Annotated in this window: 47 protein-coding genes; 3 read left to right on the top strand and 44 right to left on the bottom strand. The window is 38.5% G+C overall.

Going from position 1 to position 52,687, the window contains the following annotated elements:
• Window positions 1–235: 235 nt before the first annotated feature.
• From H541_RS0103880 to H541_RS0103840, 9 genes are all read right to left on the bottom strand, one after another.
• On the bottom strand, window positions 236–1,177 hold the full coding sequence (locus H541_RS0103880) for an ABC transporter permease (protein WP_022796034.1): 942 nt from the start codon (window positions 1,175–1,177) through the stop codon (window positions 236–238).
• A 14-nt stretch (window positions 1,178–1,191) separates the two neighbouring features.
• Window positions 1,192–2,154 (bottom strand): oligopeptide ABC transporter permease, encoded by a 963-nt coding sequence (gene opp4B, locus H541_RS0103875; protein ID WP_022796033.1) that lies wholly within the window; start codon window positions 2,152–2,154, stop codon window positions 1,192–1,194.
• 2 nt (window positions 2,155–2,156) lie between these two features.
• Complete coding sequence (locus H541_RS0103870) at window positions 2,157–3,098, bottom strand: ATP-binding cassette domain-containing protein (protein ID WP_022796032.1); 942 nt, start codon at window positions 3,096–3,098, stop codon at window positions 2,157–2,159.
• Entirely contained in the window at window positions 3,098–4,117 is a 1,020-nt protein-coding gene (locus H541_RS0103865; RefSeq protein ID WP_022796031.1) for an ABC transporter ATP-binding protein, read from the bottom strand. Before H541_RS0103865 ends, H541_RS0103870 begins: the two co-directional genes overlap by 1 nt.
• Window positions 4,118–4,399: 282 nt before the next feature.
• Window positions 4,400–4,648, bottom strand: coding sequence for an acyl carrier protein (gene acpP, locus H541_RS0103860; RefSeq protein ID WP_022796030.1), 249 nt, complete (start codon window positions 4,646–4,648; stop codon window positions 4,400–4,402).
• Window positions 4,649–4,821: 173 nt separating this feature from the next.
• Window positions 4,822–5,829: a phosphate acyltransferase PlsX gene (gene plsX / locus H541_RS0103855; protein ID WP_022796029.1), complete on the bottom strand. Its 1,008-nt coding sequence runs from the start codon at window positions 5,827–5,829 to the stop codon at window positions 4,822–4,824.
• On the bottom strand, window positions 5,826–7,823 hold the full coding sequence (gene recG, locus H541_RS11490; protein WP_022796028.1) for an ATP-dependent DNA helicase RecG: 1,998 nt from the start codon (window positions 7,821–7,823) through the stop codon (window positions 5,826–5,828). Before recG ends, plsX begins: the two co-directional genes overlap by 4 nt.
• 75 nt (window positions 7,824–7,898) lie before the next feature.
• A complete protein-coding gene (locus H541_RS0103845) occupies window positions 7,899–9,572 on the bottom strand; it encodes a DAK2 domain-containing protein (RefSeq protein ID WP_022796027.1) in 1,674 nt (557 codons plus the stop codon).
• Window positions 9,573–9,593: 21 nt separating this feature from the next.
• On the bottom strand, window positions 9,594–9,956 hold the full coding sequence (locus H541_RS0103840) for an Asp23/Gls24 family envelope stress response protein (RefSeq protein WP_022796026.1): 363 nt from the start codon (window positions 9,954–9,956) through the stop codon (window positions 9,594–9,596).
• Window positions 9,957–10,155: 199 nt separating this feature from the next.
• Here H541_RS0103840 and rpmB point away from each other — a divergent pair, with 199 nt between their 5' ends.
• Window positions 10,156–10,344, top strand: coding sequence for a 50S ribosomal protein L28 (gene rpmB / locus H541_RS0103835; RefSeq protein WP_022796025.1), 189 nt, complete (start codon window positions 10,156–10,158; stop codon window positions 10,342–10,344).
• A 79-nt stretch (window positions 10,345–10,423) separates the two neighbouring features.
• Here the strand turns inward: rpmB and H541_RS11485 are convergent, their stop codons facing one another.
• The 13 genes from H541_RS11485 to H541_RS0103780 all read right to left on the bottom strand — a co-directional run bounded on the left by H541_RS11485 (window position 10,424) and on the right by H541_RS0103780 (window position 22,104).
• Window positions 10,424–11,101, bottom strand: a complete 678-nt coding sequence (locus tag H541_RS11485) for a thiamine diphosphokinase (RefSeq protein ID WP_022796024.1) — start codon at window positions 11,099–11,101, stop codon at window positions 10,424–10,426.
• The gene (gene rpe / locus H541_RS0103825) at window positions 11,098–11,748 is read right to left on the bottom strand and encodes a ribulose-phosphate 3-epimerase (RefSeq protein WP_022796023.1); all 651 of its coding nucleotides are present in this window, start codon (window positions 11,746–11,748) and stop codon (window positions 11,098–11,100) included. The genes H541_RS11485 and rpe overlap by 4 nt, the downstream gene beginning before the upstream one ends.
• A 5-nt stretch (window positions 11,749–11,753) precedes the next feature.
• The gene (gene rsgA, locus H541_RS0103820; protein WP_022796022.1) at window positions 11,754–12,644 is read right to left on the bottom strand and encodes a ribosome small subunit-dependent GTPase A; all 891 of its coding nucleotides are present in this window, start codon (window positions 12,642–12,644) and stop codon (window positions 11,754–11,756) included.
• 78 nt (window positions 12,645–12,722) lie between these two features.
• A complete protein-coding gene (gene pknB, locus H541_RS0103815) occupies window positions 12,723–14,780 on the bottom strand; it encodes a Stk1 family PASTA domain-containing Ser/Thr kinase (RefSeq protein ID WP_022796021.1) in 2,058 nt (685 codons plus the stop codon).
• Window positions 14,777–15,529, bottom strand: a complete 753-nt coding sequence (locus H541_RS0103810; RefSeq protein WP_022796020.1) for a Stp1/IreP family PP2C-type Ser/Thr phosphatase — start codon at window positions 15,527–15,529, stop codon at window positions 14,777–14,779. Before H541_RS0103810 ends, pknB begins: the two co-directional genes overlap by 4 nt.
• 10 nt (window positions 15,530–15,539) lie before the next feature.
• Window positions 15,540–16,958, bottom strand: coding sequence for a 16S rRNA (cytosine(967)-C(5))-methyltransferase RsmB (gene rsmB / locus H541_RS11480; RefSeq protein WP_022796019.1), 1,419 nt, complete (start codon window positions 16,956–16,958; stop codon window positions 15,540–15,542).
• A complete protein-coding gene (fmt, locus tag H541_RS0103800; RefSeq protein WP_022796018.1) occupies window positions 16,942–17,925 on the bottom strand; it encodes a methionyl-tRNA formyltransferase in 984 nt (327 codons plus the stop codon). The genes rsmB and fmt overlap by 17 nt, the downstream gene beginning before the upstream one ends.
• A gap of 182 nt (window positions 17,926–18,107) precedes the next feature.
• Window positions 18,108–20,498, bottom strand: a complete 2,391-nt coding sequence (gene priA, locus H541_RS0103795; RefSeq protein ID WP_022796017.1) for a primosomal protein N' — start codon at window positions 20,496–20,498, stop codon at window positions 18,108–18,110.
• Between the two features lie 77 nt (window positions 20,499–20,575).
• The gene (gene rpoZ / locus H541_RS0103790; RefSeq protein ID WP_022796016.1) at window positions 20,576–20,791 is read right to left on the bottom strand and encodes a DNA-directed RNA polymerase subunit omega; all 216 of its coding nucleotides are present in this window, start codon (window positions 20,789–20,791) and stop codon (window positions 20,576–20,578) included.
• Window positions 20,788–21,405: a guanylate kinase gene (gene gmk / locus H541_RS0103785; RefSeq protein WP_022796015.1), complete on the bottom strand. Its 618-nt coding sequence runs from the start codon at window positions 21,403–21,405 to the stop codon at window positions 20,788–20,790. Before gmk ends, rpoZ begins: the two co-directional genes overlap by 4 nt.
• 126 nt (window positions 21,406–21,531) lie before the next feature.
• Window positions 21,532–21,708, bottom strand: coding sequence for a V-type ATP synthase subunit D (locus H541_RS12910; protein WP_240470892.1), 177 nt, complete (start codon window positions 21,706–21,708; stop codon window positions 21,532–21,534).
• On the bottom strand, window positions 21,636–21,827 hold the full coding sequence (locus tag H541_RS13595) for a hypothetical protein (protein WP_240470894.1): 192 nt from the start codon (window positions 21,825–21,827) through the stop codon (window positions 21,636–21,638). The genes H541_RS12910 and H541_RS13595 overlap by 73 nt, the downstream gene beginning before the upstream one ends.
• A complete protein-coding gene (locus H541_RS0103780) occupies window positions 21,787–22,104 on the bottom strand; it encodes a hypothetical protein (RefSeq protein WP_022796014.1) in 318 nt (105 codons plus the stop codon). The genes H541_RS13595 and H541_RS0103780 overlap by 41 nt, the downstream gene beginning before the upstream one ends.
• 361 nt (window positions 22,105–22,465) lie before the next feature.
• On the opposite strand from H541_RS0103780, the gene H541_RS0103775 reads away from it, so the two are divergent.
• A complete protein-coding gene (locus tag H541_RS0103775; protein ID WP_022796013.1) occupies window positions 22,466–22,747 on the top strand; it encodes a hypothetical protein in 282 nt (93 codons plus the stop codon).
• A 219-nt stretch (window positions 22,748–22,966) separates the two neighbouring features.
• Here H541_RS0103775 and cls read toward each other — a convergent pair whose 3' ends face one another.
• The 6 genes from cls to uvrB form a co-directional block, all read right to left on the bottom strand.
• Window positions 22,967–24,418, bottom strand: a complete 1,452-nt coding sequence (cls, locus tag H541_RS0103770; RefSeq protein ID WP_022796012.1) for a cardiolipin synthase — start codon at window positions 24,416–24,418, stop codon at window positions 22,967–22,969.
• A 420-nt stretch (window positions 24,419–24,838) separates the two neighbouring features.
• Complete coding sequence (locus tag H541_RS0103765; protein WP_022796011.1) at window positions 24,839–25,444, bottom strand: hypothetical protein; 606 nt, start codon at window positions 25,442–25,444, stop codon at window positions 24,839–24,841.
• A gap of 16 nt (window positions 25,445–25,460) precedes the next feature.
• Window positions 25,461–27,137, bottom strand: coding sequence for a ribonuclease J (locus H541_RS0103760; protein ID WP_022796010.1), 1,677 nt, complete (start codon window positions 27,135–27,137; stop codon window positions 25,461–25,463).
• 719 nt (window positions 27,138–27,856) lie between these two features.
• Window positions 27,857–29,953 (bottom strand): polyribonucleotide nucleotidyltransferase, encoded by a 2,097-nt coding sequence (gene pnp, locus H541_RS0103755; RefSeq protein WP_022796009.1) that lies wholly within the window; start codon window positions 29,951–29,953, stop codon window positions 27,857–27,859.
• A 339-nt stretch (window positions 29,954–30,292) separates the two neighbouring features.
• Window positions 30,293–30,562, bottom strand: a complete 270-nt coding sequence (rpsO, locus tag H541_RS0103750; RefSeq protein ID WP_022796008.1) for a 30S ribosomal protein S15 — start codon at window positions 30,560–30,562, stop codon at window positions 30,293–30,295.
• Between the two features lie 257 nt (window positions 30,563–30,819).
• Complete coding sequence (gene uvrB, locus H541_RS0103745; RefSeq protein WP_022796007.1) at window positions 30,820–32,802, bottom strand: excinuclease ABC subunit UvrB; 1,983 nt, start codon at window positions 32,800–32,802, stop codon at window positions 30,820–30,822.
• 289 nt (window positions 32,803–33,091) lie between these two features.
• Here uvrB and rpsT point away from each other — a divergent pair, with 289 nt between their 5' ends.
• Window positions 33,092–33,343, top strand: coding sequence for a 30S ribosomal protein S20 (gene rpsT / locus H541_RS0103740; protein WP_022796006.1), 252 nt, complete (start codon window positions 33,092–33,094; stop codon window positions 33,341–33,343).
• A 73-nt stretch (window positions 33,344–33,416) separates the two neighbouring features.
• Here rpsT and holA read toward each other — a convergent pair whose 3' ends face one another.
• From holA to H541_RS0103655, 16 genes are all read right to left on the bottom strand, one after another.
• Entirely contained in the window at window positions 33,417–34,448 is a 1,032-nt protein-coding gene (gene holA, locus H541_RS0103735) for a DNA polymerase III subunit delta (RefSeq protein WP_022796005.1), read from the bottom strand.
• 59 nt (window positions 34,449–34,507) lie between these two features.
• Window positions 34,508–36,922 (bottom strand): DNA internalization-related competence protein ComEC/Rec2, encoded by a 2,415-nt coding sequence (locus H541_RS0103730; RefSeq protein WP_240470893.1) that lies wholly within the window; start codon window positions 36,920–36,922, stop codon window positions 34,508–34,510.
• Window positions 36,923–37,001: 79 nt separating this feature from the next.
• Window positions 37,002–38,033, bottom strand: a complete 1,032-nt coding sequence (locus H541_RS12755; protein ID WP_022796003.1) for a helix-hairpin-helix domain-containing protein — start codon at window positions 38,031–38,033, stop codon at window positions 37,002–37,004.
• 194 nt (window positions 38,034–38,227) lie between these two features.
• On the bottom strand, window positions 38,228–39,262 hold the full coding sequence (locus tag H541_RS0103720; RefSeq protein WP_022796002.1) for a SepM family pheromone-processing serine protease: 1,035 nt from the start codon (window positions 39,260–39,262) through the stop codon (window positions 38,228–38,230).
• A 4-nt stretch (window positions 39,263–39,266) separates the two neighbouring features.
• The gene (coaD, locus tag H541_RS0103715) at window positions 39,267–39,752 is read right to left on the bottom strand and encodes a pantetheine-phosphate adenylyltransferase (RefSeq protein ID WP_033420761.1); all 486 of its coding nucleotides are present in this window, start codon (window positions 39,750–39,752) and stop codon (window positions 39,267–39,269) included.
• A gap of 5 nt (window positions 39,753–39,757) precedes the next feature.
• Entirely contained in the window at window positions 39,758–40,303 is a 546-nt protein-coding gene (rsmD, locus tag H541_RS0103710) for a 16S rRNA (guanine(966)-N(2))-methyltransferase RsmD (RefSeq protein ID WP_022796000.1), read from the bottom strand.
• Between the two features lie 24 nt (window positions 40,304–40,327).
• Window positions 40,328–40,654: a YlbG family protein gene (locus tag H541_RS0103705; RefSeq protein WP_022795999.1), complete on the bottom strand. Its 327-nt coding sequence runs from the start codon at window positions 40,652–40,654 to the stop codon at window positions 40,328–40,330.
• A 58-nt stretch (window positions 40,655–40,712) separates the two neighbouring features.
• Window positions 40,713–41,786 carry a CAP-associated domain-containing protein gene (locus H541_RS0103700; RefSeq protein ID WP_026501597.1) on the bottom strand — a complete coding sequence of 358 codons (1,074 nt, stop codon included), beginning with the start codon at window positions 41,784–41,786 and terminating at the stop codon, window positions 40,713–40,715.
• Window position 41,787: 1 nt separating this feature from the next.
• Window positions 41,788–43,059, bottom strand: coding sequence for an FtsW/RodA/SpoVE family cell cycle protein (locus H541_RS0103695; RefSeq protein WP_022795997.1), 1,272 nt, complete (start codon window positions 43,057–43,059; stop codon window positions 41,788–41,790).
• Window positions 43,034–43,336 carry a DUF1507 family protein gene (locus tag H541_RS0103690; protein WP_026501596.1) on the bottom strand — a complete coding sequence of 101 codons (303 nt, stop codon included), beginning with the start codon at window positions 43,334–43,336 and terminating at the stop codon, window positions 43,034–43,036. Before H541_RS0103690 ends, H541_RS0103695 begins: the two co-directional genes overlap by 26 nt.
• 110 nt (window positions 43,337–43,446) lie before the next feature.
• On the bottom strand, window positions 43,447–45,288 hold the full coding sequence (typA, locus tag H541_RS0103685; RefSeq protein ID WP_022795995.1) for a translational GTPase TypA: 1,842 nt from the start codon (window positions 45,286–45,288) through the stop codon (window positions 43,447–43,449).
• Window positions 45,289–45,562: 274 nt separating this feature from the next.
• On the bottom strand, window positions 45,563–45,835 hold the full coding sequence (locus tag H541_RS0103680; RefSeq protein WP_026501594.1) for a UPF0223 family protein: 273 nt from the start codon (window positions 45,833–45,835) through the stop codon (window positions 45,563–45,565).
• 176 nt (window positions 45,836–46,011) lie between these two features.
• Window positions 46,012–47,760, bottom strand: a complete 1,749-nt coding sequence (locus H541_RS0103675; RefSeq protein WP_022795993.1) for an ABC transporter ATP-binding protein — start codon at window positions 47,758–47,760, stop codon at window positions 46,012–46,014.
• Complete coding sequence (locus H541_RS0103670) at window positions 47,744–49,495, bottom strand: ABC transporter ATP-binding protein (protein WP_022795992.1); 1,752 nt, start codon at window positions 49,493–49,495, stop codon at window positions 47,744–47,746. The genes H541_RS0103675 and H541_RS0103670 overlap by 17 nt, the downstream gene beginning before the upstream one ends.
• A 566-nt stretch (window positions 49,496–50,061) precedes the next feature.
• Complete coding sequence (gene lpdA, locus H541_RS0103660) at window positions 50,062–51,468, bottom strand: dihydrolipoyl dehydrogenase (protein WP_022795991.1); 1,407 nt, start codon at window positions 51,466–51,468, stop codon at window positions 50,062–50,064.
• Between the two features lie 10 nt (window positions 51,469–51,478).
• A partial coding sequence (locus H541_RS0103655; protein ID WP_022795990.1) for a 2-oxo acid dehydrogenase subunit E2 occupies window positions 51,479–52,687 on the bottom strand: 1,209 nt, incomplete at its 5' end.

Below are 52,687 nucleotides of genomic sequence, written 5' to 3'. Positions count from 1 at the left end.
CAGCAAAATATCTGCCAAATTATTTAGAAAAAAAAGAAACGCCGGGGCGTTTCCTTAAGTGATTTAACTGTAACAACACTATTTGACGTAGAACCAAAAAAAGTTGTGATATTAATATCACAACCCTTCCCTAAACTTCTTATGCAAATTTATACAACTTTATGCAACCCTATGCAACCTTATGCAACCTTCTCAGGTTATCTTTTTTATGACACAAGAGGTTTCTGATTAGACATCAGCCTAAACGTTGTTTAGAGTCAGCCACCCGTTGCATAGCTTGTCCAATATAGTTGATACATAACATCATAACTAAAATTAACAATGAAGCAGGCATCCATAACCATTGCTTGTTCTCAATGATATCAGCATTATTAGCATAACCAATTAAGGTACCTAAACTTGGTACATTAGGTGGTAACCCAAAACCGAGGTAACTCAATCCAGTTTCAATTCCGATATTACCTGCAAAACTAAGTGTCAAGTTAACGATGATCAACGAACTAATATTTGGCAAAACTTCACGGAACATAATCATGATATTACCAGACCCCAACGTTTTTGAGGCATTGACATAATCTAAGGAGACTTCAGATAACACACGACTACGAATCAATCTTGCTTTACCCGTCCAATAAAAGGCACTCATAATAGCAGTGAACGTCCAAACATTATTGTATGGTAAGATAACAATCAGCACGATAATAATCATAGTTGTCGGTAGAATCATAATGAAGTCGACAACTCTCATCATGATCACATCAGTCATGCCACCAAAGTAGCCACTGATCAACCCATAGATAATCCCAATTAATGAGGTGAAAACGGTGATTAAAAAGCCTATCATGATTGAATTGCGGGCTCCGATGATCAATAGTCCAAAAACGTCACGACCACCTTCATCGGTACCTAAAATAAAACCATCCTGTCCCCAAGGGGTGTAACGACTGAGAATATCAATTTTAGTAACAGAGTCTTTATCTAAAAATAGTGATCCTACGAAAGCCAAAAGTAGAATCAGAACTAGGACCACTACTGAAACCAAAGCGACTTTATCTTTCAAAAATTCACGAACGACAACTTGAAAGCCAGTGGTCGCTAATTTTTGATTATCTTCAGGTTCAGGAGATTCAGGCCCGATTTGTTGTTCAACTAGTATTTCTTGATTACGGTTTTCCATCCTATTCCCTCCCCCTATTGTATTCTGATTCTTGGGTCAACGATACTCATAATGATATCTGATAACAAAGTTCCAAATAGTGTTGTCAGACCAAATAGTAAGAGTAACGCTGTGATAACGGAATAATCTCGCTGACCAATCGAACTAATGAACAAATTCCCCATCCCTGGGTAAGCGAAAATTTGCTCGATAAATACTGAACCAGCAATCAATCCTGTGATATCATAACCCAAGAAAGCAGCAATCGGTAATAGAGAATTTCTGAAAATATGTCTTGTGTAGACTTTGTTTTCAGGGACACCTTTTGAACGAGCAGTCCGCACATAGTCTTGACTTTTAGCATCAATCACACCAGTTCTCAAGTACTGGATTGTACCAGTCGTTGATAGTATTGCCATCGTAAAGGCTGGCAATAGTAAATGATAGAATTTGCTCCATATATACTCCATCGTTCCTGGGACTAATCCTGATTGAACTGAACCCCGTGTTGGGAACCAGTTCAAGTGATACCCAAACCACCATAATAATAAGAGTGCGAATACAAAAATTGGGATAGAGTAAGTGATGAAGGTATACACCACGATAACTTTATCAATCCAAGTGTTTTGGAAACGACCAGCTAGTAATCCTAATGGTAAAGCGATCAAATAAGTCAAGATCAAAGTGACTAAGGATAGCCAAATCGTATTTCCGATACGTTCACCGATCAAACGAACCACAGGAATCTTATAAGTATAACTGCTACCAAAATCACCTTTGACGGCATTACCGACCCATCTCACATACTGAACAGGTAACGGATCATTCAATCCTGCACGTTCCCTCAATGCTTCAATAGCTTCAACAGGTGTATCATTAGTGATCATCCCTGTAAAAGGGTCTCCTGGCATCGCTTGAGCTAAGGCAAATACTAGCACACTTAAGATAATGATTTGCGGAATCATCATCAAAATACGTCTAAAAATTGTTTTCCACATGGCTACAAGTCACCTCCAGCATGAGTCGCTACAAAATGTGTATCAGTTAATGGAAGCAGATCAAAAACGCGACCTTTTTCATCATAATACTTATGATACTCTTCTTGATAAAGTCTTTCGGTTTCTTTTCTTCTCTCTTTATGAAGCTCGCGATTGACTGGATCAATCACTGGGATAGCTGATAAAAGCCGCTTCGTATAGATATGTTGTGGGTTCTTATAAATATCTTCACGCGTGCCTGTCTCAACAAAACGACCATGGTACATGATTGATAAATAGTCACACATGTGTTTCACAACACCCAAATCATGTGAGATGAACAAGAAACTGAGATCATACTCTTGTTGAATGCGTTTCATGTAATTCAAAACTTGTGCCTGTACTGACAAGTCAAGTGCAGAGACTGGTTCGTCTGCAATAATCAATTTCGGATTTGAAGCAATCGCCCTTGCAACTCCAATACGTTGCCTTTGACCGCCAGAAAACTCATGAGGATACTTCAATAATGCTTCCTCAGATAATCCGATTGTTTCTAGTAATTTAATAACTTCTTTCTTTTCCTCTGCAGGAGATAGGCGTTCAAAATTACGGATCGGTTCAGCAATGATGTCGATGATCCGTTTTTTTGGATTAAAGCTCGATAATGAATCTTGAAATATCATTTGAATATTTCGATTGTAATCTTTATAGTGTGAAGGCGCACGTTTTGTCACATCTTCACCGTTATATAAAATTTTACCAGAAGTGGCCTTTTCAAGACCGACAATGGCCTTACCAATGGTAGATTTCCCAGAACCAGATTCGCCAACTAAGCCATAAGTTTTACCGGACTCAATCGTCATATTGACACCATCAACCGCATAGACTTGATCAGTAATACGATTCCAGAAGCCACTTCTTATAGGATAATGGACCTTTAAATCTTCTATTTCAATAATTGCCACTACGCATCCCCCTCTTCAAAATGGAAATGTTTATAGCAAGTACATCTCACAAAATGGTTTGGACTGACTTCATGCAATTCAGGATTTTCTTCATGTGCATCTGCAGGTATCCAAGGTATACGGTGTGCGAAACGACACCCTTTACGTGGTAACTTAGCAAGAGTTGGCACTGTTCCTTGAATCACGTGTAGCTCTTCAGTCGCTGCTTCTCCAGAAATGTCATCGTCTCCTTGAGGAATCGACTTCAATAAAGAACGTGTATAAGGATGTAATGGGTTTGTAAACAACTCTTCAGCTGAGGCAATCTCCACAAATTGACCGGCATACATCACAGCTACACGATCAGCAGTTTCTGCTACTACCCCTAAATCATGTGTAATCAAAATAATACCAGATTCAGTTTCTTTTTGAATATCATTTAATAAATCTAATATTTGAGCTTGGATCGTCACATCAAGAGCAGTCGTCGGTTCGTCTGCGATGATAATTGGGGGTTTACAAGCCAATGCTATCGCAATACAAATCCGTTGTCGCATCCCACCAGAAAGCTCATGGGGATATTGTTTTGCAACACGTTCTGGATTCGACAATCCTACTTGATCCAAAAGCTCTAAGACACGGGCATGACGCTCTTTTTCTTTCATCTTAGTATGGTAAACCAATACTTCTTCGATTTGCTTACCGATCGTCATCAGCGGATTTAATGACGCCAATGGATCCTGAAAAATCATGCCAATATCATAACCCCTGATGCGGTTATAAAGAACTTCACTCAAATTAATCAAGTTTGTATCTTTATAGATGACCTCTCCAGATGTTTTAGTGTTATTTTTATTATGTAGTCCCATTATTGTCGTAGCCAAAGTTGATTTTCCGCAACCAGACTCTCCTACAATAGCAAGTATCTCGTTCTTGTCCAAAGTGAACGACACACCATCAACGGCATCATAATAGTTATCACGGATCCGAAAACCTGTATGCAGATCGTTGACTTCCAATAGTGGCTTGCCATTACTCATATATCTTCCTCCATTCCTACTCTCTCGGTAAAGTAGTACGCTTTCCATTATATAAAAATATGCAATGCATTTCAATCATGAGTTAATCATCTTTTCATCGATATTTTGCCATTCTAACATAACTATCATCTATTTGTCAGTAACAGTTCCGTGATAATCCTTGCTATAGACGATTTCAGCATCCCCAAAATAAAAAGAGGCTGTGACTCTTATTAGCCACAACCGTCATAATTTAAAAAGGTGCTCATCGTAAAAAAACTTATAACTGTAAGGGAGTAGCGCTTAAGCCGATCGACGTTGTTCGTCAATATAATGGGCTGCGTCTCCTACTGTTAGTATTTTTTCAGCATCTTCATCATCGATTTGAAGACCAAATTGATCTTCCAACGCCATCACCAATTCAACAATATCTAGAGAATCTGCACCTAAATCGTGTTGAAAAGTTGTTTCAGGTTTGATATCTTCTTGCTCTAAATAAAACCGCTCAGCAACTAGTTGACTCAGTTGATTGTATATTTCTTCGTATGACATTGATATGCCTCCTTAAATGAAAAGTAACTCTTAATGATGATCGCTCATTTTAGATAATCTCTCATTTTAATAGTAACTTATTGCGTAATTTCATACACAACTATTTTACTTAACTCCTAAATGTTTGTCCATCTTTTTTAACGCTGTCAACAATAGTAGACTCTTTTAAAACATCAGATAGATGAATTTGCAACCGTCAAGGCTTCCTCCACACTAGAAACAATATGTGAGTCTATGATTGAGATTGCCTGTTCAAGCGTAGCAATAACGGTCTCTGATTGAGCAGAACCATGTGTTTTGATGACCGGAGCCTTTAGCCCAAGTAGCAAGGCACCACCGCCCTTTTGATAATCTAAACTACTATCTAGTTGTTTCAAAGCTGGCTTTAATAATAGCCCGCCTAACTTGCCTCTTATTCCGCTCGTTAAAACAGCTTGTTTAAGTTCTTTAAACAAGGTAAGAGCTGTTCCTTCGGTGGTCTTCAAGATGGCATTTCCAGTAAAGCCATCCGTTACAGCAACATCACAAACACCGTTCAATAAATACCTAGCTTCCACATTACCTATAAAGTTCAATTCTTTTTCTTCTTTTAGCAATGCAAAGGCTTCTTTGCTTAATTCATTTCCCTTAGAAGCTTCAGCCCCGTTATTGATTAAACCGATTCTTGGGTTAGCAATCTTCAGGTATTGTTTGGCATAACAGTGACCTAAGATGGCAAACTGTAATAAGTTTTTAGGTTTACAGTCAGCATTGGCACCAGCATCCGCAAGTATAAAGTGTTGATGGTCTTTCGAGAAAGCTGGGATAATCGGCATCAAAGCTGGGCGATCAATTCCCTTAAGCCTTCCAACAATCAACAAGCCACTAGCTAATAATGCTCCTGAATTCCCTGCTGAAATAAAAGCATCCGATTCCCCATCCTTGACCGATTGGGCCGCTAAAACCATTGAGGCGTTTTTCTGACGGCGAACTGCCTTCACTGGTTCAGCATCACTGGCTATTTTATCCATCGTGTGGACGATTTCAATATTGGAATTGGGAGTTAAAAAAGCTTCGATTTGGGTTTGATCCCCAAACAATGTAAAAGTGACTGTGGGGTGAGTCCTTGCAGATTCGTTAACAGCTTCTACTATTGCTTTTGGGGCATAGTCGCCACCCATAGCGTCTATTGCTAATTTCATAGGTCAAGCTCCTTTTCTATCTGGTTTGTCATAATCAAGTCATGCGCACGGTCAGCAGCGGCAATCATCATATCAGCATCATTGATCAAGTCTCCAACTTTAAATTCGGGTAGGCCAGATTGGCGTTCGCCGAAAATCTCACCTGGTCCTCTCATCTCTAAATCCCGTTGACTAAGATAGAAGCCGTCTTGACTATGGCACATGATCTGCATCCGTTCCTTCCCAGTTTCAGTTTTAGGATTCGCAGATAAGATGCAATAGGATTTGTGCTTTCCTCTGCCAACCCTTCCTCTAAGTTGATGAAGCTGAGATAGACCGAACTGATCTGCATTATATATTAACATAATAGTGGCATTTGGAACATCAACACCAACTTCAATCACTGTCGTAGAGACTAACACATCAATCTCATGATTCTTAAACTGTGCCATAATTTCTTGACGCGTTGAGACATCTAAACGCCCATGTAACAACCCTAGTCTAATATGACTCGGAAAAAGCGTCTTCAAGCCGTTAAAAATCGCCGTAGCATTTTCTCGGTCAGAGTTTTGTGACTCTTCGATTAACGGAGAGATGACATAAGCTTGGCGACCATTTTCGATTTCCCTCAAAATAAAGGGATAAACACGATCAAGTTGCTTAGCTCTCACCCACCTAGTCGTGATTTTCTGACGGCCTGCTGGCATTTCTTTCAATTGGCTAACATCCAAATCTCCATAAAGAGTGATAGCTAATGTTCGGGGAATAGGAGTTGCTGTCATCACTAATGTATTGACTGCTTCTCCCTTGTCAATCAATTGTTGTCGCTGCTTAACGCCAAAGCGGTGTTGCTCATCGATGATTGCTAACTGCAACCTATCGAACACGACCTCATCCTGGAAAACGGCATGAGTTCCTATTAGGCCACTAATTTCACCTGTTTTTAGTCCCAACAAGATCTGCCGTCTGTCTTTTGGTTTTGTTGAACCTGTCAATAGGGCAATGTTGTAAGGTGTTCCTTCAAAAAAACGAAGAGCCGATTGATAATGTTGCTCTGCCAACAATTCGGTTGGAGCCATCAATACTGCCTGTCCAGAACTTGTAAAAACAGCTCCCATAACTACAAATGCAACGACCGTTTTCCCGCTTCCAACATCTCCTTGTAATAAGCGATTCATAGGATATGGTGCTAGTAGATCTCGACAAATACTATTGATGATTTGCTTTTGCCCATCTGTTAGTTCAAACGGAATATGAGAGATGATATCTTTTAAACGACTGAGATCATAAGCTACTACCGCAGCTTCATTGTGTGCCTTTTCGCGTTCATATTTCAAGTGCAATAGTTTTAGTTGATAGGTCAGAAACTCATAAAAAACGAGTTGTTCTCTTGCCTTTTTTGCCACTTTATCATCCGTTTTGAAATGCATTTCAAAATAAGCCTTTTTAAACGACATAAAATCATACGGTCGTAAATAATAGCTTGGAATTGGATCTTTAATACAGTCTTTATAGCGTTTGAAGCACTCTATCACTAAATTTTTGATTGTCTGTGATTTGATAGCATTAGACGCAGGATAAACGGCTTCAAAATCCTGACCGTCTGTATCTGACGCCCCACCGACCACTCTAATACCTAATAAGGTTTGTTTGGCAGCTTCCCATCTACCATAAATAGCTAGTTCATCTTGTTGATTGATTTTATCCTTCAAGTAGGGTTGATTAAAAAAAACAACTTGGATAGGCTCATCATTGACGAGCATGCGATAGGCTAAGCGGTTTTTTCGCCTACCAAAATAGCTGACAGTAACATCACTGATGCGCGACCCTTTTAACAAGACCTTATCACCGTCATTTACGGTGGCCAATGAACGTTCCCTAATATCGTTGTAACGAAACGGAAAATAGAGGATAAGGTCTTTTATGGTTGCGATGCCTAGATCATTTAGAGCCTGTTCTCTTTTAGGACCTACACCAGTCAAGTCGCTAACTGAATCATTCAATGAGCCTGTCATTTTTTCACGCCTCCCATTATAAGATAGAAAAGGTCTATGCCTATTAATAGGCATAGACCACCAGCTTTGATCTGATTATTCGACAGAGAACAGATATTGATACACAGGTTGATTCCCCGTATGAACCTCAACTTCGAGATTATCATCTTCTGCTAGTAATTTCTCTGCGACTTCATTTGCGATTTCCGTAGAACCTTGCTCTCCAACGATAATCGTCACGATTTCACTTTCTTCATCTAACATCGCTAATAAGGCAGTTGTTAATGCCTCTTTTTCTTCTGGTACGCTAGCAATAATCGCGCCATCCACGATACTCATAAAGTCATTTTTATGGATTTCAACTGAATCAATCACAGTATCTCTAATGGCAGTTGTGATCTGACCGCTTTTGACATAAGAAATTGTTTCTGTCATAGAGGCAACATTTTCTGCAAGTGTCGCTTGTGGATTAAAGCCAAGCATAGCCGCTAATCCTAATGGAATACTCTTTGTTAAAACGACTTTGACATAATCTCCTAGGACTTCCGCTGCCTGATTAGCAGCCATAAAGATATTCTTGTTATTAGGTAAAATAATGACATTTTTGGCATTTGTTTTTTCGATTTCTTTACAAATATCTTCTGTAGATGGATTCATTGTTTGACCACCACTGATCAAATTAGTGACACCAACAGATTTGAATAATTCTCCAACACCTTCACCACTAGCAATTGCAATGATGGCATATTCTTTTTGAGGTTCTATACTCTTTTCAAGAATTTCTTTAGTAGAATCTTTCTTAATAAAGTCATTATTTTGCAATCTCATATTATCAACTTTAACTTTGACAAGTGAGCCAAAACGTTGTCCATAATTCATGACGTTTCCTGGACGCTCGGTATGAACATGCACTTTGATGATTTCATCATCTGCAACGACTAATAAAGAGTCCCCTAGTTCATTTAAATAATTTCTAAAAATATCATAGTCGAAGGTGTCACAAACCGTCTCACCTTCTCCAATTTGAACCATTATCTCAGTACAATAACCGTACTTAATGTCTCCAGTAGACGCATGAGCTACATCAACAAATTCATGATGTGCCACGGAGGTTAAGTCAACTTTAGTAGAGGCTACCGCTCTAGTAGGACGTTGACCAGTCAATGCTTCGTAAAATCCTTCATAAATAAAGGTCAACCCCTGACCACCTGAATCAACAACACCGACTTCTTTAAGGACTGATAGTAATTCAGGTGTGTGATCTAGAGAAATCTGGGCACCTTTCACTAAGGATTTAACAACAGCAACACAGTCCCCTGTTTCGTTTGCTGCCTTTTCGGCTTCTGCTGCAGACTCACGAGCTACAGTTAAAATAGTACCCTCAACCGGTTTCATCACTGCTTGATAAGCCGTCTCCACACCCTTTTGGAAAGCAGCCGCAAGGCCAATGGCATCAACTGTATCTTTTCCTGCCAAAGATTGTGAAAAACCACGGAATAGTTGAGATAAGATAACCCCAGAATTGCCTCGTGCTCCCATCAGCAATCCCTTTGCAAGATCATTTGCCATATCCCCAACGGTCGTCGCCCCATTAGAAATGACCCGATCACTCCCTGAAGTAAAAGACAGATTCATATTTGTCCCTGTATCACCATCGGGAACGGGGAACACATTAAGAGAATTGACCAACTCTGCATTATCAGTTAGTCTCTCATTCCCCAATTGGATCATATTTTCTAAATCTTCAACTGTTAACTTGTTTTTTACCATGATTGCCTCCCTGCACCACCATTATTGTTCAAGTAACCGGACACCTTGCACGTGAATGTTCACTTGCTCAGCTGCGATCCCCAACAATGTTTCCAAATTATATTTAACTTGTTGCTGAACATTACGACAAATCTCTGAAATTTTCGTACCATACGCAACAATAATATAAACATCAACGACTACGTTATCGCCATCCTGACTGATTACGACACCGCGAGAATAATTTTCTTTTTTTAAGATTTCAATCAAATTATCTCTAATTTGCTTTTTACTGGCCATTCCGATGACACCGTAATTATCTGTTGCAGCTACACCAACTACAGTTGCAATCACATCATTGTCAAGATCGATAATGCCATTATTTGTTTCAATTTTAACAGCCATGAATGTGCCTCCTTATGTTTGCATCTCTATACTAGTTTAGTATAACATATCACGTGCTCTGTCAAACTCCAAGATATTATATCATTATCCCCTCAAAAGTACAAAATGAATCGTTTGCTTGCGCTAACGGGAAAAATATGGTAAATTGACTTGGTATGTGAGTATCTGTTTTAAACCTCAAGCAAAAAGGAGGATAACAATGGCTAAAGAATGTTTCGTTACTGGTCGCAAATCAAGATCAGGTAATAACCGTTCTCACGCATTGAATGCGACTAGAAGAACTTTTAAACCAAACTTGCAAAAAGTCCGCATCTTAGTTGATGGTAAACCTAAAAGAGTATGGGTTTCCGCTCGGGCATTAAAATCGGGTAAAGTAACCCGCGTTTGATTCTTTGCTATACTTTTTGACAAAAAAGCCTCGCTTTCGCGAGGTTTTTTTGTGTTCTTTTTAAGCAGTGAAGTAACAACTAATCATCAATCGTTTGAAGCATCAAGATAGTCCCTTCTTCAAATGAAAGAGTCATCTGTAAAGATTTCTCTGCCCCTTTTTCCTTATTAACTGGATGACTTGGCAGAAACTCATTACTGATCAATGCCATTGGATACGAAAGATCAACATTATCTAACGGATATTTACTTCCATCAAGAGTCAATCCCTTGATAGGGGTTAAACTGATAAAGGAAAGATACTTCCAATTCTTATATTGCGTCACTAGATGGGTTCCTGGTGTAAAAAAGCAACCGATAGCTCTTTGACTTCTATAGTGTAGTCGAGTCAAAATACTGGCAAAACGAGGTTGATAACCAAGCCAGATATTAGACAACGTATGATCAAGTCTTCCCTTGAAGGCCCCATAGAGCATAATATCATCAGAACGATTCATATCTGCAATCATTTTTAAAGCATACTCGGTATCCGTATCGTCCTTTTCAGGCTTAAGTCGGACTACTTTTCTGGCAACTGATGCAATAGTATTAAACTCCTCTTCTGATACCGAATCAAAATCACCGACTGCCAGATCAACTGAAAAGTTTTGATCCAATAACCGCATTGCTCCTCGGTCAACACCAACGACCAAGTCATTTGGACTGAAATCAATCATTGTAAGAGCAGGGTCAGGACCACCTAAGACAACATGAATCATTTTTCAGCCTTCTCTCTTAAGAGGGTGATTTCACGAGAACGATCAGCGGCATTGAAGATAGCAGAGCCGGCAACAAAGACATCTGCATTACTAACAGACTGAATTGTCTGAACATTGATACCACCATCAACCTCTATGAGGTAATCGTACCCATTTGCTTCACGTTCTTTTTTCAACCAGTCCACCTTATTAGAGACTTCACTAATAAAGCTTTGGCCTCCAAATCCCGGATTAACAGTCATGACTAACACCATATCAACACGATGTAAGATAGGATTTAATAGTTCAACTGCTGTCCCTGGATTAATGACCACACCAGTCTTAGAGCCATACTCTTTGATCAGTGACAGATCACGATCTATATGGCTAGTAGCTTCTAAATGAATAGAGATATAATCTGCTCCCGCTTGCGCAAATAAGGGAATCTGCTTGCTCGGTTCTTCGACCATAAGGTGACAATCTATCGGCACTGTCGTAATTGGTCTAATCGCCTCTAAAACAGGTAAGCCAAAACTAATATTAGGAACAAAACGGCCATCCATGACATCAAAATGAAGCCAATCTGCCCCACTCTGTTCAATCATTGTGATTTCTTCCTTCAACACTTTAAAATCCGCACTCAACAAAGACGGGGCAATTAAAACCATTTCTCTTATTTCCTTTCGTAACTTGGCTTTTGATTCTCTATTTCTATTTTCATCTTAAGGTAATGCTCGTATCTACCCGTGTAAAACTGCCTCGTTTTGACAAACTCTTTTACAGCACATTTGGGCTCATGAGAGTGGCTACAGGGTTTGAACTTACACATCGGACTGATTGTATGCCACTCCACAAAACAATCTGCTAATTCTTCAACTGAAATATCAGGCAACTGAAAATCACTAAATCCTGGTGTATCTGCAATAAATGCTTTCCCATAACGATATAGGTTAACTGTCCTAGTAGTATGCTTCCCTCTATTCAAGCTATCGGATATAGGTTGTGTCTCCAGTTTTAAGTGGGGTAACCAGCGATTAACTAAAGTTGATTTTCCAACGCCACTTTGCCCCATAATCACCACAATTTGATTGCTTAACCCTCCAATATAGTGAAACAACTTTGGATCATCCACAAAAAAAGTCTCATAGCCTAACGTTTGATAATCTGTCATCAAACTCTTTATTGTGGCAAGTTGGTCTTGTTTAGCTGCTAGTAAATCGTGTTTACTGATCACAATGATTGGCTTAATATCAAGAGACTCCAAGTAAACCAAATAGCGGTCTAATAGGAAAGTATTCAAGACTGGTAAAACTGCTGACATCACTAAGAGAGCAGCATCCACATTAACAATTGGAGGCCTGACCAACTCATTCTTACGGGGTAATAAGTCAGTAATCGTCCCATCTCCACTATCTGATGGTTCAAACAGAACAAGATCACCTACGAAAGGTTTCTTTTTTTGATTTCTGAATAATCCCCTTGGCTTCGTTCTAATAACATCGCCTTGGTCAGTCATAACATCATAAAACCCACTAATTGCACTGATAATTTTCCCCTTTGCCATAGCTCACCCCTCTCTTGATATCTTCTAATTCCATTTGATAGATTCTTTGAAATTGTCATTAATTGTTTTTGAACTATCTTAGTTTCTAACGTTATTGTTTTCTTCGACTGTCACACCATCTCTAACAACTTTGTAACGACCGCTCTTGCCTTTATCAAGGGTAAAAATTAGTGTAACTTCTGTATTTTCAGTTATTTCTAATTTCTGAGCAACGGTATCATATGAGTTATTATTATCTTCCATATAAATCTCGACATGATTAGCCTGTGTACTACTATTACCCGACTCATTATTTTGATTATCAGAATTATCTGAATCCCCACTGTCTCCATTAGAATCTGTTGTAGATGGTACGTAAGAAACCTTGACAACACGGTTAAATGTTTCTGTCTCTGGCTCGTTTGCACCTAGAGAAATCACAACCGCTAATTCGCTTCCCTTAGCAACTTGTGCACCTGTTTTCGGATTTTGCGAAATCAAAATACCCGCTGGAATCTCATCATTGTTCTCTTCTGTCACAGTCAAAGTTAGTTCATTGGTTTTAGCATAATTTTCAACTGCAGTTTGGCTAAAACCAGACAAGTCAGCTATCGTAATCAATTCTTGTCCCGTGCTAACCGTTAATGCGACAGTCGTTTTGGAAGGATTAACTTTTTCACCCTCGTCAACGCTCTGTGCGATAACTTTTCCAGGAGAGTACTCATCGCTAGCCTCTTCATACCGTTCGACATTAAAACCTAACGCCCGTAAAGCATCTCTAGCCGTCTCGTAATCTTCACCTGTATAATCAGCCATCTCGACTGTTTCGCTACCAGTACTGACTACTAAGTTAACAGTTGATCCTGGTTTGACGTCGACTGTTGCTTTAGGGTCTGTGCTAATGATATGGTCCTCATCCACATCTTCGGATGATTGTTCCGTCACATCTCCGACTTGTAACCCAATAGCTTCAAGTTGACTTTTAGCTTCTGCTTGCGTCAAATTCACCACATCTGGAACGGCTACTTCTTGCTCACGATTATTATAAAAAACTATCCAGATGATAAAAGCAGCAAATATAGCCATCAATACTGCAAAGAAAGTCCAACTGATAATTTTTCGCTTTCGACTTTTTTTAGGTCCAGATTGTTTAGCTGTTGCTTTTTCCTCTAATGGTTCAACTTCTGATTCAGTCGCTTGCAAGTCATGCATGGACTCTTCCAAGTCTTGCTGTCTTTTTGTTTCGGCAAGCAACTCTGGAACAGGTTTTAGCACTCTCGTATCGCCGTTCACCAATTGATTGTTCGGTACGAATCGTTTCTCATACCGTCTATCAGGGTCAAGAGAAGTAGAAATATCTTTTGCCATTTCATCGCAACTACTATAACGATTCAGTGGATCCTTTGCTGTTGCTTTTAAAATAACATTTTCGAGTGCTTGTGGGATTTTAGGATAAATCTCACGAATGCTTGGTAAGTCTTCTTGAAAATGCTTCAAAGCTATCGAAACAGGACTATCTCCATCAAAAGGAACTTTTGCTGTTAAAAGTTCATATAAGACGATGCCTAAAGCGTAGATGTCAGACTTAACCGTTGCCATCCCACCACGCGCCTGTTCAGGAGACAAATAATGGACTGAGCCTAATAACGTATTGGTTTGGGTGATTGTCGTATCTGACAGAGCAACCGCTATCCCAAAATCAGTGAGTTGCACATGGTCTTCCTTATCGATCAAGATATTTTGTGGTTTGATATCTCTATGGATAATGCGGTGTTGATGGGCAAGACTCATTGCTGACAGTAATTGCTCCATAATATAAACTGCCCGTTTGGGATTTAGGGGACCATGCTCTTTGATGTATTGCTTAAGGTCCTGCCCATCATTATATTCCATCACAATATACTGTTGATTATCTTCCTCATCTACATCATAAACTGCTACAATATTCGGATGACTCAGTTGTGTTGCAGATAGTGCTTCGCGCTTGAATCGGCGAATAGAATCACGATTATCCTGGAAATCATACCTTAAAACTTTAACGGCAACATTCCGGTTTAAAATCAGATCTCGAGCTAAATATACATTAGCCATTCCACCGCTACCGATATAATCGATTATTTTATAGCGTCCACCTAACTTATGTCCAATCGTGATCATAAACTTTTCACCTGCCCATTTTGAAGATCACTGGCTAATAACACCGTGATATTATCAAAGCCACCTGCATTGTTTGCTAAATCGATCAACGCAGATGATGCTTCATCTAGTGTTTTTTCATCATTCAAGATATCATTGATCTTATCTAATGGCACGATATCTGAGAGGCCATCGCTACAAAGTAGCACTATATCTTCTGCCTTCACTTTTAAAGAAATATCAGCAACTTGTACATTATATTCTAGCCCTAAAGAACGGGTGATCACATTTTTTTGTGGATGATGCTCCGCTTCTTGTGGCGTCAATTCACCCTGTTTGACCAACTCATTTACTAACGAGTGATCCTCAGTAATTTGATTAGTAGCACCATTCCGATACAAATAAGCTCTACTATCTCCAACATTGAGTACGACTAATGTATCGCCTAATAGAGCTGTAGCTACTAACGTTGTTGCCATTCCTTTGAGCGAAAAATTTTCTTGCCCGTGTTTATAAATAGCAGCGTTATTTTTTTCGATATTTTCTTTTAACCATTCGGTCATTTCCGTTGGCTCTAAAAAAGCGGTTTCTTCCCACGAACGCCCAATCAAGTCAATGGCCATTTGACTAGCAACTTCTCCCGCTTGATGTCCTCCGACACCATCGCAGACGATAAATAACGGTTGTTGTATTTGATTGATAAAGTAGCCAGCACGGTCCTCGTTCAAAGGACGTTTCTGTCCGATATCTGATTTGATGTAAACTTCCATGAGACACCTCTTATAGTTTGTTTCGTTTCGCTAATTTTGCAATAAAGAACCCATCTGTTTCGGCATAATGCGGTAATATTTCCAAGAAACCCTCCGGAGTAAGTGCTTCTTTTAAGAAACTAGGAGAGACACTTTCAATCATTTCAAGTGATGACACCTCAAACTCTGGATGATTCTTTAGAAACGAAAGCACCTGCAATTGATTTTCTTGTTGAGTCAAGGTACAAGTACTGTAGACTAAATGGCCACCCACTTTAACAAGCGGAGCGACTGCCTCCAGTATCTCCCTTTGGATAACAGATAAGGCTACAATATCCTGGTTAGTCTTATGATACCTTATATCAGGCTTACGCCGCAATAGGCCCATCCCACTACATGGGGCATCGATTAAAACTGCATCAAATTTTTCTGGTTCAAATAGCTTATCTGCTTCCCTTGCATCAGCTATTTGGACAGTGACCCGATCTGACAGGTTCAATCGCTGCAAATTGTCAGTGATTAGGTCCTTTTTAGAGTCAGCAATTTCTGTTGCGAACACATGTCCTTTTGGCACTAATTGTGCAATATGGCTTGTTTTTCCACCAGGAGCTGAGCAAGCATCATAGACAATCGCATCGTCTGTTGTTTTAAGACTCAATGCCACAATTTGTGAACTCTCATCCTGAACCGTAATTAATCCCTGATCGAAATAATAGCTGGTTAACAAACTACTATCTAAGCCAATGATACCCGTTGCGACAATCGTACTTTTTTCGACAGGATAGCCGTCAGCTCGCATGCGGTGAATCATAGCTTCTCTGGAGCTTTTCTCATTTGCTACCCTAAAAGACAATTTGGGATTTGTCTCAAATGAGGACAACATTTTTTTAGTAACCGTCAACCCATACTGGATTCTAAAAAGTTTGATGAGTTTAAGGGGGATACTAAACCGCCTACTCAATCCTTTATCGGTATCATCATATGTGAAGAGTTGCACTCTTGCGTCATCACTTGAGCTATCAGCTTCATCAGTCATACTTTCGCGAATAACGTTCCGCAAAACACCATTGACCAACCCACTCGCTCTTTCTTCACCAACGACCTTCGCCATATTGACCGCTTCATTGACAATGGCATGACTGGGCACTCGTTCCAAAAATACGAGTTGATATAAAGCAATCTCAAGAATCAACCAGACCTTATTCGATAAATTGGTGACATTCAGTAATGGCTTAAGACGATCTCTTAACGCATAATGATGTTTTAATACGCCATAAACGAGAGTCAACAACAGGCGTTTATCAACTGCTTTGAGACTCTCTTTGCCGGTTGCCTCCTTTAGCAACTGGCTAGCTTCTTTTTGCTCATATATTACTTGGTACAAGATCCATAGGGCAAGGTGCCTTGGATCATTGGACCGTAGATTTGTTAAATCATTCGTTTGTTTCATCGAATCTATCCCCAGTCTGCCATTTTTTCCCATGACCGTTCAAATAATCTGCTACAGACATTTTACCTTTTCCAGCAGGTTGCACCTGCTTGAGTTCTAAAGAAGTGTTTCTCCCACAAAGAACAAGCCATCCAGTTGAAGACAATTTAACAAAAGTCCCCGGTCCTACATCAGTCTTTGCATCATTTCCAAGAGCTAGTCGTGTTTGCTCAACGGATAAAGGACTTGCCTCCCAAATCTTGAACCGTTGACCATCTAAGAAGGTGTAGGTTCCAGGAAATGGTCTAAAAGCTCTGATTTTTTGGTCTATTTCTTGAGCTGATCCAGTCCAGTCTATACGTTCCTCTTCCTTTTTGATTGTTGGAGAATAAGAGATATAACGTTCATCTTGCTTAATCTCTGTTATGTTTCCAGCAAATAGATCCTCTAAAAAACCAGTGATTTTTAAGCAAGCTAACTGACTTAATTTATCAAACATACTACCGACATCATCCGTTGGTAAAATGGGGATCCGATATTGCTTGAGGATGTTCCCAGCATCCATTTCTTTCACCATTCGCATAAAAGTAATCCCAGTCTCTTTCTTTCCTTGCCAGATGGCATAATGGACTGGTGCACCACCCCGATACTCTGGAAGAAGAGAAGCATGAACATTCACAGCTCCAAAAGTTGGCGTTTTTAATAGCTTTGATGGTAGGAATTGACCAAACGCTGCGGTTACAATCACATCCGCTTTAAGTGCCATCAGTTGTTCGAGCTCAGTTGATTGAGTAATCTTTTCTGGTTGGTAAACATCTATCCCATGTTTTAGTGCCACTTTCTTTACGGGACTAGGGGTCAAAAGACGTTTCCTACCAACTGGTCGATCAGGTTGCGTCACTGCAGCGACCACATCAAATTGTGACACTAAGGTTTCTAGAATTGGTGCAGAAAATGCTGGTGTTCCCATAAATATGATGCGTTTCATAGCTACATTCCTTCCAAGATTGAGAATTTTTCATTGTTCTTTTACTCATTCACTTAATTGTTTCTTGGTCATTTTTTTAGTTATTTTCTTAGTTAGTCTTTTTCTTGTTTTCTTTTAGTGACTCTGTTAATTATTTCTAGTTGTTCTCTCTATAGTTCATCTTGCCACTATTAGAGCTACAACTACATAAAATTCTGGGGTTCTCGTTCCACTTTGACATAAACATCTTGCTTATTCTTAGCCTGAGTGTCTGAAACGATTTTTTTAAGTACCCCTTCAATACAATCGATTTTTTTATATTTTAGCAATATTTGAAAGTAATATCGGTTATTGATCCTTGCAATTGATTTAGGACTTGGTCCTAGTAAAATCATGTCTTCACTAATGTGTTTTTCGATTTGTGCCTTTAACCGGTAGGAGACCCGCAACGCTTCCTGTTCCAGTGGTGCGCTGATACTCAACAAAGTTGTATAGTAAAATGGCGGATATTTGCCACGATAACGTAATTGCATCTCTCTTTCATAAAAAGTTTCATAATCTTGATTTTTGGCTAATCTAATGGCATAGAAACTAGGATCGTAAGTTTGGATATAAACATCCCCCGGTTTATCTCCACGACCCGCTCGTCCACTCACTTGTGTTAATAGTTGGAATGTTTTCTCAAATGCTCTAAAATCTGGGAGATAAAGACCAGTATCAGCATTAATAACGCCAACTAAGGTCACATTAGGGTAATCAAGTCCTTTTGCAATCATTTGTGTTCCAAGCAATACATCAGTTCTATGGTCAGCAAATTCTTCTAATAAGTGTTGATGTTGGTTTTTCTTTCGTGTTGTATCCCAATCCATCCTAGTCACCCTAATGTCTGGAATTAGCTGTTTTAACTCTCTTTCAATTTGCTGTGTCCCGCTACCGACATACCGCATATCATGGCTTCCACATTGGGGACAAACTTTTTGAACTGGTTCTTGGTGTCCACAATAATGACATTTTAACGAATGATCATCTAAATGAAGTGTCAAAGAAATATCACAATTGGGACACATTGGGACATGACCACAGGAACGGCACATGATATAAGAAGAGAAACCACGGCGATTCAATAAAAGAACAGTCTGCTCTTCTTTTTTGAGGCGGTCTTTAATAGCTTTTAAAAGGGGTTGACTAAAGTGACCCTCACTATCTAGTAAAGCATCACGCATATCAACTAAATGGACTTCAGGAAGACTTTGTTTGGTTGGGCGATGCTTCAATTGTAATAGGTCATACACCTTTTTCTGAGCTCTTGCTCTACTTTCAAGTGATGGTGTCGCACTCCCTAATATAACGGGGGCATCATGATACTGACCTCTTCTAATGGCAATATCTCTTGCATGATAATGAGGCACCTCGCTCTGTTGATAAGAAGACTCATGTTCCTCATCCAAAATAATAATACCAATATAATCTAAAGGAGCGAAGACTGCACTTCGAGCACCAACCACGACAGTTGCTTCTTTTCGTTTGATCTTACGCCACTCATCAAACCGTTCGCCCTTAGACAATCCACTATGTAATACGGCTACTTTTTTACCAAAGCGGGACTGAAATCTGGCTGTCATCTGCGGTGTCAAAGCTATTTCTGGGACCAACATCAAAGCTGTTTTTCCTTTTTTTAGTACCTCTTGGATCCATTGTAAGTAGAGTTCTGTTTTACCACTCCCCGTCACACCTTCTAATAAGAAGACGCGGTGTTCATTGTGCTCAATAGTGGGCAAAACACGATTATATGCCTCTTGCTGCTCGTTGGAAAGAACTAAAGGTCTGGTCAAATGATCGCTTTCTATGGGTTTCATCCGTGAAACTTCACGTTTACTAATCGTTAGCCAGTCTTTCTCCTCACCGCTTTTGAGATCAGCTTGTGTCAAGATAGGATAGTTCTTCAGTAACGCTTCTTTAGTGATTGTCTTTGCAGTTTGAAGAGATAATGCCATCACTAACTCTCGTTGCTTTTTGGCATTGGGACGAAGTGACTCAAAAATGTCTTTATATTGGCTTCTCTTTAAAGATCGTGTAACTAGTGTTTCTGTTTTTACCGTTTTTTTGTCTTTAACGATTGTAGTCAAAAGAACTTTGTTGTCTTTTTTTAAAGCTAGCAAAGTCTTGAGCGAATTTGTTTGTTGCGCATCTTGCCAAGTCATTGGTAAATGGATATTTAACTCTTTAACTGGCTCATTATGCCATTCAAAAACACGGTCATAGCTAGATTTAAGTGCATTTGGCAACATGGTCTCATAACACTGAGTCATAAAAGCGAAATAATGATCTGCCATAAAACGACCTAACTGGATTAACTCCTCACTAAGGCTCGGTTCACTATCCATTGGGTACAGAATCTCTTTTAAGGTTTGCTCTTTTTCAGATTGAGCTTTTAATCGAACCACGAAACCCTGAACTTTACGCGGCCCAAAGGGGACAATTACCCGGCTTCCTAAGGCAATCGTATCACTATATTCGGGTGGTATGAGATAATCAAATGGCCGATTGACCTGTCTTGCTTTAACATCTACAATAACTTCAGCTATTTCAGCCATTTCTATTTTACCTCCTACATTAACAAATAGAAAAAAAGAGGTAGACCTTAGCGCCTGCCTCTTTCATTCAACATCACTTACTCATCTTTTGGAATCGTATCTTTTCGAATCTCTAACAAGCCGCTTGCAACTTCTTCTAAAGCCTTCCCGACTGGTTTTACTGATCGATAGTCATCTAACATTGGCATGCTATGCTCTTGTAAATCATGTGCTCTTTTACTAGCAATAGCAACTAATGAATATTTAGAATCAATCTTGGTCAACAATTTGTCAATTGAGGGATATAACATCATTTGCTTTCAAACTCTCCTTTGATTAATTCACTCATTACACGGTTCACTCTTAGATGTTCACTCTTTATAATAGCTTCAATCGCTTTAACAGCATTTTCGACTGTATCATTCACTACTGCATAATCATAATAGGTCATTAACTTGAGCTCTTGCCGTGCTTTAAGCATTCTTTTTTCTATAATCTCTTTTTGGTCTGTGCCACGGTGGACGATGCGAGAATGGAGTTCTGTCAAATCTGGTGGCGTCAAGAAAATAAAGATACCTTCTGGCATCCGTTCTTTGACTTGAAGCGCGCCTTGTACTTCTATCTCCAAAAAAACATCATTACCTTTAGATAACATCTCTTCGACACAATCAAGGGGCGTGCCATAGTAATTACCCACGTATTCAGCATACTCCAATAACTTGTCTGCATCAATCATGGCTTCAAACTCTTCGCGAGATTTAAAAAAATAATCTACTCCATCTACTTCACCATGGCGTTTTTGCCGAGTCGTTGCGGAAATAGAATAAATGAAATTAGGATGATCACGTTTAAATATGGCTGCCCTGACAGTACCTTTTCCTACCCCAGATGGGCCAGATAAAACGATGAGTAAACCTCTTTTAGTCATGGATGACGTTACGCAACCTTTCTGCCTAAATTAATAGTACCATTCTATCACAAAACTGGACCAAAAACCTAATTACTTTTATTCCCGTTAAGAAAACTAGTTAGCTAACACTATTTTTTCAGGCCATCAGGTAGATTCGGATTCTGTCAAATCATTGACCTTCATGATTCGAATCAAATGACCTCTTTCCTCTTCAGTCAACTTCATCTCAATGAATGCAATGGTTTCGTTTAGTTGAGGTATCGCATGATATTCGAGTGCGTTGACACGCCTTCTCGTTCGTTCAATCTCCTTACCAAGCAATTGACATTTTTTTCGATTTCAGCTAATTTCAACATCGGATCCATAGCTTCTTTCAAGATGAGCAAGGATTCATCGATTTCAATATTGGAATTCAAATACCCATACGACCATGGTGACAAAATCCGCCTTTTTCTCCTTTAATATCTCGTTATAGCGCGACTCCACTTGAAATTCTTTTTCTCTTAAGTGAGCTTTATAACGGTCTAAATTATGTTTCTCTTTATCAGCGATTGTTTGGTGATGAACTTGTAAGGATTGATCTGCCTTCCTACGATAGTCTTCCACTAATTGACGATTGGACTCCTTTAAATTGTGAATGTCATCATTGAATGATGACTCTATATTTTTGATGGACTGCTCCATATCATCAATAGCAGCCATGATCTTTTCATCCATTATATGCCTCCCACCTTATAGAACTATTTGTTTCGACAAGACTAGTATGACGTAATTTGTTACCTATTCAAAACATCTTGCAAGAAAAGAGGCAATAAATTTTATATTTAGGTCTAATCAGCGCATTTAATGTGATGAACATCACTTAAACATCACGGCGAACAACTAACATGCTTGCATAATCATAACAAGCACTCGGTATTTTTAGCTAAATTTTAACTAAATTGATGACAGAATCTAGCAAAAAAGGCATCAGACGTATTTTTTATTTTTTTTTGACTTTATTCGTGATTTAAACTTGCTTTAAAGAACGTTTGTTCGTATAATGTAAATACAAACAAATGTTCGGGGGTAAGAAACCATGGAGCAACTAAAAATAACCGATATACCAACACAAAAAACCTTAAAAGATATTATTATGCCACTTCACTTGGTCATCAAACGCATTAACAACGCTTGGGAAAGCGACCTTCCAGTAAAGGTGATTGCCGAATTCAAAGACTCAAAAGGTTTCGTTTACCAATCAGTCATCAGAGGTAGAGTAAAGTCTAGTGTGCGATACGACCGAACGACTATAATAGAAGATTTGGATACCCGTGTGGAATATATTATTTCGCTTGATCAACTGTTACAAGTCCATTAATCAATCTCTTTATAAACCATTTTTTCAACTATATAGCCATGATATCTATGCCAATAACACTAATTGAAACAGTCGTCTACGCCAAAAATTAGATTTGGCAAATGACGATTAATTAATAGAAAAAATAAAAGAAGCATTGCTACTCATGATTGATCTACAATCATCAGTAGTAATGCTTCTATATTTGTTGTTATTATAGGCTTTTAATGGTTTTATTCTTTATAATATTGGTGAAAATAGTCTGGAGAAATTTTGCTTAAACTTACGCCAGTGAGACTGTTGCTTAAAATAGTAGTGGTCAGCAATACGGCAATACCTACTATCGCGGATAAAAACATTAGCTAACTCTTTGGTCACCTTTAAATCATAGATAAAAGTGTTGACTTCAAAATTAAGTTTAAAGCTTCTAACATCAAAATTAGAAGTCCCAACTGTAGCGATTTCACCATCAACCACCATCATTTTACTGTGTAAAAACCCATGCGTATAAATGTAAATTGTTGCACCGGTTTCTTCTATCAACTTAGCATAGTATTCAGTTGCTCGATAAACGATAGGATGATCCGGCTTACAAGGAATCATGATACGAACATCAATTCCAGAATAAATGGCAATCCTTAGAGCCTCTAACAAGGATTCATCAGGAATAAAGTATGGTGTTTGGATATAGATATATTTACGGGCCATTGCAATCATTTTAATCAGACCCATTTTGATTTGTTGTTTTTCAGACTCCGGTCCACTAGTAACAATCTGCATGGTACTATTTCCTATTGGTTTAGCAATTGGAAAATACCGTTTCTGATAGTCCCTTTTGTCTTGGTGAGAAGCTACAGCATTCCAATCAATAAAAAAACGACTTTGAAGCGATAAAACACTATTCCCTTCTATTCTTAAATGAGTATCCCTCCAATAACCCAATTTTCCTATTCCCAGATACTCATTTCCAACATTAAATCCTCCTACATAACCAATTTTTCCATCTATCACTACTATTTTTCTGTGATTACGATGGTTTAAATGAAAGTTGATTAAAGGAATTTTTGACCCAAAAAAAGCAATGGACCTACCACCAGCTTTATGGAGCTCGTCAAAAGATTTATCTTTTGTTTTAGCTGAACCCCATGCATCATATAATACCAAAACCTCGATACCAGCTTTTGCACGTTCTGTTAGAATGCTGAGGATATCCTCCCCCAAGCTATCATCGCGAAAAATATAGTAGAGCATGTGAATATGATCCTTGGCTTGCTTTAAATCTTCTTTTAGGGCTTGAAATTTTGTTTTACCATCGTAAAAAAACTTGATTTTATTATGTTCAGTTAATATAGACTCATCACTTTGTAAAAACAAAGTAGCTAGATCTTGTAAATAAATATTCCCATTAAATTGATCTAGAGCCCTATCGTCAGTTAGCAATGCCTGTTGAACATCGACTAACTCTTCCATCCCTAAAGCTTTTTGAGACTTCATGTCAAAAATTCTTGTTTTGGTCATTTTTCGGCCAAAGAAGAAGTAGAGGACTAACCCAAAAACCGGAAATAGGATCAAAACTAAGAGCCAAGCCCAAGTTGCAGCAATATCTCGAGGCTGCCTAAATATGGTAATGATCGAGACGACTGTACTGATCACGGTTAAAATAAGAAAAATCTGTTGTATCGTATCCCACATATTACACCCCGATTTTTTAATTGACAGTTTTAGTGTTTCTGAGTGATTCTCAGTGATTTCCAGCAATTCTAAGTGATTTAAAATTAGAAAAGAATGCATTTATCATTATGCCTTATTCTATCTAACTCAGTGTAACACTAGCAAGTACTAACCCCAATAGATTTAGACGTAAAAATAACTTTAGGGGCACAAAAAACCATGATTACATGCTAGCTTAGCTATATAATCATGGCTCACAGGTCACTTTCAACAAGCACACTCTAGAAACAACCTATTGAGGTCCTCACTGATAAGTCCCTAAATTTTATCATTTCTAAAGCTGTAGTTTTTACTGTTTATCATTTTCTAAAGCCTATCGTGACTACTGTTTATCATTTATTTTAGTTTATACAACTATGAAATAACCACAAAACAACCAATCTAGTCATTCAATAAGCTGGATCTTTCTCTTCTCGACAAATGTCTCGTAAATCTCGGAATCAGTCCTGTTGGCCACCATTTGATCATTACAACGAAAATAATGGCTCCTATTAACCATGTGAACAACGTGCCTAAGAAAACACTTCCCCAGCTAGTAGCTACGACATTTAAGGTATGTTGCAAGGTATTCGCCAAATCTGCATTTGATGTAGCTAGTCCTGCAATAATGCTTATTAATAGAGAGGATAAAAACGTCCCCGTCATCACATTTAAAATAGTGGAAGTGGTTTTACGATTAAATAACGTTCGAATCGTAAATTTGGAGAAGAAGCCTGGAATAGCCCCAGAAATGAGTAGCAAAAACACAACAAGCAACAATGAAACAATATCGCTACTCCACTCCCCATGAGCAGTTACAACCACCACACTACATATGAGTGCCAGAATGACAGTTGGTAACACACCCCTCCGAAAGCTATACCACCACAACGGAATAACCATTGTAAACAATCCTAGTGTTGTAGTAGGACTTGGTACGAAACTCAACGCAACTACTAACACTAGAACTGTCATTATTTCAATCAATAATTCTGTATTTTTAGACATTTTTAGTTAACTCACCTTACTTTTTATAATTGGACGCTTCCATAATGATTGGTAATACAACAGGGCGGCGTTTTGTTTCTTCAAACAGATAGCGACTAAGTGCTTCACGAACTTGTTGCTTTAATTCTGACCAATCAAAATTAGGTTGTGACAGATAATCAGTAACCACTTTTGTCACAATCTCTTGACTCTCTTCCAGAAGGTCACCACTTGTTTTCATATATATAAAGCCACGTGAAATAATCTCAGGCCCTGAAAGAATTGTTTTTAATCTTCTAGAAATCGTCAAAACGGCTACAAAGACACCATCCTCAGACAATATCTTACGGTCTTTTAAGACAATATTCCCAATATCACCAACGCCTGATCCGTCAACTAACACGTTTCCTGCTGGAACCTGTCCAGTCAACCTCATACGCCCTTTATCAAAGGAAATAATGTCACCATTACTTGGAATATAAGAATGTTTTAGGTCAATGCCAACCTCTTTCGCAAGTTGGGAATGGGCGAGTAATTTACTATACTCACCTTGTACAGGAATAAAGTATTTTGGTTTTAATAAATTAATCATCAGTTTAAGCTCATTAGGCGTTCCGTGTCCTGATGTTTTGATACCATCTGACAATTCAGCAACTTCGGCTTCTGCACGATAAATCATATCTTTTGTTCGAGCTAACCATGTTTCCATCGCCACTGAAGGTGTTGTTGCTAAGAAAACAAGATCATCTGGTTTCAAATTGATTTCCCGATGACGACCCTTAGCCATCAATTGAAGTGACTTGATAGGTTCACCCATTGCCCCTGTTTCAAGGACTACCAACTCGTTATCTGGAATTGATTTTAGTTGCTTTGCGTTAACAATCAGATCTTTACTAGGAATAGTGATTTTATCTAAGCGAAGTGCTTGGTCAATAATTCGTTCGAGCTTGTCACCTGTTAAAAATATTTTTTTGTTAGTCGCATAGGCCGCATTTAATACCTGTTGTATTCTTTGAATATTGCTCGCAACAGCAGCTACGATTACGCGTCCAGGAGCATTCAAAAGAATATCTTGTAATTCCTCAGAAATCGCCCGTTCACTTGAATTTTCAACAGGACTCTCAGCTTCTCTAGAGTCGCTCAACAGAGCTAAAACTCCAGTTTCTCCGACATCCGTCAATCGACCAAACTCTGTTTGGTATCTTTTATCAGCAGATTGATCTAATTTGAAATCTCCTGTATAAACAATGGCACCATCTTCAGTATTAACAGCCACCGCCACAGAATCTGGAACCGAGTGAGTCGTTTTGATGAAACTAATCGTCACGCCATTCTTAAATTCAATTTCCATATCTGGATCAATGATGTGATAGTCGTTAAATGCGACATCAACATGTGCATCCTCAACAAACAATTTTGCCAGCTCAATAGTTAATTCAGTTCCAAATACCGGTACTTGTACCTTCTCTAAAAGGTATGGCAAAGCACCTACAGCATCCGCATGCCCATGTGTTAAGAAGATACCTTCAATGCGGTTTTTATTCTCTTCTAAGTAGGTGAAATCTGGAATGACAACATCGATTCCTAATAATGCATCATCTGGATAAACTAATCCACAATCCAATACAAAAATAGAATTATCTACCTCTACTACAAAACAACTTTTTCCAATTTCTCGTACACCACCAAGTGGTATTACTTTAATTTGACTCATTCAAAAATCTCCTTGTTTTCTCAATTATTCTGGCTTATTTAACCTTTATTTATTTGGCACTTTTTTCGTTCTACTTGTCTCATATTCATACTATTCTTTAGATTTCTTCTGATATTTTTCTTTAAGCTGTTTGACACACTTAAATTGCAGACAGCCTTTTATAAGCCATCGTTTGTAAACTGTTTTTATAAGCTGCATTTTATGAACTGTTTTTATGATCTTCTTTTATGACCTTTTCTATGAACTGTTTTTATGACCTGTTTTTATGATCTTTGTTTATGAGCAATCTCTAAAACAGTCTCTAATAAATAATCTAAAGTACAGTTTAAACACAGACCGAATATAGTCCAAAAATCTGATAATAATAAAAATTAGCACACTAAATAATTGACTATTTTTTGTTACTTGAAACGATTAAGTTTTTGGGTTTAATACACTAGTTGACATATAGTGCGTCATACTATGATTTTCCACATCATATGTATACAGATTTTAGTAATATCATTCTATGGAATGACTCTAATTTGATCAAACTTGACATCGCTATATTGATTATAACACAGAAAGCGACTGAACAAGAATGTTCAGTCGCTTTTAAGGTATATCAATTTTCTAAGTCATGACTCATTAAACATCACTAGTTTTATCTATGACGTATGTTCGCTAAAGAGTAATGTTCTGGCAATGATCGTTCTTCTAGTAGAGATTAATAGTAGAGATTAATCTTCTAGAATTTTGTGAGATAAGTTAATACGATTGCGATTGTCAATTTCAACAACCTTGACACTTAACTCATCACCAATATGAACTACATCTTCTACATTAGCCACACGTTCTTTACGCAATTGAGAGATATGGACTAAGCCATCTTTTCCAGGTGCTATTTCGACGAAAGCACCAAATTTCTCAATTCGTTTTACGGTACCATTGAAAACTTGTCCAACTTCAATATCACGCGTCAAATCTTCAATAATTGTTTTGGCTCTATCAATCATCTCTTTATCGGTTGAAGCTATGGACACATTACCTTCTTCATCGATATCAATCTTAACACCAGTTTCATCGATAATCTTGTTGATGGTTTCACCACCACGACCAATTACCACTTTGATTTTTTCAGGTTTAATCGTGATCAATTCAATTTTTGGCGCATATTGACTCAATTCATGACGTGGCGCAGCTAATGTAGTACTGAGGTGATGTAAAATCTCAAAACGTGCTTTTTTAGCTTGCGTCAAGGCTTCTTCAAGAATCTGTCTAGTAATACCCTTGATTTTAATATCCATTTGTAGAGCAGTAATACCATCTTTTGTTCCGGCAACTTTAAAGTCCATATCACCTAAGTGATCTTCTAGTCCTTGGATATCAGTCAATATTGTGTAATCCTCGCCACTCTTAACTAATCCCATTGCTATCCCTGCAACAGGAGCTTTGATTGGCACCCCAGCATCCATTAGGGCCAAAGTCCCCGCACAAATACTAGCTTGAGAAGATGAACCGTTTGATTCTAAAACCTCTGATACTAATCGAATGGTATATGGAAAATGTTCAGGACTTGGAATGACTTGCTTCAATGCTCTTTCGCCCAAAGCTCCGTGCCCGATTTCTCGTCTTCCAGGACTCCCAGCACGGCCAGTGCTACCAACAGAAAATTGAGGGAAGTTATAATGATGTATAAATCTTTTCCCTTCTTCATGTCCCAGACCATCGATTACTTGATACTCCCCTAACGGTGCTAACGTCGCTACTGTTAGAACTTGAGTCTGGCCTCTTGTAAATAGCCCTGAACCATGTGTCCTTGGTAAAACTCCAACCTCTGAACTCAATGGTCTTATTTCATCAACCTTACGCCCATCAGGTCTCACTTTATCTTGAGTGATCAACCGTCTAACTTCGTCTTTTTCTAGGACATTGACGATCTCTTTGACCTCTCTTAATACATGGTTTAGATTTTCAGCTGATTGATATTTTTCTTCATAATCAGCTAAGGCATCTTTTTTGACTTGTTCAATGTTTTCTTCACGTTCTAACTTATCAAATGTTTGAATAGCTTCGATCATGGCTTGCTTGTAATCAGCAGAGACAATAGCTTCTAATTCAGGATCAAGTTGCAACAAATCAACCGTCATTTTTTCTTTGCCGACTTCTTCGACGATTTTATCTTGGAAGGCACATAATTCCTTGATGACATCATGGCCAAACATCAAAGCAGACAACATGTCTTCTTCAGATGCTTCTTTAGCTGAACTCTCCACCATATTAATGGCTTCACTTGTACCTGCAACTGTCAGTTCGATATCCGACTCTTCTTCTTCAGCAACAGTTGGGTTGATAACGAACTTACCATCAACACGACCAACATTAACTCCCGCGATTGGCGCATCAAATGGAATATCGGATATGCCCAAAGCTAAGGAAGACCCAAACATAGCAGCAATCTCTGGGGAACAATCTTGATCTACAGACAAGACGGTATTTGTGATTTGCACTTCATTACGGTACCCTTCAGGAAACATTGGACGAATCGGACGATCTATTAAACGAGCCGTTAAAGTCGCCCGTTCACTAGGTCTACCCTCTCTTTTGATGAATCCTCCAGGAATTTTCCCTGCGGCATACATCTTTTCGTTATAGTTAACTGTTAGCGGAAAGAAATCTGCTCCACTTGACTCTTTGGATCCCACCGCTGCGGTCAAAACAACCGTGTCTCCATAACGAACTAGCACAGCTCCGTTAGCTTGCTTAGCCAATTGCCCAATTTCGACTTGTAATAAACGTCCTCCAAGTTGAAAGCGATAAACTTGTTTTTCTGACATCTTTTTTCTCCTTTTCAGACCGTTGACTACTAAACAAAAGACAACCTTACTTGAGACAACCTTACTTGCTGACTTTATTACTTTTTCATCTCTTTATCTCTATAAAGGTTTCTCTATAAACTTTTCTCTATAAAGTTTTCACTATAAGGGTTTTTATAAAGTTTTTATAAAGCTCTCTTTTATTTAGTAGAATAGCAACGGTCAATTAAATTTTGTAACCATTCCGACAACTGCGTATAAGTCAATGAATACGCTTAACTTACCTACCATAATGATAACATTCTCTTCAAAAAAAGCGAGACCCAATGATTAGGATCTCGCAAGATTAAAACGTTTTGATTAACGACGTAATCCGAGACGTTTCACAAGTTCACGATAACGTGGAACATCGTTAGCACGTAAATAAGCTAATAAGTTACGACGATGCCCGATTTTCTTCATCAAACCACGGTATGAATGAAAATCTTTCTTATGAATACGGATGTGTTCATTCAACGCATTGATATCAGCAGTCAAAACTGCGATTTGTACTTCTGGAGATCCAGTATCTCCTTCGTGTGTCGCGAATTCAGCGATGATTTCATTTTTGCGTTCTTTTGAAATTGCCATATTGATTCACCTCTCTTTGTATAGTCACCATGATCAGAGTTTGCCGTCGGTGAAACAAACAACTACGACCAAAGTCTGTGCTCTAAGCACTTTAATGATTTTACACGATATATGATTTAAAATCAAGTAACAATACTTATTAATAAAACTGTTATGCATGAGTTATTATTCAGTTGCTGTTCAGTTACCATTCAGTTATTAAACAGAAATTAAACTACTACCAATCATAATCATCAGCCAGATTAATCTTGAAAAGACTACAATCGAAAATGAGATTTCAACTCTAAAATGATATCTCTCATCTCAGCTGCCTTCTCAAAATTCAAATTCTTAGCGGCTGCTCTCATATCAAGCTCCAATAATTCGATAGCTTCTCTTCTTTGAGGAACTGTCATCTGTTCGTATTGATCCGTCAGATTAAGCGGTTTGTCGCCTTCCATTGCTGGATGAGAAATAGAAATCAAGTCTCTAATTTCTTTTTTGATTGTGGTTGGTGTAATATGATGTTCCTCATTGTAAGCGAGTTGGACTTCACGTCGGCGATAAGTCTCATCTATAGCAGATTGCATTGAATCTGTTACATGGTCTGCATACATAATGACACGGCCAAATTCATTTCTAGCTGCTCTACCAATTGTTTGGACAAGTGACCGTTCACTTCTTAAGAAACCTTCTTTATCAGCATCTAAAATTGCCACTAAAGACACCTCAGGAACATCTAACCCTTCTCTCAACAAGTTGATACCAACTAGCACATCAAACTCGCCTAAGCGTAAATCACGAATGATTTCAGTCCGTTCAAGCGTCTTGATATCACTATGGAGATATTTGACCTTTATACCAGCTTCTTCTAAATAATCCGTTAAATCTTCTGACATTTTTTTCGTCAATGTGGTTATGAAAACACGCTCGTTCTTTTCAGTACGCTTGTTGATTTCACTAATCAAATCATCAATCTGGCCTTTGATAGGTCTCACTTCTATTTCCGGATCTAATAACCCAGTTGGCCTGATGATTTGCTCAACGACTTCCTTCGTTTGATTCAGTTCATAATCACCTGGTGTAGCTGAAATATACATGATCTGTGGCACGTGCTTTTCAAACTCTTCTAACCTTAATGGCCGGTTATCTAGAGCGCTTGGTAAACGAAAACCATAATCGATCAATCGTTGCTTCCGTGAACGGTCACCATTATACATTCCTCTTATCTGTGACATCGTAATATGCGATTCATCAATCACGAATAAAGAATCCTTTGGAAAGAAATCGAGTAAAGTATAAGGTGGTTGTCCTTCTTTACGACCATCCATATGCCTTGAATAATTCTCGATACCATTACAATAACCCATTTCAAGCAGCATTTCGATATCGTAATTCGTCCGTTGCTCCAACCGTTGCGCTTCGAGTAATTTATTCTGGTCATTTAATTCCTTTAAACGACCGGCTAGTTCTTCTTTTATCGTCCGAACTGCTTTTTGGATCGTATCTTCATTAGCAACAAAGTGAGTTGCTGGAAATATCGGAAAATGTTCGACATCATTCTTGACTTCTCCGGTCAGGACATCGACCTCTCGTATCCGATCAATCTCATCACCAAAAAATTCAACTCGTATTGCCGAACTATCTCGACTGGCTAGAAAGACTTCAACAACATCTCCCCTTACCCTAAAGGTACTCCGTCTAAAATCAATATCATTGCGTTCAAATTGCATATCTACTAGTCGTCTCAAAAACTCGTCACGAGAAATAATTTGCCCTTGTCTAATAGACAAAACATGCTCAGCATAATCTTTTGGATTGACCAATCCATATATACAAGAGACTGAGGCAACTACTATAACGTCTCTTCTCTCTAGCAATGCACTCGTAGCGCTATGGCGTAACTTATCGATCTCATCATTTACAGATGCATCTTTTTCGATATAGGTATCGCTACTTGGAACATACGCTTCTGGTTGGTAGTAGTCATAATAACTCACAAAATACTCAACCGCATTTTCAGGAAAAAACTCCTTCAACTCACCATACAATTGACCAGCCAAAGTTTTATTATGAGCTAAAACTAATGTTGGTTTTTGAACCTGTTGAATCACGTTTGCTGCTGTAAAAGTCTTACCAGTACCCGTTGCCCCGAGTAAGGTCTGAGCTTTCTTTCCTTCGTTAAGACCCTCGACCAACTCTTTGATCGCGGTTGGTTGATCTCCTTCAGGCTTATACTTTGATTTTAATTTAAATTCCATCAACCTCTCCCTTTCTATACTTAAATGACCACATCTATCACTGAGCTATATATTATCTACCACCTGACCTAAATATTATCTATTTCTAATCAGTCAATGACTAGTCACAAGAACGTACGTTCGCTTCTTTAGATTATAAGCGTTTTGTTCGCCATAAACAAGTTTAACACCCACCTAGGGCCTCACTTTAAACAGTCGAACTGTTGCAATTCATAAAAATCTCGGATATAATAAGAAACGTTCGAATTCTCTGTGAGAGTAATATAGACAAGGAAAGTGAGGTGCTCCCATGCCTAACATTGCATCAGCTATTAAACGAGTTAAAACTAATGGAAAGTCTAACTTAAGAAATAACGCTCAAAAATCTGCATTACGTAATTCAGTAAAACGTTTCGAAACTGCAGTTGCTAACGGCGAAGAAAATACTGTTGAATTATTGAAAGAAGCTCAAAAGGCTATCGACAGCGCAGCTAGTAAGGGGCTTATTCATAAAAATAAAGCCAACCGTGATAAAGCACGTTTAGCTTCAAAACTTAAATAATAAGCCAAAAAATAGCACTGAGTGCTATTTTTTTTTGCCCTTAACAACAGCTGTAAAATAGCGTTTTTCATAGTTAACTAGCTTTATCTCTACAAAACCGGATTAGCATTAATTCAAGGGCAATTTCTGGTTTGACCCTGCCAGTTTTAATATCGTAATCCAACTGATTCAACATGACGACCACTTCTTCTAATAGTCTTGTACTATAGCGTCTCACCGATTGTTGAGCTAGCTTTAAGCGATATTGGTGAACCTTCAATGCTTTTAATAGATCAGGTGTTTGGTAACCAGATCGTTGGAGATAACTCACTTGCAGTAATAATCTAAATTGACTCATCAAAAGAGCTAATATTCTGATTGGTTCTTCTTTTTGACTCAGTAACTCTTGATAAGTTTCAAGACAATCAACTAATTTTCTAGCCAACAATTGATTAACTAAATCAAAGACACTTTCTTCTGTCGTTTTTGGTACTAATTCTAAAACCATCTGTGTCGTAATCTTTCCAGAATCATCTGTTGCCAAGTTTAATTTATCTAATTCATTGATAGCCTTATCCAAAGAGAAGTCCGTTCTTTCGACAAACAAATTCAAACTTTCTTTAGTAAATTTAAGTGTTGCATTATCCGCCGAACGAATCACATAGTCTCTTAACGTTTTTTCATCTAGAGGGTGGCAATCAATTACTATTGCGTTTTTTCGGAGGGACTTCACTATTTTTTTCCGTTGATCTAACTTTTCATAAGGAGCGACTAAAACTAAAGTTGTATCCACCAGTGGATTTTTTAAATAGTTCTCCAAATAAGACACATCGTGTTCAATAGATGATTTAGCTTGTTGCCCCGTTAAAAAAGAACAGTTAAGTGCAATAACCACTTTTTTATCGCCAAAAAACGGTAATGTCTCTGCTTCTTTTACAGCCGTTTGGACTGATTGTTGCGTCATATCTAAAGTAACAACATTTAGCGATTGATCGTCTTTATTCACCACTTCATTTTGGAATCTCTTGGTCAAATCTTCAACAAAATACCTTTCCGTACCATATAAAAGATAAACCGATTTTACATCACCGTTTTTTATAGTCATTAATGCTTCTTGATAGTTCATTCAACCCACCCTTTACTGTCTTTTTTATTCTAGCACGGACTCCTAGTAAAAGATATATTCTAATCATTTGCGTTAGACTTCTCCTTGACTACTTCTAAGACAGATTGCTGATTAGGGTAGGTATCCACACGGACAGCACCATCCTCAGAAGTTTTTAAAACAAGTTCGCTGATTCTCAATAATCGTTCTAGCACTTCTTTGTTTGGATGACCATATCGATTATTTTTTTCAACTGATATCAAGCTTATTTTTGGGGAAGCCCAGTTTGCAAAAGCTTCTTGTGTCGAAGACTTACTGCCGTGATGACCGACTTTTAAGACATCAACTGGTAAATTGGGATAAGTTGTCATAATACTTTTTTCAGCTTTCTCCTCAGCATCACCCATCATTAACCAGCTCATCTGAGCAAATTTTGCATAGACAATGATGGAAGATTCATTTTTAGAATCATACTCTCTAAGTGGACCAATGATCGAATAGTGAAGTGCATTTCCTTCATAACTGTTTCCGATTTGAACTGACTTAACTCTTGTATGATAGCGATTTGCAGTCTCTAATATTTCTCGTGCTAATTGATTGCTCTTCTCGTCACCACTTTTAGTTGTGGGAACATATAATAACTCCTTGACTCGAAACTCTTTCAAAATAGTTTTAGCGTTACCAACATGATCAAGGTCCCAATGTGTCAAAATGAGTTGATCAATTCTTTGTATCCCTTCAGATTTTATAGCAGGCACTACTGAGTAATAGGGAAATTGCTCATCTACAGTTTTATCAAAAAAATTATATTTACCACCAGTGTCAATCAAAGTTACCCATCGTTTCCGCCTGTCAAACATCAATAAAGAATCTCCTTGAGAGACATCGATCATGACCACGGAAGCTTTAGCATTCCACCAGTTATAACTGAGACAAGCGCCTATAATCATCAGCATAATGACTAGCACAATTCTATACTTAGTGATCCTAGTGACCACCAGGTTATGTATACCCTTTATAGTATGGGGACCTATCGTCCTTTTTTGAATACCTTTTTCGTTTAATTGAGTTGACTTGATAACTATTTTTAGAAAAACTAATAAAGCTATTATAGCAATCATCTGAACCACTGCCGGAAGCCTACCAACCACTATTTTTGCAAATCGCCACTCATTTAAAACTTCAAGTAAAAGAAATAGCTGGTTTAAAATCAGCTCCATTATAGTACCCACTACCGTTAACACTAAATCATATCCCTTGAACATAAGACCTATTAGAGACTCTGACTCCAGAATTATTGGCCTCAAACCATAACCCATCAAAAGTAAAAAATAGGGAACTAAGATAAACGCAAAAAAACTAGCCATCAAATAGCTCCAGAGATTTGCTAGTAAATTCACCTCAAAAAAATAATAGCTCAAAATCATCGTAGCGACAAGCATCATTAGTAGGTTCCTAGTGACTATAGTCCTCAATCGATTGCCCGCCAGTACTTTGGCTAAAATAAAAGTGGTTGTAGCTAACGCAAAACTTAATTGAAAGCTAACATCAAGTACAACATAAGGGTTAACACAGACGATCACGACACCACTACATCCCAACCCATCTATACTATCAGTCATCAATCGACTAGCTTTTAAGCTATAAGCTAGGAAAGCTCTAACGATACTAACTGGCCAGTTTGCAAGATAACAATAGCAAAGTAATATCAAAAAAATCAAACTAGCGGTAGTTTCTCGACTAATATTCAAACGATAGGCAAGCTTTCTCAAAAAATGAGAGAGGATAGTCAAATGTTCTCCTGATAAGGCAAAAAAAGCCAGTAACCCTAACCCTGTTATCGTCTGTTTAAGAGAGCTATCAATAGTTTGTTGTTGACCAAACAATAATGACATCATGAGTTGCAAACTTCTGTCAAAGGGTATCTTTTCAAGATGAGAGAAAAAAGAAAGTCTCATATTTTGAAGACTAACAGTCCAATCCTCAGACTGTTGAACCACTTCTATATGACTGACATCCGATATTTTGAACACATGTGTCATTTTTTTACTATAATAATAGGACTTGGCATCAAATCCAGCAAAGTTAGTTTTCGTCTCAAAGTCTTGCCAATTACCCGTCACTTTTAGTCTCACCACTTGGTTTTTCGGACCCGTCCAAGCATGATTATCAGACAGTTTTACTCTTGAGCCAGAAAAGTTCTGACGCTTTGATGCTGAACTTTGTCTTCCCTCCACAAAATCCGTTATATCAACTAGCGATCCAATTGCTGTCCAATAGTCACCATCAGTTTTCAGATCAATTGGATCTATTGTGACTATCAATGAACTCTCCTGCCCGTTTTGTTGGGACTGTTCGATTTTAGTAGAGAAATCAGTCAGCTCCCCCCTATTGATCATCATCATTACAACACAGATGCCAACTGCAAGACCCACTTTAACGACCAACAAAAGTGACCGGTAACACATCAGTCTAGCCAAAAGTAGTAATAACACCAAAAAACTGATCCAATGTTTCGAGAATAAGCAACTCATTATGGCAATCTGGGTTCCAAATATAAGGACCCATTCACCACTAGTCGACTGTGATATAAGCCTCAAGCTTTTCAAATATTTTTTCACCAATTCCAGGTACATCCATCAACTCCTCTATGTACTTGAATCCTCCGACCTCTTCACGATGTGTGATTATATCTAGGGCTTTCTTAGGACCAATACCAGGAATAGTTTCCAATTCTATTGGAGTCGCACTATTTAAATTGATCAATGGAGGCAAACTATCCGTTTCAACTGCATCCTTAGTGGTATCAGCAGCATTTTCTGTCGCAATAGCATTGACGCCATCGCTTACACCAAATGGCAAGTGTGCATAGAGTTGTTCTGCGCCATCTGTCTCTTCTTTGTGTTCTATAACTTCGTCGTAGGTTGGAATATAAACAATACATTCATCAATCAGCAGTTGGGCTAAATTGACTGCAGTCGTATCACCATCACTGGTCACACCCTCAGCAAGCCTTAACAAGTCATAAACCCGTTGCCCATCAGTCACTTCATAGATACCTGGTTTCTTGACGGCCCCTTTGATGTCCACAACAATTAGATGCTCTTCTTTAGTGGCTTCATCCTCTTCTTGCTCTCTCTTTCCTTTAGTTTGATTGCTTTGGCTAATTTTCAGATCATTGCTCTCTTTTGGGTCTTGGTCATCTGCACTACCATCATTTTCTATAGACTCTTCTGTAGTCAATGCAGCACTTTTCTCAAGCCCTGACACTTGTATTCCCTCTTGCTCGCTGCCAACAGGCATTGAAATCGAATCGCTAAGGGCACTGATTCTATTGCTGTCCACTTCACGCTTATGACTCACCACTGTAGCAAGTAAGAGGCTTGTGCCGATAACGGTGAAGATTATAGACAGTAACATCACAATTCTGCCATTTCTCCTCCTAACTATTGAGTTAGAGCTTTCTTCCAGTTTCATGTCTAACCCGCTAGAATATTTTGTGGCAGGTCGCTTTCCTTTTCCTAAAAGTTGAAACTTTTTTATAAGATCACTCATATAATCGCCCCACGAACCTGTTTGAATAGCGATATACTTGATCAAGTTCATCCTCATCACCTCTGTCTTAAAGGACGCACTAAGCAACTAAAGTTACTTTATTGATCACCCGATCGAAAAGCCACCCTGAGTAGGGTCATAAACAGGCCGTCTACTTAACAAATGAACACAAAAAAGCTGAAACACAATTCAATTGCGTCACAGCTCTCGATTATTAGTGGTAAATCAGTCTTATAGAGTTGTTATTAGTTGGTAGTCTCAGCCTTTAACTCATTCAAATATGACACAGCATCTTGGAAGGTTTTAACTGGGACGACCACCATATCTGAGTCAATCTCATCTCTTGTTGCCACAGCCTCTTCATAATTCGTTTTGATTCCTGGATTAGCTTTTTTCATAGCATCAGTGATCTCATCGTCTGGCGCAAAAAAATACTGTGCTTTCGCTTTATCAGCGGCAATAATTTTCTTATCGATACCACCTATACGGCCTACAGTTCCATCAAAATTGATAGTCCCTGTTCCAGCAATCAATGGTAATTGGACCTTATCTTCTGTCAATGTATCGTATAAATACAATGAGAACATCAGTCCAGCAGAAGGTCCACCAACACTTTGACTATCAAAATCAATAGCGACAGGGCTAGTAATCGATTGTCTTGGCGCTAATATGATTCCAATTCCTGTCTCACCACTTTGTTTCAAGGTTACAGGCTTTCCAGTTACTTCTGCCGTCTCATCCTTTCGCTGAATAGTCAACGTGATATCCTTGTCTTGCGGTATCTGTTTAATAGCATTTTGCATACTGATTGTATCTGGAAAACTCTGTCCATTCACCTTTGTGATAAGATCACTAAATTGCAGTTGATCTTTAAACTGGGATTCCTCTAACACTCTTAGAACTTCAATTCCTTCAAAGTGGATATTAAAGGGAAGATGTGCAGCTTCAAGGGCGACTTTTTTGGAAGATTCAAATGCATTGATCATATCCAGTTCATTTAGTCTATCAGTTACTTTTTCGTCACCTTCAGGATAAACAACACTCTCGTGGACAATTTCATTATGGGGTGCTAAGGCTGACAGTGCTAAAAGAGGTGTTGCCCTAACAAAGTTGACAGTCGTCATCCGAAAATCATTCGGAGATTTATCGTAATCCGAAACCGTTATAAAGTCCCCAACTGGGGAAGCATTCCCTGGTCGTTCAATAAAATACGGTAAGGGCAGAAATACTATCGCGACAGCTATTAAGGCAAGCAAAAGAATTCTAAAGATTTTTTTCATGGAATCACTCGTTCTGATAAATTTGTTTTAGTGCTTCAGTAACCTCATTTGGCACTAATTGGGAAACATCACCCTTAAACTTCGCAACTTCACGTACAATTGTTGAACTAATAAACTTCTCTGACGCATGCGGTAAAAAATAGACTGTTTCAAGATTTGGAGCTAGTCTCCGGTTCATCTCTGCAATACTTTCTTCATATTCTAGATCAGTTCCATTTCTGATTCCCCTGATCAAACAATCTACTTTTAACTCATTGGCCACATTGACAGTCAAGTCATTGTCAAATCCAATGACTGTAACACCTTCAATGTCGTTAAAGGCAGCTTTAACTAGTGCAAGTCGTGTGTCAAATGGAAAAAGCATTTTTTTGCTCTGGTTTTGGGACACGGCAACAACGACGTGATCTAACAGACCTAAGGACTGTGTCACAATAGAAACATGTCCATTGGTAATGGGATCAAAAGTACCAACTAGTAGTCCTTTTGTCATAAGTATCACTCCTCGAATCGATAAAACGTTAATGTCGTATTAGGATATTGCTTTTCCTTTATAAAAGAAAAACCCGGTATTTCAGTAGGAATCGCAAACTCTCTACTGGTTTCATAACATACTATTGCCCCATCTACTAGCACATCACTACGTTTCAGCAAGACTAAGTCCTCTTCTATATTCGTCAATCGATAAGGAGGATCACAATAGACTAATTTAAACCGTTCTTTCAATTCTCTAACACGGTGATGAAAATCATCATTATAACTTGTCATCAAATCAGTCGCTTGTAACATGGCAGTATTTTCAGACACAATCTGATAGGCTTTGTTATTTTTCTCAATGGCTACCGCATGGGTCATCCCCCTTGAAAGGGCCTCTAAAGCCATTGCTCCGCTACCAGCATAGCAGTCGAGAAAAGAACCACCCTCGTAATAAGGACCAGTCATCTGAAAAAAAGCCTCTTTGACCTTATCCGAAGTCGGGCGTGTTGTCTGGTCTTTCATTGTTTTTAAGCGTCTGCCCTTAAATTTACCTGAAATAATTCGCATCTTTTTGGCTAAAACTCCTTACTCTTATTCCTCCATAAATGTGGAGGCATGACGGAAAAATCGCCATTGATTATCTGGTGAGTCTTCAGTTTCATTTCTGAGGTTTTCTAATACTTCTGAAAAATCAGTACTTAATTTGGCTATGGGACTAATTTCCACAGATCTCACAAAGTGTAATTTTTCCAATTGATTTTTAACACGCTTTGCTTTGTTAGCATCATTATACAATATGGCATACTTCATTTTTGATGAGACATAGTATACAATGCCGTAGCGCTTTAATGTATTTACTTTTTTTGTACTATATAAATGAACGATCAATTCAACACGTTCTGCAACAGAGAATGTCATTTAGCTTCCTCCTAGCTTGCTTAAGACTAAATTTGCTATTAGCACTTTATAATCAGTGCTACTCTTTTACCGAAAGCTCCTCACTAGCTGAGCCTTGGTCAAAGAAAGAAAAGAATTGTTGCCCATCATAATAGATGCCAACTTCAGTCAGTGATGGATCAAGTATGGTCTTCATCAGCTTAGGTTCCTCAAAGACATAGGACAATAACTCCCCATGGTTGGCTATTTGATGATTATAAATATATTGCCACTGATTACCAGTGATTTGTTCACTGACGTAGGACCTGATCATTTGTTCAGACAGTAAGACCGAAGGCATATAAGTCTCTTCCCCTTGGTTGATGATTTGGCCTGCCAATTCGTCTAAAGGCAAACTCTCAGACAGAGGATTCAAGTCATGACTTTCACGAATAATATTAACCATTGCCAGCCAAATTTGAGCAAAAATAGGATTATTAACCGCTATTGGTTGCTCAGTGTTTTGGGGCAAGTAGGCTTGATTGCGTTCGTAAATCGTCAATTGTGACAAGGTCCAAGCATCAACAAAAAACATACCTTCCTCTTTCTGGTTAATTGGATTGAACCATAATATGGCATAGGTTTCATTATCAAATGAAATGATTGGGATTGTCAGTAATTGATGATCTGTCAATGTAAATGATAAGGTGTCATCCGTTTGCTCGTCTTCTGAGAACGCAAAAGGAATTTCAATTTTCGCCATAGGATCAACTTCATCCCGTAAATTATCGATTGTCATATCCATCGTAAAAAAGCCGGAGGAGTTTTGACTTCCCAAATTAATTAAACTTCTGACGACATTATCGTCAACAGTCACTTGCATATAATCCGTCGCGTCATTTCCAAACTGATAGAGTTTCTCGTCGTTTCCAATGTCATATTCAGTAGTTGGCTCTCCAAATTGGTCTTTGAAGGTCTTGAACGATTGACCAACGTAACGTTCTAATCCAATCGCAGGAATAGTATTTGCCTCTGTTGTTGACAACGGTACTTCAGTCTCTACCTCATCAGTCGGTATGGACTCCGGGACATCTCCGAACTGAACTGGTAAATAGTAGATAACGATCACCCATATCACTATACCAATAAGTGTTTGTAAGCTAAATCGTTTCACTTTATTTTCCATCCTTCATGATGAGAGAACGTGTAAACGTTCGTTGTTTTTCAGAGACATTTGCTAATCCTAATTGCTTATCTTCATTATCCAAAGCCGTAAAGGCCATGCCAATCGCAATACTAGATGCCATCAAACTAGAACCGCCATAACTAATAAACGGTAAAGTAACACCCGTCAATGGTATTAATCCTATTAGTCCACCTAAATTAATAAAGGACTGTACTAATAGCATGCCACCAACACCAGTCAATATATATTTAGTACTTGTTAGGGTGGCTTTCAATGCTCTAATAAATATTCGAGTGATTAAAATAGTCAATGTTAAAAATAACAACAAAACACCTATCAAGCCATATTCTTCAGCAATGATGGCAATGATGAAGTCTGTGGTTGCTTCTGGTAAATAACCTGCTTTAAATTGACTAGCACCTGGGCCTTGCCCAAAAATACCACCTTGGGCAACAGCCATATAGCCTCTGACGATCTGGAATCCTTCATTGCTAGCTGCATCGAAGGCATCTCGATAGGCGACAATTCGGGATACAATATGACTTGGAAGAAATCCCAGTAAATCAATTGGAAAATAGTTAAATAGAATAAATAGTAGGACTAACCCGGCGACGCTAATCAATAAACCATGTGGGATTCTACCCGCAACCAATAAAACAATCCAGATTGTCATCATGATCACTAAGGCTGTACCAACATCTGGTTCCATGAATATCAGCAATAGTAATATCCCAGGCAAGCCATACAAAATCATGGCATCAAAATATGGTGGGAGCTTTCTTTTGGTAAATGGTCTGACGAATTGAGTGATTACCCTTTTATTTTTGATTAAATCGGCTAACAGAACTCCAAACCACCAGATCAGAAATACCTTAACAAATTCAGAAGGCTGGATTTGAATCGGGCCTACCGTCAAACGGCTTTTTGCACCAAGTGCCTCGTCACCAAACAATCGTACCATGATCTCGAGTAATAATAAGATACCCATGGAAATCGTTAGAAAATAGTAGCTATTTCCATACTTATCCAATACAAAATAGGAAACGACCAAACTGATAAAGCTAAACGCAATGAATGCTAGTTGTTTGACTAAAACATTTGACTGCTCACCAATCGGAGTGACCGTTGTTGTGCCAGCAGCACTATAAACTGCTAGGAAACCAATCAATACTAATACGATATAGGGAATCAAAATCAACCGGTCTAAATTTGTAAAGCGTTTCATAAATCCTAATTTAATCAGTTGTTTTGGTTGTTTCATTTAATTTTTCCTTTTTTATGATTTCATGACTTTCTTGGTAGACTTCATTCAATGCTTTTTCTAAATGATTCAGTATCTCATGACTCTTATCCTCATCTATTTTTCCAATTTGCACTGCAAAATCCAGTTGTTTTGATAGACCGAAGAGTTGAGTATCGATCACTTCTTCAAATGCCGGGCATTGAGCTAAGCAGAGATGCTCTTTCTGCCGCAGAATAAGTTGATAAATGTTGTCAGCGTTTTTTTTCAAAACGCCTACCGTCTTACTATCATTCATCTTGCAACCTCCCTTGGTCAAGCTTTCGCTATATTATAGCACAAAAATGGGTATTATAAAAAAAGTAGACAACCTCAGTTGCCTACTCTATAGTTACTTTTAATTAAAGATTATTGATCTATTTTTTTCTTACGTTTAGCCGCTTTTTCACGCTCACCCTTATTAAGGATTTGCTTGCGTAACCGAATATTCAATGGCGTAATTTCACAATACTCATCGTCACCCAAAAACTCAAGAGACTCCTCTAGAGACAAGTGACGAGGTGTTTTAATGACACTTGTTTGGTCTTTGGTTGCTGACCGGACGTTAGTTTGTTGTTTAGCTCTCGTTATGTTGACTGCAATGTCATTTTCGCGAGAGTTTTCACCAACGATCATTCCCTCATAGATATCTACTCCAGGTTCGATAAAAATTGTTCCACGATCTTCAATTCCCATAATACCGTATGTCGTCGTTTTGCCAGTCTCAGTTGCAACTAACGCCCCATTACGACGTCCACCAACAAAGCCTGTTACAGTAGGCAGATAACGGTCAAAGGTATGGTTCATGATACCGTAACCCCGAGTCATAGATAAGAATTCAGTACTATAACCAATCAAGCCACGAGCTGGAACCAAGAATTGCATTCTAACTTGGCCAGCACCAGTATGTGTCATATCTTCCATTTCACCTTTTCTAAGACTCAACGATTCAATAATACTACCAGTATATTCTTCTGGGGTATCAATTTGGACGCTCTCAAATGGTTCACATCGTTTGCCATCCACTATCTTTTCGATAACTTCTGGTCTTGAAACTTGTAATTCAAAACCTTCACGACGGATTGTTTCAATCAAAATGGACAAATGGAGTTCGCCACGTCCAGAAACAATCCAAGCATCCGGAGATTCAGTTGGGGTAACGCGTAAAGAAACATCTGTATGTAATTCTCTCATCAACCGTTCTTCAAGTTTACGAGATGTTACAAATTTTCCTTCGCGACCAGCAAATGGTGAATTATTGGTCAAGAAGGTCATTTGTAGTGTTGGCTCATCAATATGTAACAATGGCAATGGATCTTGATGGTCAACCGGTGTGATCGTTTCCCCAACAAAAATGTCTTCCATACCAGAAACAGCGATTAAGTCTCCAGCTTTGGCTGAATCGATTTCTTTGCGTTTCAATCCAAAGAAACCGAACAATTTTGTCACTCGGAAGTTCTTGATCGAACCATCTAGTTTAATCAAACTAACTTGATCCCCAACTTTGATTGTTCCACGGAATACACGTCCTATCCCTATACGACCAACATAATCGTTATAGTCTAGTAAAGCTACTTGGAACTGTAATGGTTCATCTGAATTATCAACAGGCGCTGGAATTGTGTTGATGATCGTATCAAATATAGGCGCCATCGTTTTTTCTTGATCTTTTGGATCATCCGATAAGCTTGATGTCCCGTTTAATGCGGATGCATAAATAACTGGAAAATCAAGTTGGTCTTCATTAGCACCTAGTTCGATAAAGAGGTCTAACACTTCATCCACGACTTCCGCAGGACGAGCTGCATCTCGGTCAATCTTGTTGACAACTACAATAGGTGTCAAATGTTGTTCTAAGGCTTTTTTCAAAACGAACCGTGTTTGAGGCATCGTTCCTTCATAAGCATCGACAACTAAGACAACACCGTCAACCATTTTCATTATCCGTTCTACTTCACCACCAAAATCCGCATGGCCTGGAGTGTCCATGATATTGATTTTGGTTCCTTGATAATTAACGGCAGTATTTTTAGCTAAAATCGTGATACCACGTTCTCGTTCTAGAGCATTTGAGTCCATTGCACGTTCTTCTAATTGCGTTCTTGCATCTAATGTATCTGATTGTTTCAATAATTCATCTACCAATGTCGTTTTACCATGGTCGACATGGGCAATAATAGCGACATTCCGAATATCATTGCGTTTTTTCACGATAGTTCCCCCTATAGCAAGTTTACCTGTTGGCTATATCTCACTAAATAAATTTTGCTCTCAAAAAAAGACCCAGGTGGGCCTTTTTTCACACTTTAATAGTTTACCACGAAACAGCGACGTAATAAACAAAATTATACCATGTTTTGGTTGCTTTTACACGTTTCTTATCTTTTTTTCACATTTGCCTTTTCATAATCCGTTTTTTCCAAAGTTGTGGCTGTCTATCATACACACTCTCAAACGCATTCTCAAAGTCAAACTAACTCCATATTTATCCTAATTTTAATCGTTTAGGATTGGTCTTAGCAGCTTTAACTGCTTGATAGAGGGAATAGCCACTTGCTTTTTCAAAAACTTTACCTAACTTTTTTTCTTCGCCAATAGAAGGAACAACTTCTTTAAATTTTTTATAGCCCTTCAGAAACTCTTTAGTGTCTACTGTTCCTTCATAGCTTTGTTCCACTAGTTGTAAAAAATCAACTACTTTTACAATTTCTTCCGTTGACCATTCACTGTCCAAGGGATAAGAATAATTCACTTTGATCACTTCCTTAGCTGACTGATTATATCAATCTGTTTTCAATTTCCGATTCTCAATTTTTGCTTATTCTTGATAGGTCATGTTGGTTGGTATTGGCTCTTACTGATTCATATTGACTTTTATAGCTCTGTCTTTATTTTTATTGGTTCGTACTAGCATACATGCATAACTAGAGCACATCACAGTTGTTCAGACTGCATTTGGTACATTTCGTGATACGTTCCCATTTGGTCTAAAAGAGTTTGGTGGGTCCCACGTTCAATGATCTTTCCTTTATCCAACACTAAAATTTGATCGGCTTTTTGGATTGTAGACAAACGGTGAGCTATCATGAAAGTCGTCCGGTCTTTTTGCAACACATCCATTGCTTTTTGAATAATGGATTCAGTTTCAGTATCAACATGACTAGTAGCTTCATCTAAAATCAGAATTTTAGGATCAAAGACTAATGCTCTAGCAAAACTGATTAGCTGACGCTCGCCACTTGAAAGCTCGCTCCCCTTTTCAACAATTGGATGCTCGATACCATCTTTATAACGGTCAAGTAAGTACCCTGCCCCGACCTGCTTTAATGCTGTAATAATTCTTTCTTTACTAATAGAAGGATCGTTCAGACCAATATTACTCGCTATTGTGCCAGTGAAGAGATAGGGATCTTGCATTACAATTGCCATATACCGCCTAATACTATGACGATCGAAAGACTCAATAACTTGATCATCTATCGTGATTTGACCCGACTGAGGGTCATAATAGCGAAAGAGTAGATTTAAAATACTCGACTTTCCAGATCCCGTATGACCAACGAGAGCTAACGTTTTACCTGCTGGTACCTCAAAATTGATATCCTCTAACACGATTTGCTTTGGATCATAACCAAATGTGACATGATCAAACGACACTTTGCCCTCAGAAACAACCAGTTGTTCTTTTTGTTGTTTCTCGACAGGTTGGTCTGCAAATTCAAAAATTCGTGTGCCGGCCGCTAATGATTGTTGTACATTCGCAATCGTTTGTACCAAACCTTCGATTGGATCATATAACCGATTAATATAGTCGATGAAGGCATATAATAAACCTGCCGAAATCGCGAGTTGTTGATTCAAAAATAAAGACGCTAATATGGTGATCAAAATCAGTATTGTCCCGTTTCTCAGGAAATTTCCTAGTCCCCAAGCAATTGACGAGTCAAGAAGTAGTGATTTGCGACCAACATCAAACCATTTTTTTACGGTGAGCTTAAATTCGTTTAAGAGTTGCTCTTCTCTTTGAAAAGCTTGAATGATCGCCATACCTTGAACAAATTCATTGAGTTGTCCACTAATTTGAGAAATATACTCACGCATCTCCACGTTATATTTAGAAGCGTACTTTGTATAAAAGTGTTGCCACACTCCTAAAATAGGAATCAATAATAGCATTGCGAGCCCTAGTTTATGATTCAGGAGAAAGATGGCGATAAAGGCCCCAATGATCTGCATAATGTTACTCAATAAGTTGCTGATGACGGTAACATAAAAATTAGATCTCAGAACCTCAGTATCATTAGTGATTCGTGCAACAACTTTACCAGCTGGTATACCATCAAAATAAGATACTGGTAGTTGGTGCATATGGTTGAATAACTCATCACGCATTTGCTTGATGATACTATTTGACATTTTTCGCAGATTTAATAGGCTGATATACCGAAACAATGAACCGACTAAATTAATAAACAGATATAATGCTAATAATTGAATCAACAAACTGATGTTTAAATTACCGTCAGATACAGACGGACTCATCACATTATCAATCAATTGCTTTGCAATCATGGGTGAATACAATTCAAGGATAGAAGCCAAAAGTAGTAAGCTGGCTCCAAGCAAAAATGCTTTTTTATAGTATTTAATATAATCTAATAGTTGCTTAATTGTTGAGAACATCATCGTCCTCCTTTAGTTGTTGATGATGATATTGTTCTTGATACCATCCAGGGACTTGAATCAATTCGTGATGTGTTCCAGACTGGGTCACTTTCCCATCACTGAGAACGATAATGTGATCGGCTTCAGTAATGGCCGACAACCTGTGAGTCACGATAATCGAAATGCTAGCATCCGTCCGTTGTTTTAAGTTGGCAATGATTTCTTGTTCTGTCTTAGCATCAACAGCTGATAAGGCATCATCTAGCAATAAAATCTCACTATCTCGTAAGAATGCCCTTGCGAGTGACAAGCGTTGCTTTTGACCACCAGATAAGGAAACACCCTTCTCACCGACTAGTGTCAACAGACCATCCGGCATCCGTTTAACGTCCTCCTTGAAACTGGCAAGATCAAGAGCATGCCATAACTCATCATCTGTTGCGTCTTCCTTACCAAAAAGAAGATTTTCTTTGATTGAGCGCGAAAAAAGAGTATGTTCTTGAGGTACTTCTGCAAATTGTGTCCGAACCTGTCTAACCTCATATGATGTTGCTTTCTCTCCATTTATCAAAGGTATTTCATTTGAATAAGGGTATCGATGTCCAAACTGTCTGAGAAGTGTTGTTTTACCACTTCCTGTTTTGCCAACAACACCAATAACCTCTCCTTTTTTGATAGAAAGATCGATACCGTCAAGAATTAAACGGTCAGTATTAGGATATTTGAAATGATAATCTACCATTTTTATATCGTCTATGGTCTCAAGGCTCTTCTTACCATCGGGCTCTAGTTGGTCTCCCGTTTGCAATACCTCATTGATTCGCCGCCAGGAAGCCGATCCTTGTTGCATCACATTAACGAGATCGCCAGCTGAGATCATTGGCCATACGACCATGGTCAAATAGACCTGAAAAGATACCATTGCACCTACTGTAATGGTTTGGTTAGCAACCAGAAAAGCTCCTGCACCAAAACTAAAAACAAAACTGATTGCTAAGACGATCGTAATTAAAGGAGCAAATCTAGAATCGATCTCAGACACATGGTCATTTTTAAGCTTCGTTTCCGTTGTTCTTTGGTTAAACTGTTTGGCAGTAACCTGTTCTAATCCGTAAGCACGGACAACACGAACCCCATCGATAATCTCTAAAACTTCACTATTCATTTCAGAGACAGCATTCTGAGCATCCGTAAAAGCACGATCAACTTCTGATCCCCACTTAAAAATGTAATAGGCTAAAAATGGCATTGGTATCAGAGCAATAACCGTTAAAAGTAACGATACCGTACCTGCCATTGCAATGATAATAAAACCCAGATACAAACTAGTATTCAAAAATACCATTAGTCCGTATCCTACTGTCATACCCATTACTTGAACATCATCACTCGAACGAGTCATTAAATCTCCTGTTCGAAAATGATGATAAAAAGGAGCACCCATTTTGAGGAAATGTGCCATTAACCGTTCCCTTAATTGTTTTTGAAGATCATATGAACCAATAAAAAGATTATAAGTCCAGATAAATTCTGAGATGTAACCTATAACGATGGCACCCAAAAAGAGAAGTACATAACGCGTCAATGTTGCTGCAGTAAACTCTGATTGAACGATTGCGTCGATAAATAATCTTAGAATATAAATCGGCGCGACATACATTGCGCTAGCTATCACGATGAAAATAAAAACGACTAAATAGCGTAGCCTGTGTTCATTAAAATAAATTCCAAGTTGCTTGATAATATATTGCATGTGGTCAGTAACCTCTCATTCTGTAAAAAAATGCACAAAAAAACTCCGCCCTTTTTTCCAAAAGGACAGAGTATACCATCTATCTAGATAGGCACTAACTGCGCTATAAGGATTGTAAAAAAGGGATTAATCGTTTTAAATTAAATACTGCTAAGTGTTGTGTAAAACTTACTGATTTGATTTGCATCGTAATCCCTCCTTCTCCCTAAATTTGTTTTTTTACTACGAAATTAAGTATACCCATTTTCACTATCATAAACAAGAACTTTATTTAATTTCATATATTATTTTTAATGTCTACTTCTTTCTACATCTCTGATCATTATTCTTGTTCAAAAGATTTAATGACTAGCGTTATTCCCTAACAAACACTCCATAGGTCTTTCCTAACAATTACTTTGGCGTTTTTTCCTCGCAAACCCTGTGATATCTGTTCATTATTTGGATAGCAAAAGAGACTATAACAAAGTTAACTTTGCTATAGCCTCTACTTGTTAGTCGTTGTGTGTTGGTTCAACACTAGTCATGATTAACATAACTGACGCGACTATTCATCTCATTTTAAATTAAACGTGGATTGGTAATCCAAGTGCCAATTCAGCATCGTCCATAACCGTTTCGGCTAATGATGGATGTGCATGGATTGTTAATGCCAAGTCTTCGGCATTCATTCCAGACTCAACTGCTAGGCCAAGTTCAGCGATGACATCACATGCATTGACACCTGCAAATTGAGCACCAACAATCGAATTGTCCTCTTTAGTGGTTACTAGTCTTACGAACCCTTCTGTTTGATTAAGGGATAAGGCACGGCCATTTCCTGCCAATGGGAACTTAGAAACTTTGACATCTAATCCCTTGTCTTTAGCTTCTTTTTCAGTTAAACCAACAGAAGCTAATTCAGGATCAGTGAAACATACAGCTGGCATTGCACGATAGTCAACAGCAACCTTTTTCCCTGATATTGCTTCAGCAGCAATTTTTGCTTCATAGCTTGCTTTATGTGCTAAAGCTAAACCAGGAACAACATCTCCAATAGCCCAGATAGATGGTACACTTGTACGACCTTGTTCGTCTACTTTAATCAAGCCACGATCTGTCATATCTAAGTGAAGAGTGTCTAACCCCATGTCATCCGTATTTGGACGGCGACCAACAGTTACGAGAACATAATCAGCATCGATGGTTTCTGCCTTGCCATCAACCTCATAAGTGACACTAACACCCTTATCAGTTTCTTTTGCTTCTTTAGCCATAGCACTGGTATGGATATCGACACCTTTTTTCTTAAAGTTATCAACAACAATTTTGACCATATCTTTATCAAAGTTACTCAAAATGCTGTCCAAACCTTCAAGAATAGTGACTTTAGATCCCATATTAGCATAAGCGCCAGCTAATTCAGATCCGATATAACCGCCACCGATTACAACCAGGTGTTTAGGAATCTCTTTCAGATTTAAGGCACCCGTTGAATCAAGCACACGTCCACCGAACTTAAATCCTTTGATTTCGATTGGACGACTCCCTGTTGCAATAATCGCATTGTTGAAAGTATAAGTTTGAGCACTATCAGGATGCATTACACGTAGGGTATGTTCATCCACAAAGTAAGCTTCACCCTCAAGAATTTCAACTTTATGCTTCTTAAGCAACATTTTAACGCCGCCGGTCAATTTAGCAACAACTTGTTTATCTTTCCATTCTTGAGTTTTGCTAAAGTCGATTTCAACATCTTTAGCAGTCACACCAAACACTTCTGACGATTGTGCTTCGTGGAAGCGATGACCTGCAGTGATCAATGCTTTAGAAGGAATACAGCCCACATTCAAGCAAACACCACCAATGGCCCCACGTTCAACCACAGCTACCTTTTGACCCATTTCAGCAGCACGAATAGCTGCTACATAGCCTCCAGGTCCTGAACCAATGACAACTGTATCTAATTCAATCGCGAAATCTCCTACTACCATTTAGAACACCTTATCCTTCCATCAACAATAATTCTGGGTCAGCCAATAAACGTTTCAATTCGTTCATTGCTTTTTGAGCAGTTGCACCATCGACAATACGGTGGTCAAAACTGAGAGATAACTTCATGTTACGACCAACAACAATTTCACCATCAGCATTTACAATTGGTTCAGTAGCAATTGTACCAACACCTAAAATAGCAACTTCTGGATAATTGATAACTGGTGTAAACCAAGATCCACGAGCAGAACCAATATTTGAGATTGTAATAGATCCATTACTCATTTCAGGGTTAGTCAATTTACCTTCATGTGCTTTCGTAGACAACTCAACGATTTCTTTCGCAATTGCAAACATACCTTTTGATTCGGCTTGTTTAATGTTTGGCACAAATAAGCCATTTGGAGTATCCGTTGCAATTCCGATATTGTAGTAGTCTTTATAAACAATTTCTTGAGAAGCGTCATCAATAGAAGCATTTAGTACTGGGAATTTACGAACAACAGCAACCAATGCTTTAACCACATAAGGTAAGAATGTCAATTTGACATCTTGTTCAGCAGCAATTGGTTTGAACTTCTTACGATGATCCCACATCTTAGATACTTCTACTTGGTCAAATAAAGTAACATGTGGCGCTGTGTGTTTGCTTCTAACCATTGCTTTGGCAATTGCACGACGCATAGGTGTTAATTTTTCGCGACGTTCTTGATCTGAATATCCAGACTTGAATGGTTTAGCTGGTTCACTTGCTTCGCTAGTTGAAGCAGATACAGCCTTACTTTCTGGAGCTTTTTCTGAAGTAGCTTCAGCTGGTTTAGAACCACCTTGAGATTTATATTGATCAATATCTTCTTTTGTCACACGACCATGTTTACCAGTTGGTGACACAAGAGAAATATCGACATCTTGTTCGCGCGCATATTGACGTACTGAAGGCAATGCCAATACTTGTTTATTAGGATCACTCGTTTTAACAACGCTAGCGTCTGATGAAACGCCTGCTGCTGGATCAGTTGCTGACTCAACTGCGGCAGGATGACTAGCACCTTGTTCTTCCGCAGGAGCTGACCCTGCAACTGGTTCATCTGTTTCAATCTCAACGATGACGTCACCAACTTTCGCAACTGTACCTTCTGATACATTTACTTTAGTCACTTTACCAGTCACTGGAGAAGGAATCTCTTCGACTGATTTATCATTTTGAACTTCAACTAG

Origin of the sequence: Bavariicoccus seileri WCC 4188 (assembly GCF_000421665.1) — a bacterium.
Classification (GTDB): Bacteria; Bacillota; Bacilli; order Lactobacillales; family Aerococcaceae; genus Bavariicoccus; species Bavariicoccus seileri.
The sequence above is the reverse complement of the archived record's forward strand: the minus strand, read 5'-3'. Positions and strand labels throughout refer to the sequence as shown.

Bases quoted from the DNA above. Each gene is read 5' to 3' on its own strand.
- H541_RS0103880 (WP_022796034.1), bottom strand. From the start codon at position 1,177: ATGGAAAACCGTAATCAAGAAATACTAGTTGAACAACAAATCGGGCCT.
- opp4B (WP_022796033.1), bottom strand. From the start codon at position 2,154: ATGTGGAAAACAATTTTTAGACGTATTTTGATGATGATTCCGCAAATC.
- H541_RS0103865 (WP_022796031.1), bottom strand. From the start codon at position 4,117: ATGAGTAATGGCAAGCCACTATTGGAAGTCAACGATCTGCATACAGGT.
- acpP (WP_022796030.1), bottom strand. From the start codon at position 4,648: ATGTCATACGAAGAAATATACAATCAACTGAGTCAACTAGTTGCTGAG.
- plsX (WP_022796029.1), bottom strand. From the start codon at position 5,829: ATGAAATTAGCAATAGACGCTATGGGTGGCGACTATGCCCCAAAAGCA.
- recG (WP_022796028.1), bottom strand. From the start codon at position 7,823: ATGACAGGCTCATTGAATGATTCAGTTAGCGACTTGACTGGTGTAGGT.
- H541_RS0103845 (WP_022796027.1), bottom strand. From the start codon at position 9,572: ATGGTAAAAAACAAGTTAACAGTTGAAGATTTAGAAAATATGATCCAA.
- H541_RS0103840 (WP_022796026.1), bottom strand. From the start codon at position 9,956: ATGGCTGTTAAAATTGAAACAAATAATGGCATTATCGATCTTGACAAT.
- rpmB (WP_022796025.1), top strand. From the start codon at position 10,156: ATGGCTAAAGAATGTTTCGTTACTGGTCGCAAATCAAGATCAGGTAAT.
- H541_RS11485 (WP_022796024.1), bottom strand. From the start codon at position 11,101: ATGATTCATGTTGTCTTAGGTGGTCCTGACCCTGCTCTTACAATGATT.
- rpe (WP_022796023.1), bottom strand. From the start codon at position 11,748: ATGGTTTTAATTGCCCCGTCTTTGTTGAGTGCGGATTTTAAAGTGTTG.
- rsgA (WP_022796022.1), bottom strand. From the start codon at position 12,644: ATGGCAAAGGGGAAAATTATCAGTGCAATTAGTGGGTTTTATGATGTT.
- pknB (WP_022796021.1), bottom strand. From the start codon at position 14,780: ATGATCACGATTGGACATAAGTTAGGTGGACGCTATAAAATAATCGAT.
- H541_RS0103810 (WP_022796020.1), bottom strand. From the start codon at position 15,529: ATGGAAGTTTACATCAAATCAGATATCGGACAGAAACGTCCTTTGAAC.
- rsmB (WP_022796019.1), bottom strand. From the start codon at position 16,958: ATGAAACAAACGAATGATTTAACAAATCTACGGTCCAATGATCCAAGG.
- fmt (WP_022796018.1), bottom strand. From the start codon at position 17,925: ATGAAACGCATCATATTTATGGGAACACCAGCATTTTCTGCACCAATT.
- priA (WP_022796017.1), bottom strand. From the start codon at position 20,498: ATGGCTGAAATAGCTGAAGTTATTGTAGATGTTAAAGCAAGACAGGTC.
- rpoZ (WP_022796016.1), bottom strand. From the start codon at position 20,791: ATGATGTTATATCCCTCAATTGACAAATTGTTGACCAAGATTGATTCT.
- gmk (WP_022796015.1), bottom strand. From the start codon at position 21,405: ATGACTAAAAGAGGTTTACTCATCGTTTTATCTGGCCCATCTGGGGTA.
- H541_RS0103780 (WP_022796014.1), bottom strand. From the start codon at position 22,104: ATGGATGAAAAGATCATGGCTGCTATTGATGATATGGAGCAGTCCATC.
- H541_RS0103775 (WP_022796013.1), top strand. From the start codon at position 22,466: ATGGAGCAACTAAAAATAACCGATATACCAACACAAAAAACCTTAAAA.
- cls (WP_022796012.1), bottom strand. From the start codon at position 24,418: ATGTGGGATACGATACAACAGATTTTTCTTATTTTAACCGTGATCAGT.
- H541_RS0103765 (WP_022796011.1), bottom strand. From the start codon at position 25,444: ATGTCTAAAAATACAGAATTATTGATTGAAATAATGACAGTTCTAGTG.
- H541_RS0103760 (WP_022796010.1), bottom strand. From the start codon at position 27,137: ATGAGTCAAATTAAAGTAATACCACTTGGTGGTGTACGAGAAATTGGA.
- pnp (WP_022796009.1), bottom strand. From the start codon at position 29,953: ATGTCAGAAAAACAAGTTTATCGCTTTCAACTTGGAGGACGTTTATTA.
- rpsO (WP_022796008.1), bottom strand. From the start codon at position 30,562: ATGGCAATTTCAAAAGAACGCAAAAATGAAATCATCGCTGAATTCGCG.
- uvrB (WP_022796007.1), bottom strand. From the start codon at position 32,802: ATGGAATTTAAATTAAAATCAAAGTATAAGCCTGAAGGAGATCAACCA.
- rpsT (WP_022796006.1), top strand. From the start codon at position 33,092: ATGCCTAACATTGCATCAGCTATTAAACGAGTTAAAACTAATGGAAAG.
- holA (WP_022796005.1), bottom strand. From the start codon at position 34,448: ATGAACTATCAAGAAGCATTAATGACTATAAAAAACGGTGATGTAAAA.
- H541_RS12755 (WP_022796003.1), bottom strand. From the start codon at position 38,033: ATGAACTTGATCAAGTATATCGCTATTCAAACAGGTTCGTGGGGCGAT.
- H541_RS0103720 (WP_022796002.1), bottom strand. From the start codon at position 39,262: ATGAAAAAAATCTTTAGAATTCTTTTGCTTGCCTTAATAGCTGTCGCG.
- coaD (WP_033420761.1), bottom strand. From the start codon at position 39,752: ATGACAAAAGGACTACTAGTTGGTACTTTTGATCCCATTACCAATGGA.
- rsmD (WP_022796000.1), bottom strand. From the start codon at position 40,303: ATGCGAATTATTTCAGGTAAATTTAAGGGCAGACGCTTAAAAACAATG.
- H541_RS0103705 (WP_022795999.1), bottom strand. From the start codon at position 40,654: ATGACATTCTCTGTTGCAGAACGTGTTGAATTGATCGTTCATTTATAT.
- H541_RS0103695 (WP_022795997.1), bottom strand. From the start codon at position 43,059: ATGAAACAACCAAAACAACTGATTAAATTAGGATTTATGAAACGCTTT.
- H541_RS0103690 (WP_026501596.1), bottom strand. From the start codon at position 43,336: ATGAATGATAGTAAGACGGTAGGCGTTTTGAAAAAAAACGCTGACAAC.
- H541_RS0103675 (WP_022795993.1), bottom strand. From the start codon at position 47,760: ATGTTCTCAACAATTAAGCAACTATTAGATTATATTAAATACTATAAA.
- H541_RS0103670 (WP_022795992.1), bottom strand. From the start codon at position 49,495: ATGCAATATATTATCAAGCAACTTGGAATTTATTTTAATGAACACAGG.
- lpdA (WP_022795991.1), bottom strand. From the start codon at position 51,468: ATGGTAGTAGGAGATTTCGCGATTGAATTAGATACAGTTGTCATTGGT.